At 67.4% G+C, this 57,671-nt stretch carries 51 protein-coding genes and 3 pseudogenes (1 of these 54 running past the window's edge); 24 read left to right on the plus strand and 30 right to left on the minus strand.

Translation table 11 applies throughout. From position 1 onward, the window contains the following. The 3 genes and pseudogenes from O6P37_RS25435 to O6P37_RS25445 form a co-directional block, all read right to left on the minus strand. Window positions 1-177: pseudogene (locus O6P37_RS25435) on the minus strand (hypothetical protein); the annotation flags it as partial. Between the two features lie 43 nt (window positions 178-220). Then, entirely contained in the window at window positions 221-568 is a 348-nt protein-coding gene (locus tag O6P37_RS25440) for a DUF202 domain-containing protein (protein ID WP_269896693.1), read from the minus strand. Beyond that, the gene (locus O6P37_RS25445; protein ID WP_269896694.1) at window positions 565-933 is read right to left on the minus strand and encodes a YidH family protein; all 369 of its coding nucleotides are present in this window, start codon (window positions 931-933) and stop codon (window positions 565-567) included. The genes O6P37_RS25440 and O6P37_RS25445 overlap by 4 nt, the downstream gene beginning before the upstream one ends. A gap of 222 nt (window positions 934-1,155) precedes the next feature. Between O6P37_RS25445 and O6P37_RS25450 the strand changes: the two genes are divergently transcribed. The 7 genes and pseudogenes from O6P37_RS25450 (at window position 1,156) to O6P37_RS25485 (ending at window position 7,731) form a co-directional block, all read left to right on the plus strand. After that, complete coding sequence (locus tag O6P37_RS25450) at window positions 1,156-2,607, plus strand: ABC transporter substrate-binding protein (protein ID WP_269896695.1); 1,452 nt, start codon at window positions 1,156-1,158, stop codon at window positions 2,605-2,607. Window positions 2,608-2,731: 124 nt separating this feature from the next. Then, window positions 2,732-3,523, plus strand: coding sequence for an ABC transporter permease (locus O6P37_RS25455; protein ID WP_408633252.1), 792 nt, complete (start codon window positions 2,732-2,734; stop codon window positions 3,521-3,523). Next, a pseudogene (locus O6P37_RS28585) lies at window positions 3,520-4,274 on the plus strand (ABC transporter ATP-binding protein). Before O6P37_RS25455 ends, O6P37_RS28585 begins: the two are co-directional and overlap by 4 nt. Window positions 4,275-4,296: 22 nt before the next feature. After that, on the plus strand, window positions 4,297-5,802 hold the full coding sequence (locus O6P37_RS25470) for a SulP family inorganic anion transporter (protein WP_269896698.1): 1,506 nt from the start codon (window positions 4,297-4,299) through the stop codon (window positions 5,800-5,802). Window positions 5,803-6,133: 331 nt separating this feature from the next. Then, window positions 6,134-6,637 (plus strand): DUF5994 family protein, encoded by a 504-nt coding sequence (locus tag O6P37_RS25475; RefSeq protein ID WP_269896699.1) that lies wholly within the window; start codon window positions 6,134-6,136, stop codon window positions 6,635-6,637. 130 nt (window positions 6,638-6,767) lie between these two features. Continuing rightward, window positions 6,768-7,142: a hypothetical protein gene (locus O6P37_RS25480; protein WP_269896700.1), complete on the plus strand. Its 375-nt coding sequence runs from the start codon at window positions 6,768-6,770 to the stop codon at window positions 7,140-7,142. Window positions 7,143-7,146: 4 nt separating this feature from the next. Further along, the gene (locus O6P37_RS25485; RefSeq protein ID WP_269896701.1) at window positions 7,147-7,731 is read left to right on the plus strand and encodes a hypothetical protein; all 585 of its coding nucleotides are present in this window, start codon (window positions 7,147-7,149) and stop codon (window positions 7,729-7,731) included. A 10-nt stretch (window positions 7,732-7,741) separates the two neighbouring features. Here the strand turns inward: O6P37_RS25485 and ppk2 are convergent, their stop codons facing one another. After that, a complete protein-coding gene (gene ppk2, locus O6P37_RS25490) occupies window positions 7,742-8,626 on the minus strand; it encodes a polyphosphate kinase 2 (RefSeq protein ID WP_269896702.1) in 885 nt (294 codons plus the stop codon). Window positions 8,627-8,739: 113 nt separating this feature from the next. Between ppk2 and O6P37_RS25495 the strand changes: the two genes are divergently transcribed. From O6P37_RS25495 to O6P37_RS25515, 5 genes are all read left to right on the plus strand, one after another. Then, window positions 8,740-8,898, plus strand: coding sequence for a DUF6307 family protein (locus O6P37_RS25495; protein WP_269896703.1), 159 nt, complete (start codon window positions 8,740-8,742; stop codon window positions 8,896-8,898). 31 nt (window positions 8,899-8,929) lie between these two features. Beyond that, window positions 8,930-9,127, plus strand: coding sequence for a hypothetical protein (locus tag O6P37_RS25500; protein WP_269896704.1), 198 nt, complete (start codon window positions 8,930-8,932; stop codon window positions 9,125-9,127). Window positions 9,128-9,421: 294 nt separating this feature from the next. Continuing rightward, complete coding sequence (locus O6P37_RS25505) at window positions 9,422-9,871, plus strand: DUF5994 family protein (protein ID WP_269896705.1); 450 nt, start codon at window positions 9,422-9,424, stop codon at window positions 9,869-9,871. A gap of 32 nt (window positions 9,872-9,903) precedes the next feature. Further along, window positions 9,904-11,334 (plus strand): wax ester/triacylglycerol synthase domain-containing protein, encoded by a 1,431-nt coding sequence (locus O6P37_RS25510; RefSeq protein WP_269896706.1) that lies wholly within the window; start codon window positions 9,904-9,906, stop codon window positions 11,332-11,334. 21 nt (window positions 11,335-11,355) lie between these two features. Beyond that, window positions 11,356-11,904, plus strand: coding sequence for a YceI family protein (locus tag O6P37_RS25515; protein WP_269896707.1), 549 nt, complete (start codon window positions 11,356-11,358; stop codon window positions 11,902-11,904). Here O6P37_RS25515 and O6P37_RS25520 read toward each other — a convergent pair. Then, window positions 11,879-12,838, minus strand: coding sequence for an alpha/beta fold hydrolase (locus O6P37_RS25520; RefSeq protein ID WP_269896708.1), 960 nt, complete (start codon window positions 12,836-12,838; stop codon window positions 11,879-11,881). The two genes, O6P37_RS25515 and O6P37_RS25520, sit on opposite strands and share 26 nt — an antisense overlap. 106 nt (window positions 12,839-12,944) lie before the next feature. Between O6P37_RS25520 and O6P37_RS25525 the strand changes: the two genes are divergently transcribed. Beyond that, entirely contained in the window at window positions 12,945-14,228 is a 1,284-nt protein-coding gene (locus O6P37_RS25525; RefSeq protein WP_269896709.1) for a threonine/serine exporter family protein, read from the plus strand. 9 nt (window positions 14,229-14,237) lie between these two features. Here O6P37_RS25525 and O6P37_RS25530 read toward each other — a convergent pair whose 3' ends face one another. Both O6P37_RS25530 and O6P37_RS25535 read right to left on the minus strand, forming a co-directional pair. Beyond that, window positions 14,238-15,632, minus strand: coding sequence for an NHL repeat-containing protein (locus O6P37_RS25530; RefSeq protein ID WP_269896710.1), 1,395 nt, complete (start codon window positions 15,630-15,632; stop codon window positions 14,238-14,240). A 12-nt stretch (window positions 15,633-15,644) separates the two neighbouring features. Beyond that, window positions 15,645-16,307 carry an RsiV family protein gene (locus O6P37_RS25535; RefSeq protein WP_269896711.1) on the minus strand — a complete coding sequence of 221 codons (663 nt, stop codon included), beginning with the start codon at window positions 16,305-16,307 and terminating at the stop codon, window positions 15,645-15,647. A gap of 42 nt (window positions 16,308-16,349) precedes the next feature. Here O6P37_RS25535 and O6P37_RS25540 point away from each other — a divergent pair, with 42 nt between their 5' ends. Then, a complete protein-coding gene (locus O6P37_RS25540) occupies window positions 16,350-16,595 on the plus strand; it encodes a hypothetical protein (protein ID WP_269896712.1) in 246 nt (81 codons plus the stop codon). A gap of 252 nt (window positions 16,596-16,847) precedes the next feature. On the opposite strand, the gene O6P37_RS25545 is transcribed toward O6P37_RS25540, so the two are convergent. The 4 genes from O6P37_RS25545 to O6P37_RS25560 all read right to left on the minus strand — a co-directional run bounded on the left by O6P37_RS25545 (window position 16,848) and on the right by O6P37_RS25560 (window position 21,276). Beyond that, window positions 16,848-17,120: a hypothetical protein gene (locus tag O6P37_RS25545; RefSeq protein ID WP_269896713.1), complete on the minus strand. Its 273-nt coding sequence runs from the start codon at window positions 17,118-17,120 to the stop codon at window positions 16,848-16,850. A gap of 52 nt (window positions 17,121-17,172) precedes the next feature. After that, window positions 17,173-19,119, minus strand: coding sequence for a hypothetical protein (locus tag O6P37_RS25550; protein WP_269896714.1), 1,947 nt, complete (start codon window positions 19,117-19,119; stop codon window positions 17,173-17,175). Beyond that, complete coding sequence (locus O6P37_RS25555) at window positions 19,116-19,265, minus strand: hypothetical protein (RefSeq protein WP_269896715.1); 150 nt, start codon at window positions 19,263-19,265, stop codon at window positions 19,116-19,118. Before O6P37_RS25555 ends, O6P37_RS25550 begins: the two co-directional genes overlap by 4 nt. 346 nt (window positions 19,266-19,611) lie before the next feature. Further along, window positions 19,612-21,276: a DUF7937 domain-containing protein gene (locus O6P37_RS25560; protein ID WP_269896716.1), complete on the minus strand. Its 1,665-nt coding sequence runs from the start codon at window positions 21,274-21,276 to the stop codon at window positions 19,612-19,614. Window positions 21,277-21,404: 128 nt separating this feature from the next. Between O6P37_RS25560 and O6P37_RS25565 the strand changes: the two genes are divergently transcribed. From O6P37_RS25565 to O6P37_RS25575, 3 genes are read left to right on the plus strand one after another with little or no spacing between them, the layout of a single operon-like run. After that, on the plus strand, window positions 21,405-23,114 hold the full coding sequence (locus tag O6P37_RS25565) for a hypothetical protein (protein ID WP_269896717.1): 1,710 nt from the start codon (window positions 21,405-21,407) through the stop codon (window positions 23,112-23,114). A gap of 45 nt (window positions 23,115-23,159) precedes the next feature. Continuing rightward, window positions 23,160-25,316, plus strand: coding sequence for an McrB family protein (locus tag O6P37_RS25570; protein ID WP_269896718.1), 2,157 nt, complete (start codon window positions 23,160-23,162; stop codon window positions 25,314-25,316). 1 nt (window position 25,317) lies between these two features. After that, entirely contained in the window at window positions 25,318-27,579 is a 2,262-nt protein-coding gene (locus O6P37_RS25575) for a DUF2357 domain-containing protein (protein ID WP_269896719.1), read from the plus strand. Here the strand turns inward: O6P37_RS25575 and O6P37_RS25580 are convergent. The 3 genes and pseudogenes from O6P37_RS25580 to O6P37_RS25590 all read right to left on the minus strand — a co-directional run. Next, window positions 27,574-27,771 (minus strand): annotated as a pseudogene (locus O6P37_RS25580) (hypothetical protein); the annotation flags it as partial. The gene O6P37_RS25575 and the pseudogene O6P37_RS25580 sit on opposite strands and share 6 nt — an antisense overlap. A 16-nt stretch (window positions 27,772-27,787) precedes the next feature. Beyond that, entirely contained in the window at window positions 27,788-29,656 is a 1,869-nt protein-coding gene (locus O6P37_RS25585; RefSeq protein WP_269896814.1) for a DUF2075 domain-containing protein, read from the minus strand. Between the two features lie 812 nt (window positions 29,657-30,468). Then, on the minus strand, window positions 30,469-30,798 hold the full coding sequence (locus O6P37_RS25590) for a hypothetical protein (RefSeq protein WP_269896720.1): 330 nt from the start codon (window positions 30,796-30,798) through the stop codon (window positions 30,469-30,471). 242 nt (window positions 30,799-31,040) lie between these two features. Between O6P37_RS25590 and O6P37_RS25595 the strand changes: the two genes are divergently transcribed. From O6P37_RS25595 to O6P37_RS25610, 4 genes are all read left to right on the plus strand, one after another. Next, complete coding sequence (locus O6P37_RS25595; RefSeq protein ID WP_269896721.1) at window positions 31,041-31,379, plus strand: hypothetical protein; 339 nt, start codon at window positions 31,041-31,043, stop codon at window positions 31,377-31,379. 625 nt (window positions 31,380-32,004) lie between these two features. Then, on the plus strand, window positions 32,005-33,342 hold the full coding sequence (locus O6P37_RS25600) for an MFS transporter (protein ID WP_269896722.1): 1,338 nt from the start codon (window positions 32,005-32,007) through the stop codon (window positions 33,340-33,342). A gap of 70 nt (window positions 33,343-33,412) precedes the next feature. Then, window positions 33,413-34,372 carry a nucleoside hydrolase gene (locus O6P37_RS25605; RefSeq protein WP_269896723.1) on the plus strand — a complete coding sequence of 320 codons (960 nt, stop codon included), beginning with the start codon at window positions 33,413-33,415 and terminating at the stop codon, window positions 34,370-34,372. Between the two features lie 126 nt (window positions 34,373-34,498). After that, window positions 34,499-34,987 carry a RidA family protein gene (locus O6P37_RS25610; protein ID WP_269896724.1) on the plus strand — a complete coding sequence of 163 codons (489 nt, stop codon included), beginning with the start codon at window positions 34,499-34,501 and terminating at the stop codon, window positions 34,985-34,987. Between the two features lie 5 nt (window positions 34,988-34,992). On the opposite strand, the gene npdG is transcribed toward O6P37_RS25610, so the two are convergent. Then, window positions 34,993-35,733, minus strand: a complete 741-nt coding sequence (gene npdG / locus O6P37_RS25615) for an NADPH-dependent F420 reductase (RefSeq protein WP_269896725.1) — start codon at window positions 35,731-35,733, stop codon at window positions 34,993-34,995. 142 nt (window positions 35,734-35,875) lie between these two features. On the opposite strand from npdG, the gene O6P37_RS25620 reads away from it, so the two are divergent. Then, window positions 35,876-37,534, plus strand: a complete 1,659-nt coding sequence (locus tag O6P37_RS25620; protein WP_269896726.1) for a PucR family transcriptional regulator — start codon at window positions 35,876-35,878, stop codon at window positions 37,532-37,534. Between the two features lie 23 nt (window positions 37,535-37,557). Here O6P37_RS25620 and O6P37_RS25625 read toward each other — a convergent pair whose 3' ends face one another. From O6P37_RS25625 to O6P37_RS25685, 13 genes are all read right to left on the minus strand, one after another. Continuing rightward, on the minus strand, window positions 37,558-40,941 hold the full coding sequence (locus O6P37_RS25625) for a pyruvate carboxylase (RefSeq protein WP_269896727.1): 3,384 nt from the start codon (window positions 40,939-40,941) through the stop codon (window positions 37,558-37,560). 38 nt (window positions 40,942-40,979) lie between these two features. Beyond that, complete coding sequence (locus O6P37_RS25630; RefSeq protein ID WP_269896728.1) at window positions 40,980-42,140, minus strand: XdhC family protein; 1,161 nt, start codon at window positions 42,138-42,140, stop codon at window positions 40,980-40,982. 99 nt (window positions 42,141-42,239) lie between these two features. Then, the gene (locus tag O6P37_RS25635; RefSeq protein WP_269896729.1) at window positions 42,240-42,914 is read right to left on the minus strand and encodes an SRPBCC family protein; all 675 of its coding nucleotides are present in this window, start codon (window positions 42,912-42,914) and stop codon (window positions 42,240-42,242) included. Then, window positions 42,911-45,307 carry a xanthine dehydrogenase family protein molybdopterin-binding subunit gene (locus O6P37_RS25640; RefSeq protein ID WP_269896730.1) on the minus strand — a complete coding sequence of 799 codons (2,397 nt, stop codon included), beginning with the start codon at window positions 45,305-45,307 and terminating at the stop codon, window positions 42,911-42,913. The genes O6P37_RS25635 and O6P37_RS25640 overlap by 4 nt, the downstream gene beginning before the upstream one ends. Continuing rightward, window positions 45,304-45,807 carry a (2Fe-2S)-binding protein gene (locus O6P37_RS25645; RefSeq protein WP_269896731.1) on the minus strand — a complete coding sequence of 168 codons (504 nt, stop codon included), beginning with the start codon at window positions 45,805-45,807 and terminating at the stop codon, window positions 45,304-45,306. The genes O6P37_RS25640 and O6P37_RS25645 overlap by 4 nt, the downstream gene beginning before the upstream one ends. Next, a complete protein-coding gene (locus tag O6P37_RS25650) occupies window positions 45,804-46,712 on the minus strand; it encodes an FAD binding domain-containing protein (RefSeq protein ID WP_269896732.1) in 909 nt (302 codons plus the stop codon). The genes O6P37_RS25645 and O6P37_RS25650 overlap by 4 nt, the downstream gene beginning before the upstream one ends. Continuing rightward, on the minus strand, window positions 46,709-47,539 hold the full coding sequence (locus O6P37_RS25655; RefSeq protein ID WP_269896733.1) for a CoA-transferase subunit beta: 831 nt from the start codon (window positions 47,537-47,539) through the stop codon (window positions 46,709-46,711). The genes O6P37_RS25650 and O6P37_RS25655 overlap by 4 nt, the downstream gene beginning before the upstream one ends. Next, on the minus strand, window positions 47,536-48,501 hold the full coding sequence (locus tag O6P37_RS25660; protein ID WP_269896734.1) for a CoA transferase subunit A: 966 nt from the start codon (window positions 48,499-48,501) through the stop codon (window positions 47,536-47,538). Before O6P37_RS25660 ends, O6P37_RS25655 begins: the two co-directional genes overlap by 4 nt. Further along, the gene (locus tag O6P37_RS25665) at window positions 48,498-49,451 is read right to left on the minus strand and encodes an LLM class flavin-dependent oxidoreductase (protein WP_269896735.1); all 954 of its coding nucleotides are present in this window, start codon (window positions 49,449-49,451) and stop codon (window positions 48,498-48,500) included. Before O6P37_RS25665 ends, O6P37_RS25660 begins: the two co-directional genes overlap by 4 nt. Before the next feature lie 105 nt (window positions 49,452-49,556). Then, window positions 49,557-50,438: a 5-oxoprolinase subunit C family protein gene (locus O6P37_RS25670; RefSeq protein WP_269896736.1), complete on the minus strand. Its 882-nt coding sequence runs from the start codon at window positions 50,436-50,438 to the stop codon at window positions 49,557-49,559. Further along, window positions 50,435-51,073: a 5-oxoprolinase subunit B family protein gene (locus O6P37_RS25675; RefSeq protein WP_269896737.1), complete on the minus strand. Its 639-nt coding sequence runs from the start codon at window positions 51,071-51,073 to the stop codon at window positions 50,435-50,437. Before O6P37_RS25675 ends, O6P37_RS25670 begins: the two co-directional genes overlap by 4 nt. Continuing rightward, complete coding sequence (locus O6P37_RS25680) at window positions 51,070-51,831, minus strand: LamB/YcsF family protein (protein WP_269896738.1); 762 nt, start codon at window positions 51,829-51,831, stop codon at window positions 51,070-51,072. Before O6P37_RS25680 ends, O6P37_RS25675 begins: the two co-directional genes overlap by 4 nt. 71 nt (window positions 51,832-51,902) lie before the next feature. Next, window positions 51,903-52,817: a LysR family transcriptional regulator gene (locus O6P37_RS25685; protein ID WP_269896739.1), complete on the minus strand. Its 915-nt coding sequence runs from the start codon at window positions 52,815-52,817 to the stop codon at window positions 51,903-51,905. Between the two features lie 108 nt (window positions 52,818-52,925). On the opposite strand from O6P37_RS25685, the gene O6P37_RS25690 reads away from it, so the two are divergent. Then, the gene (locus O6P37_RS25690; RefSeq protein WP_269896740.1) at window positions 52,926-53,978 is read left to right on the plus strand and encodes a pyridoxal-phosphate dependent enzyme; all 1,053 of its coding nucleotides are present in this window, start codon (window positions 52,926-52,928) and stop codon (window positions 53,976-53,978) included. 7 nt (window positions 53,979-53,985) lie between these two features. Here O6P37_RS25690 and O6P37_RS25695 read toward each other — a convergent pair whose 3' ends face one another. Next, entirely contained in the window at window positions 53,986-54,708 is a 723-nt protein-coding gene (locus tag O6P37_RS25695) for an HAD family hydrolase (protein WP_269896741.1), read from the minus strand. Window positions 54,709-54,721: 13 nt separating this feature from the next. Further along, a complete protein-coding gene (locus tag O6P37_RS25700) occupies window positions 54,722-57,052 on the minus strand; it encodes an AAA family ATPase (protein ID WP_269896742.1) in 2,331 nt (776 codons plus the stop codon). Between the two features lie 50 nt (window positions 57,053-57,102). On the opposite strand from O6P37_RS25700, the gene O6P37_RS25705 reads away from it, so the two are divergent. Next, window positions 57,103-57,671 carry the start of a hypothetical protein gene (locus O6P37_RS25705; RefSeq protein WP_269896743.1) on the plus strand. Its footprint extends 589 nt past the window's final position, so only the first 569 of its 1,158 coding nucleotides appear in the window; it begins with the start codon at window positions 57,103-57,105; its stop codon lies off the right edge, out of view.

A 57,671-nucleotide genomic window follows, 5' to 3' on the forward strand; every position in this document is an offset into this window, starting at 1 on the left:
CGACCGCGCGCCCGTCATGCCCCACAACCCGTCGCGGTCGATCTCGGCGACGATCTCCACCAGCCGCCCGTCGATCGCATTGCGCTGACCGCACAGCTCCGCGATCTCGTCGAACAACACCGCCAGCCGGTCCTTCGGCCTCACCGAAGGAGCGAAAGCTGTTGCGCTCGACGACATGACCCCATCATCGCAGAGGGGTCCGACACGTTTCCGGCTTGAATCAAGCGACGATCGGCAGCACCAGATACGTCACCACGAGCGCGGTCAACGCCAGCACCGCCGCCCCGGCGCCGAGCACCTCGCGCCGGGCGGCGCCGTGCGTGGCGGCCGGGCGGGCACTGAGCATCCGGCGGCGGCGGACACCGACCAGGAACACCGCGGCGGCGACGGCGACGACGACGGCAGCCACGGCAGTCCGCGCCGGATGGTCGAACAGGTGCGCCACGTCGCGGTCCTTGAGCAGCAGCAGGCCGCCGCTGACGACCACCGCCAGTGACGTCCTGGTCCAGGCCAGCGCCGTGCGTTCGGGCTGTAGACCGCGGTCCTGCGCCAGCGCCAGACGGGTCACGACGCCGCGACAGCCAGTGCGACCGTCACCAGGCCGATCACCATCAGCCCCACCGCCAGGTACACCGGCGTCGACGGGCGCGGCAGCGGCCGGTCGCGCCGCATCGCGTGGTCGACTTGATACCACCGGTGCAGCCCGGCTCCGGAGGTCAGCATCGCCAGCACACCGACGACGGCGCCGAGCGCATGCCGCAGGCCCGGGACGGCGAGTTCGGGCATGAACTGCACCACCGCCACCGCGGCGGCGAGCAGGCCGAGCGCCGTGCGCTGCCACGCGAGGAACGTCCGCTCGTTGGCGAGGGTGAACCGGTAGTCCGGCTCGATCGTCAGCGATTCTCGTTCAGCTGCAACGTGTTCAGCGCTCACCGTACCAGTGTTCGGCGCCGCTCCGTCCATCACCAGTGCGCTGCCGGTGGCGTAACCAAGACTTCACCTGGTGCCCGTCCGGCATCGCCGGCCCCGGCGGACCGGTTGAGAATTACGAGGTCACGGCGCTACCACCTCGCCATGTCGACCCGCGTCGCTGGCGTAACTGCTGCGCAACGTCCAGTGACGGCGAGGTAACAGAGAACGCCGACTCTGGGGATCGTGAACAAGACCGACACCCTGCGGCCGAGGCGCCGCCGCACCGCCGCCGTTCTCACGGCGCTCGCCGTGGCGGGCGCACAGGCGCTGACCGGCTGCGGGCTGCTCACCGACCCGACGGTCACCGTCAATGTGGGCTACCAGTCCAAGACCATCAACACGGTGAACGCCGGCACTCTGCTGCGCGACCGGGAAGAACTGGAGAACGCCCTCGAACGCGTCGGCGCCGCCAACGGTAAGCGGTACCGGGTTGTCTGGCAGGACTTCTCGTCGGGAGCCCCGCTCACCGCGCAGATGATGGCGACGCACGTCGACATCGGGTCGATGGGCGACTACCCGCTGCTCACGAACGGGTCGAAGACCCGCAAGTACGCCGACGCCGAGACCGAGCTGATCGCCACCACCGGCTACAACCTGCGGGGGTCGCTCAACCAGGTGGTGGTGCCCGCCTCGTCGTCGGCCCGCACGCTGGCCGACCTGAGCGGGCAGCGGGTCTCGACCAGCCTCGGCTCGGCGGGCGACGGTATGTTCTCGACCGCGTTGCAACGCAACGACATCGACAAGGCAGCGCTGCAGATCCTGAACCAGGACCCGGCAGTCGGGGCGGCCGCGATCGACGGGGGACAGGTCGACGCCTTTGCGCAGTTCGTGCCATGGCCGCAGCTGGTGATCTACCGCAACCAGGGCAGGCTGCTCTACGACGGCGGCGACAACGAGATCCCGACGTTCCACGGCGTCGTCGTCCGCAAACAGTTCGCCGACGGCCACCCCGAGGTGATGACCGCCTTCATGCAGGCGGTGAAGGCCACCACCGATGCCATCGTCGCCGACCCGCTGCAGGCCGCCCAGCGGGTCAGCGCGCTCACCGGCATCGAACCCGAGGTGGTCTACCTCTACAACGGTCCCAACGGGCTGGTGTCCTTCGACATGACGATCAAACGCGAGTTCGGGACGGCGTTCACGAAGGTGAAGGACTTCCTTGTCAAGCGCGGCTCGGTGACCGCCGACTTCGACGTCGCCGAGTTCGTGGACGACGGCTATCTGCGCGAGCTGTTCGGCCCGGACTACGACCGCCGCCGCGCCGACGTCAGGAATCCCACCGCGTTGACGGGCACCGACGACCTGTGCCGGCTGCCTGTCGGCGACCCGGCGCAGGCCTCGGAGGTGTGGATGTCCGGAGCCGACGACACCGAGGTCGCCGCCACACCGACCTGCCTGCTGCGGCGCGTCGCCACCGCCGCCGAGGTCCGCGCCGCCTACGTCCCCGACACTGCCACCGGCATCCGGCTGTTCGCCGACCACGCCGTCTGGCTCCGCGATCCCGGCGCGCCACCGACGCAGCGCTACAAGCCGTTCGCCACCGAGGCCGGCGCCGACGCCTACCGGGCCCGGCATCCGCAGGCGACCACCATCGGCTATCCGGCCGCGGTCTCGCAGTCGCGATCGTCCGGCTAGTCACCCCCGACCCAACCGATCCGAAGGAGAGAAAATGACGCTCACCCTGAACGACGTGGGGGCCGTGCCCACCCAGGCGTCGGCCGCACCACCACGAACCCCGTTGCGGGAGGCCATCGCCGAGATGCTGCCCGCGCGGCTGCGCACCCGCACCGCCGCGGTGGTGCTGCCGATGATTCCGATCGCCGCGTTCCTGACGCTGTGGCATCTGCTGACCACCTACGGCGTGGTCGCCTGGCTGCGGTTCAACCGGATGCCCACGCCGGCGAGCGTGTTCGACGCCTTGGTGGCGCGGGTCGGCTCCGGCTCGTACTACGACGACCTGCTGGCGAGCCTGCAGCGCATCCTGCTCGGGTTCGGACTGGCCGCCGTCGTCGGCGTCGCGCTGGGCATTCTTGTGGGCCGCTCGGAGATCGCGCGAATGACGTTGCGTCCCTTCATCGAGATCGTGCGGCCCATCCCGGCGATCGCGCTGGTGCCGCTGACCATCCTGCTGTTCCCGTCCAGCGAGCAGGGCATTGTGTTCATCACGTTCTTCGCCGCGTTCTTCCCCGTGGTGGTGAGCACCATCCACGCGATGGACTCGCTGCCGAAGGTGTGGGAGGAGGCCGCGATGACGATGGGCGCGGGCCGGGTGTCGCTGCTGTTCCAGGTGATCCTGCCGGGTGCGCTGCCCGGCATCTTCGCCGGACTGTCGGTGGCCATGGGCGTCGCCTGGATCTGCGTCGTCAGCGCCGAGATGATCTCCGGCCAGTTCGGCATCGGCTACTACACCTGGCAGTCCTACGGGCTGCTCGACTACGCGGGCGTCGTGGTCGGCATGATCTCGATCGGCGCGCTCGGCCTGATGACCGCGTGGCTCGTCGAGTACGTCGGCCGCCGGGTCAACCGCTGGCTGCCGAGGGCCGCCCGATGAGCGCCGGAGCCGTCGTCCTCGACAAGTTGAAGCTCGGGTTCAACGGGGTCGTCGCCGCCGACATCACCATGGCGGTCGAACCCGGCGAGGTCGTCGTCTTCCTCGGCCCGTCCGGCTGCGGGAAGTCCACGATCCTGCGCGCGCTGGCCGGGCTGCTCACCCCGATGTCCGGCACCGCGACCGTGGACGGCGCCCCGGTCACCGGTAATGCCGCCCAGTGCGCCATGGTCTTTCAGGAAGACGCGCTGTTCCCATGGCGCACCGCGCTGAAGAACGTGCAGTACCCGCTGCGGCTGCGCGGCGTGCGCGGCCGTGACTCCAGCGCGCGGCCACCGAGCGGCTCGAGCAGGTCGGCCTGGGCGCATACCTCGACCACCTGCCCAGCCAGCTGTCGGGCGGAATGCGCCAGCGCGTGCAGCTGGCCCGCACGCTGGCCTGCGAACCGCGGGTGATGCTGATGGACGAGCCGTTCGGGGCGCTCGACGCCCAGACCCGCCTCGACATGCAGCAGCTGCTGGTGTCGGTGTGGAAGGCCCAGCAGATGACGATCCTGTTCGTCACCCACGACGTCGACGAGGCGCTGCTGCTCGCCGACCGGGTGGTGCTGCTCAGCCACCGGCCCGCTACCGTCGCCGACATCATCACCATCGACCAGCCCCGCTCGGCCGAGGCGCAGTTCCACGAGGACTACCAGCGGCGCCGCCGCAGCATCCTCGACTTCCTCGGCCACAGTCCCGCGCAGAGCGCCTGACTGCCATCACCAGGAGAATCTCGTGAGCCTCACCCTGCCGACCTCCGGCAAGCCAGCCGTCGCCGCCGAAAATACTGTGCGGCAGGCACTCCGGTCGCCCGCGCGGCTCCGCACCGAGGTGCTGGCCGGCCTGGTGGTGGCGCTGGCACTGATCCCGGAGGCGATCGCGTTCTCCGTGATCGCCGGCGTCGACCCGCGGGTGGGGCTGTTTTCTTCGGTGACGATGGCGATCACCATCGCGCTCACCGGCGGGCGGCCGGCGATGATCTCGGCGGCCACCGCGGCCGTCGCCCTGGTGGTCGCTCCGGTGGCGCACGAGCACGGGGTGGGCTATCTGGTGGCGACGATCGTGCTGGCGGGCATCTTCCAGCTGGTGCTGGCGGTCGTCGGCGTCGCGAAGCTGATGCGGTTCATCCCGCGCAGCGTGATGATCGGCTTCGTCAACGCGCTGGCGATCCTGGTGTTCGTCTCACAGGTGCCGCATCTGCTCGGCGTGCCGTGGCTGGTGTATCCGTTGACCGCGGCCGGCATCGTCGTGATGGTGCTGTTGCCCAGGGTGACAACTGCGGTGCCGGCGCCGCTGGTGGTGGTGCTGCTACTGACCGCCGCGGTCGCGGTGTTCGGCTGGCAGGTGCCCGACGTGGGTGATCAAGGGGCGCTGCCCGATTCGCTGCCGATCCCTGGATTCCCGGACGTGCCGCTGACGTGGCAGATGCTGCAGATCATCGCCCCCTATGCGCTGGGCGCCGCGCTGGTGGGGCTGCTGGAATCGCTGATGACGGCCAAGCTCGTCGACGACATCACCGAGACGCCGTCGAACAAGACGCGCGAGGCATGGGGTCAGGGCACGGCCAACATTGTCACGGCCATGTTCGGCGGGATGGGCGGCTGCGCGGTGGTCGGCCAGACGATGATGAACGTCAAGGTGGCCGGCGCCAGGACGCGGCTGTCCACGTTCCTGACCGGGGTGTTCGTGCTGGTGCTGGTGCTGGCGCTGGGACCCGTCGTCGGGATGATCCCGATGGCCGCGCTGGTGGCGGTGATGGTGATGGTGTCGGTGGCGACGTTCGACTGGCACAGCGTCGCCCCGCGCACCCTGCGGGTGATGCCGCGCAGCGAGACCGCGGTGATGGTGGTGACCGTCGTCGGCACCGTCGCGACCGGCAACCTCGCCATCGGTGTGGGGCTGGGCGTGCTGGCGGCGATGGTCGGCTTCGCGCGGCGGGTGGCGCACCTGACGATCGTCGAAAGCGACTCGGCGACGTCGGGCAGCAGGACCTACCGGGTGCGCGGCGAGCTGTTCTTCGCGTCGAGCAACGACCTGGTGCACCAGTTCGACTACGCCAACGATCCGGACGACGTGACCATCGACCTCTCGGGCACCGATGTGTGGGACGCGTCGTCGGTGGCGACGCTGGACGCGATCCGGCAGAAGTACGCGGCGCGGGGCAAGACCGTCCGGCTCACCGGACTGGACGGGGCCAGCCTCGAGCGTCTGACCAGGCTTTCCGGGCGTCTCGGGGTGTAGAGGGGTGCGCGCCCGCGCGCCGTTCGCGGGTCGGCTGTAGGTTGGAGGGTAGGCCGTTCTCGTCCCTGCGCTGCCGTCATGGCAAGCGTGGCACTTCAGAGACGATCAGCCTGCGATTCGAATCTCGCTCGCTTTCGGCCCGACGTACGGACGCACGTCCGCTTTCGAAGGATTGATACATGGATTCCTCCAGCCTTTTCTCGCACCCTGACCGGCACGAGGTCACGCACACGCTCACGCCGGAACCGGTCAAGTCACCCGCATTCTCCGACGGCGACTCACCGACGCCCGATTCGCAATCCTCGTGAACGGTCTGAGCGGGTCGCGCCGATTGGCGCGCCCCGTCAGGCTCGCCCTGGCCAGCCGCTCTGGCGGCCACATCGACGGGGCATGGTGGCCGCACACCGGTTCGGTCGCCCACGAATTACCGGGGCTGATCGAGTGTCTGCACAAGCCGCTCGGTGAGATCCTCGACATCGCCATCAACTGGTCGGTCGCCGAGGGGCCACTCGACCTCGACACCATCGTCAACGGCACACGTTCGGTGGAGTCGGCGAAGTTCAGGCGGCCCCGCCTGATGGTCGTCGACGGCCGCGACGGCTGCCTGAAACTGCTGGTGATCCCGCACATGACATCGCCGGCGCTGGGTTCCATCGTGATGCGCTGCGCTGCGGCCAAGCCGGTGCGCGAGGAGGACCGGGGCGGCAAGCAGGCCGAGACCGCCGAGCTGGTGATGCAGACCGCAGAGGTCGAGAGCGCGAAGTGGACGGCGCTCATGCGCGACGAGAAGGCCGCGGCGAAAAAGTCTGTGCGCAAGACGAAAACCGCGGTCTAGTCCTCGGGTCGGCCAAGCGCGAAGAGACCAGGTGTTTACGGCACGCTGAACTGCGCCTCGGCCGCGTTCGCACGGGCGGGTCATGCGGTGCTGCGGTCCACATGTCAGAGGGCTGTGCGACGCTGCGGCAATGAGTTCGGAGACCACAGGAGCGTCGCGGTGCTGGCGATGGGCGTGGGGTTATGGCGAACCCCCGGGACCGATCATCAAACCGAGGCCGTGGAGGCCGCATCATCTGATCGGCGATTTCCGTGAGCGGGACCTGCGGCGGCAATCGGTCGGGTACCTCTTGATCGCCGTGCTTCTCGCGGCGCCGGTCCTTCTCGGCGTGGTGGGCGGGTTTCTTCAGCAGCTGATGCCTGAGCACAGAGACTTGATCGAGTTCCTTGTGATTGTCTCCTGTGTTCTCGCTGCATTTCTGGGCCTCATCGGCTACCTGCTCGTGTCCATCGCCTCGGAACCCCCCGAGCGGGTCAGTGTGCGCATGCTTCCCGAAGGGGATTGACGTCATGTTCATCGTCGACTTGATCATCATGACGGCGTTGCTTGTGGCCGCCGCCTTCCTCGTCACAAGGAGCGTTCGAGCCCGACGTGAATTGAAAGAACTCAAGTCAGTCAAAGCCGCACGCCGCCAACAACTTCGGTCGAGCGATACCCAGTCGGATATCCTCTGTCTGCTCGAACCGGACGAAGTGCAACTCCTGCTGACCCCTTCCGGACCGCTTCCGAAATGGTTGGGCACCAAGTCGCTTTCGCGGCTGACGAGGTTTGAAGCCGCATGGTATGCGGGCTATGCACGTTCACGTGTTCGCGTCGACCGGTACGGGTCTGCGGTGGCCGCCGCAATCGGCGGGCTGACACTCGCGCGCTACGTGTTCACGTCGTTCGACCGGGCGTTCGCCGTCGAGGTCACCGCGCATGCGCACCTACTTCCAGCGCTCGCAGACTCCATCTCTGACACAGTCGCCAAGGCCGTTCCCATTCTCATCGCCTTCGGCGGACTGGCGTTGGGCGTCGGTCTCAAGGAGAGATCCGACGAATACGACTTCTATGCAGGAGTACTCGAGGAGCAGGCGAAGGCAGCGAGCGAATAGGCCGTTTGGTCTAGTCCTCCAACGCCCGGCCGACGATCAGCGGGTCGGGCTCGCCGACCACGTCTGCATCTTTGTCGTCGTAGTCGAACTTCGACAGCAGGAATCGCATCGCGTTGAGGCGGCCGCGCTTCTTGTCGTTGCTCTTGACGACGATCCACGGCGCGTAATCGGTGTCGGTGGCGACGAACATCTGCTCCTTGGCGCGGGTGTAGTCGTCCCAGCGCTTCACCGACTCCAGGTCCATGTCGGAGAACTTCCAGTGCCGCAACGGGTCCACGAGCCGGATCGCGAACCGGGTGCGCTGCTCGAGCGGTGACACCGAGAACCAGAACTTGGTCAGGTGGATGCCCTCGTTGACGATCATCTGCTCGAACAGCGGTGCTTGACGCATGAATTCGCCCTGCTGGGCCTTGGTGGCGAAGCCCATCACCTTCTCGACGCCGGCGCGGTTGTACCAGGACCGGTCGAACAGCACCATCTCACCGGCGGTGGGGAAGTGCCGGACGTAGCGCTGGAAGTACCACTGCGTCTTCTCCTCCTCGGTGGGCTTCTCCAGTGCGACGGTGCGGGCGCCGCGCGGGTTGAGGTGCTCCATGAAGCGCTGGATGGTGCCGCCCTTGCCCGCGGCGTCGCGGCCCTCGAAGACGATGACGTGCCGGGCGCCCGTGCGCTTGCTCCACTTCTGCAGCTTCAGCAGCTCGATCTGCAGCTTGCGCTTGCACTGCTCGTACTCGCGGCGCGGCATGCGCTCGTCGTAGGGGTAGTGCTCGCGCCAGGTCTCGATGGGGTTGCCGTCGCGGTCGAGCAGGACGGGGTCGTCGTCGTCCTCGTCGTCGACGGTGTAGCCGTGGTCGGTGGTCGACAGGGCTTCAAGATCGATTTCCGTCTCACTCATGGCTTCCACATCTAGCAGATTGTCGCGCCCACCTCTTATGTTCAGGGCGTAACGTCGCGGATATCGGGCAGCTCGGTTGCGAGCGAACATGCCTGACTGAAAAGGACAATCTCATGGCGTCGCCGACAACATTCAAAAGTCCCTACGACGTACGTGTCGAGCTCGTGAAGGACACGATCACCGCTCACTCGAAGCTCAAAGACGATGTCGCCGGCGAACTCGCCGTGCACGTGTTGCACGCGCTGAGTTCGATTCCCGAGCGCGTTCGCTGACGCTCTGCGGTGTGAGCCGGAGGTTCAGATCATGACTGTCAGAGTGACATTGCCCGACGGTGCAACCGACAAGTACATGCGGTTCGGTGACGCCTACGAAGAACGCGCCGACGGCGCACTGGACGTGTCACGCGGCGGCGCAGAGCCGTTCAGATACGCCGCGGGTGAGTGGACCGGTGTCGAGGGTGATCAGCGGACACGCAGAGTGCGCCGCTTCTGGCCCTTCTAGGCCGGCTCCACCAAATCGACGGAGGTGTCGCGGTCATGGCCGCGGCGGGTCGCGCGTCATCGGTGCGAGGGGTGCGCGTGATGTGGACCGGCGGGGGTCGACCCGCCGGTCCATCTCCGGTAGATGCCCGAAATCAGTTCGGGTACACCGCTTTTAACCGTCAGACTGTCCGCAATCGGGGGCGGGCAGGCGTATGATGGGCCATACCGGCGGTACCTCGCGCGCGACCATCTGAGATTGTGTCGCCGCCGGTTCACACGACTGGCCATTGCGGCCCAGACGGGATCATTTCCCATGGCAGTACAAGAAGACATCCGCGCGGCGTCCGGTGCAGAAGCCGAGCGGCCCAGGCTGCGGTTGAAGGACTCGGCGCTCGCCACCGGATATGTGGACGGCGCCTGGTGGCCGCACAGCGGAGACCTGACGACCGAGATTCCTGAGTTGCTCGAGGGCCTTTCCGGGCACGTGAATCCGATCGCCCGGGTGACATACGGCCTCGCCGAGTGGGCGCCCGTCCCGGCCAAGCTCATCACCGCCGGCGGGGTGGTCCGCATGGACGGCTACGGCCGCCAGCCGTCGAACACCATCGGTGTCTCCGACGGCCGCGGCCACGAGGTCATCCTGTTGGTGGTGCCCGCCAAGACCGAACCCGACCGCGCACACGCCATCGTGATGGCCGCGTCAGGGGCGGGTGACGCGTCGAGCACCCAGCATCTGCTCGCCACGGACGGCAAGGCATTTTGAGCCCGGCGTCCCAACGCGACCATCGCCGGCCGGTGACCACCCGACTCGGCCCGGCCGACGCGATGGCGCTGCACACCCAGACTCCCACCACACCGGCGCACACGGTGTCGCTGGTGATCCTCGAACCGTCGAAGAAGCTCAGCCACGACGTGTTGGGTCAACGGATCGCCGCGGCGATCCCGCGGCTGGCGCGCTTCCGCAGCCGGCTGGTGTGCAAGCCGTTCGGAATGGGACAACCCATTTGGGCGGAGATCGCGCATTTCGACCCTGCGCGCCACATCCACCGCGCCGCTGTGCCGGTACCCGGGGGCGTACGTGAGCTCGCCGACCTGATCACGCTCGTGTGTGGCGGTTCGCACCCGCGCCGAGCGCTGTGGGAGGCGTGGACGATCGACCACCTGGTGGGCGGCCGGTGGGCGGTGGCAATACGGATGTCGCCGGTGCTGGCCGAGGACGGCCGCGGCGTGGCGGCGTTCTGGGACGCAGTGCTGACCAGCGGGCCGGACGCTGACGAGATCGTGGCGGACGCCGGAGTGGGCACGGCACCGTCGACGGGCGAGCTGGTTGCCGACATGCTCAGCGAGATGGTGGAGAACCAGATCACCGGTGCGTGGATGGCGGCGGATGCGGCGACAGACGCGCTGCACTCGGTACGTGATCGATTGCAGCAGGCGCGGGTGAAGGTGCTACTCGGGCCCGCCGTGTCGTCCATGCGTGGGCCGGTACCGATGACCGTGTTCAACGCGCCGCTGGAAAAGGGGCGGTCCCTCGCGTTCGCGACGACGCTGCGAAGCGACGTCGAACTGGTCAGCGACGCGTTCGGCGGCAGTGCGGCGAACGTCCTTCTGGCAGCGTGCACGTTGTCGATACGTGCCTGGCTGCAGCGTCACGACGTCGTGCCCGACGAACCGCTGGTGATCGCGGTCGCGCAAGGACGGATACGTGTACCGGTACAGCTCGACGACCCGGTGCAGGTGCTCACCAACATGCACACCGCAACCGAGAGAGCGAACATCGCGGACAGCGGTCCCGACGAAATCATGGGCGCGACAGACGATGTCACCAAAGTCGTCTCGATGCTGTGGCCGTGGGCTGTCCGCGCAGGCATGCACGTGTACACCGGACTCGGTCTGGCGCGGCGGGGCGGCCCGAGTTGCCACGGAAGCATCTCGTTCCTCGGGGACAGCGCTGAGACGCTCGTGTGTGCCGGTGCCGAGGTGGTGGGGATGTACACCGCCGAACCGCTGGTGGAAGGGTGCGGACTGAACATCACCGTGACCTCGCACTCCGACACGATGGATGTGTGCGTCAGCGCCTGCCCCGACAACGTCCCGGACGTCGAGGACATCGCACGCGGAATCGCGGAGGCGGTCGACGTCCTGGTGGCGGCGGCCCGACAGTCGCCGCGCGGCCGGGGCCGGTCCGTGGTCACGCAGCTGGCGTCACACAGCAGGCGGGCCTGACACGGCCGGTAGATTCGTACGGTGACGGCGACGGAGTGGGTGTTGGACGCCTCGCACGGCGAGCTCGTGGTGACGACCGGGGTGACCGGCCCGGCGGCGAAGATGGGCCACCGGCTGACAATCGCGATGACGTCGTGGCAGGCGATCGTGCGGACGTCTTCGGATGAGCCCGTCTCGGTAGAGGTGACCGTCGACGTCGACTCGCTCGAGGTGCTGCGCGGCGAGGGCGGCGTGAAGGGACTGTCGGGTCCGGAGAAGATGCTGGCGCGGTCCAATGCGCTGGGCGTATTCGACGCCAAGAAGTTCCCGACCATCACGTTCCGGGCGGACGACGTCGCGCCGGCGGACGGCGGCTACCAGTTCACCGGCACCCTCGAGATGCACGGCGTCGCGCGCGAGCGGACGGTCGACGTGCAGGTGTCCGATGCCGACGACTCATGGCGCATCGCGTGTGACGCCGAGGTCCGGCACTCCGACTTCCAGATGAAGCCCTACTCGATGGTGATGGGCGCGATGAAGGTCGAGGATGCGGTGGCGGTGTCGTTCAGGGCGGAGGTTGCGAAGGACTGACCTGCGCGCGGATGAAGTGCAGCACCTCGTCGGCGGTGGCGAAGCCGCCGAGGTGGCTCTCCTCGGGCCGCAGCACCAGGGTGGCGTCGGGCATCATGTCGATGGCCTTCTGCGCGTCGGCCAGCGGGACGATGTGGTCGGAGTCGCCGTGCCACCAGCGCACGGGCGCCTGCACGTCGGCCAGCTTGAAGCCCCAGTCGCGGCCGAAGAGCCGGGCATCGTCGACGATCGCCTGGAAGCCGCCCTTGGACAGCAGCACCAGGTCGTCGATGAACATGCCCTCCATCTCGGGATCGTGCAGAACCCTCTGGTCGCCCTCGGGGGTGGTCCGGGCGTAGGCCTGGCACGCGAAGTGCGCGATCGGCAGGACGGGCGTCAGCAGCGCGGACATCGTCGCGGCCAGCGGCCGCCGCAGGCTGTGCAGAACCGGGGCGAACTTGCGTGCGAGCTCGACGGCACCGGTGGCCAGCGCGTCGGGTCCGACCGAGGGGACGACGCCGCCGAGGACGGCGACCGCCTGGACGCGGCTCGCCAGGGGTGGGACGGCGGCGCAGGCCAGGGCGTAGGGACCGCCACCGGACAGGCCGACGACGGAGATCTGCTCGGCGCCGAGGATGTCGACGACGTGGTTGACGTCCGCGACCCAGTCGGCGATGGCCTCGTAGGCGTACGGGTCGGACAGGCCGGAGCCGGGCCTGCCGAGCACGATGACGCGCAGGCCGAGCTCGACGGCGGCGCGGCGGCCGCAGAGCGGGAACTGGCGGCGGCCGCCCGGGGTGCCGTGGAACCACAGCACGGTGGCGCCGTTGGGATCGCCGAACTCGGCGAAGCCGATGCGGCGGCCGTCGGGCAGGGTGAACCGGCCTTCGGAGCGCGGGTCGTCGACGCGCGGGACGCGGTAGGGGTGACGGACCAAGTCGTTGAAAGATGTCATCTCGGAGACTGAATGTAACGGTGCCGTTGCCTCTACGGCGAACTTTGGTGCGACGTGGGGACCCGGCGGTCGTGTGGCGTACAGGTGGCACGCGCACAATCGCGGGATGGCTGACTCCCGTCCTCGCCGATCCAGGCGGCTCCTGGACTCCATTCGCAAGGAGATCCCGGAGGCATTGGCCGAGGGACAGGACCACGACGACGCGCAGGTCGCGGCCATGCTGCGGGAGCTCGGCATCGCACTGATCGAGTGTGAGCAACCCGCGCAGATGGTCCAGACGCGGTTGTTGGCGATCGCCGCGCAGTACACCGACGAGACGGTCCGGATCGTCGCCTTGCCGACGGCGCTGGTTGTTCAGGTCGGCAACGTTGCCTACGAGGTCGAGACGGTGGTCAGGCCGACGACCCAGCTCGACCTCGCCGGCCGGGTCGACGCGATCGCCGAGCTCGCCGAGGTCGGTGCGATCACCCCGGCCGACGCGGCACGCGAGACTGCTCTCGCCCGGTCGATGCCGCCGCGGTTCGGACCCGTCACGACCGTCGTCGGTTACACGATCACCACCCTGGGCTTCGGCATGGTCATCAATCCGACGTGGGCGTCGCTGTGGGGCTACGTGTTCCTGGGCTTCGTGGTCGGGGTGATCCTGATGCTGGGCCGGCCGTTCCCGACGCTGAGCGCGGTGCTGCCGACGCTGGCGGCCGCCGTGGTGACGATGCTGGCGACCTGGTTCGTCGCCGACGCCGCCAACGACGGGTTGCTGCGGGTGATCAGCCCGCCGTTGGTGGCGCTGCTACCCGGTCTGGCGTTGACAATCGCGGCGATGGAACTGGCCAGTGCGCAGGTGATCTCGGGCGCCACCCGGCTCATCTACGGCGTCACGCAGTTGGCGCTGCTGGTCTTCGGGGTCGGGCTGGGAATACACGTCGCGGGTCAGCTGCCGCCCCAGCCGCCGTCCCCGCAGATGGGTCCCTGGTCGCTCTACGTCGCGATCGTGGTGATCGCCGTCGGGATCTACTTCTACTTGTCGGCGCCGAAAGGCTCCCTGCTGTGGCTGGTGGCGGCGGTCGGCGTGGCGCTGGTCGGCCAGCAGGTGGGTGGGCTGTTCCTGTCGCCGACGCATGCGGGCGCGGTCGGCGCGTTCGTCGTGGTGCCGTTCGCGATGCTGGGTGCGCGGGTGAAGACGTCGCCGCCGGCGATCGTGATGATGCTGGCCGCGTTCTGGTCGTTGGTGCCGGGCGCGCTGAGCTTCGAGTCGCTCGGCGCCGCGGTGGCCGGCGAGGGCGACGACCTGTCGACGCTGGGGACGACGGTCGCGGCGATCTTCTCGATCGCGCTGGGAACGCTGATCGGGTGGAGCGTGTTCATGACGATCCGGGGGAGGGGGCGGTGAGGGCTTGTATCAGCCCGCCGTCAGCTTCACCAGTTGCCCGAACCCGTTGCCATCCAGGATGAATACGTTGCCGGCGGGGTCGACGGCTACATCCCGCGGACCGCTCAGGCCGCTGACCGGCAGCACCGACTGCTCGCCGGAGCCGGCTGCCAGCGTCACGACCTGGCGGCCGTTCGTGTCGACGACGTAGACCTCGCCGCCCGCGCCGATGGCCAGGCCGTCCGGTTCGACGTTCTCGGACAGCGGCATCGCCGTCTGATCCTTGCTGTTGAACTCCAGCTTCACCACGCGGTGGTGCGCGCCGTCGTTGGCGTAGACGCTGCCGTCCTTATCGACGGCGACCGCGCGGATCCACGCCAGGTCGGTGAACGGCAGCACCGCCTGAAGCTCGAGGGCGGTGGCATAGCCGACCACCCGCTGCCCGTCGGCGACGTACACGTTGCCCATGTCGTCGACGGCGAGGTGCTGCGGGTTCTCCAGGCCGGTGAAGGGCAGTACGGTCTGCTCGCCGGTGGCGGCGGTCCACTTCAGCACCTTCTTGTCGTTGGTGACGTAGACGTTGCCCTCGGGGTCGACGGCGATCCCGCCGAGCTGGGTGAGCCCGGTGAACGGCACCTCGGACTGGTCGTTCGAGCCGGCTTCGACCTTCAGCACCTTGTTCTGGTCGGCGATGAAGACGTCACCTTTCGGGCCGGTGGCGACCCCGAACGGGGACGTGACGCCCTGCAGCGGCACTGTCGACTGGCGCGGATCGGGCGCGGGCGTGGACGACGGAGTCTTCGTCGCGGTGAACGGCAGGTTGGCCTTGCCGATCTCGTTGAGCGGATCGGTGGTCACCGCAACGGCCTCCAGGCCGCCCTTGCCGTCGGTCATCGACCCGTCAAGGGCGACGCGGTACTTCACGGTCACCTTCCTGCCCTTCGGCAGCTCCTGCTCGTTGGTGTAGCCGCCGAGATAGTCCATGCCGGTGCCCATTGCCGGGTGGTCGAGTGCGATCCAGGTCTGGGTGGCGGAATCGAAGCGCTCGATGGTGCCCTCGGGAATGGTCAGCGGATTCGGCGCGCAACTGCAGTGCTCGAGGGTCAGCACGATACCGATCTTCGGGTAGGCGACCGGCGAGTTGTTGCACACCGTCACGTCCACCTCGACCGGCGCCGCGCCGGGCTGCAACGTCTCGGAGGGGATGCCGTTGACCGACAACGACACTCGGGCATCGGCCGGCACCGCCTCGTACGGCTCGGCGGTGGGAACGGGCGCGCTCGCCGGATTGGCCGCGCAGTCGGAAGTGTTGGCCGCGGGGGTCGTCGCCGTGGTCGCCGTGCCGGTCTCGGTGCTCGACGAGCAGGCGGCGAGGGCGAGGCTTAGCGCCGCGAGCGCGGCGAGACGCCGGAGGTGCTGTGTCATGAGTGTGTCCAATCAGGCGAGGTGGGAGGAGATTTGGGATCGGGGTATGTCGACGGTGAGTGGTCCGTCGACGTGCGGGAGTAGCACGCCCTGTGGGAAGAAGAACGTCACGGTGTCGTCGGTGAGGGCGAAGGTGCGGTAGTCGTGCAGCGGGAGCGCCCGGTCCGGGAGTCCGGAGCCGCGGGCGATCAACTCGCGCTGCACGATCGGGTTGAGCACGGACAACGGTTGCGCGCCGGGCTTGAAGAGTGTGTCGATGGTGATCGGTGTGTGCCGGTCGGTGTCATAGGTGAACGACCTGAACGTGGTGACCGGGCGGACGCCGGTGTTCGTGCCGATGGTGAGCACGACGCTCTCGGTGCGGCCGGACCGGTGGACGTGCGGGACGATGTCGAGTTCCTTCTGGATCGGCCCCTCGACGTCTTCCGCCCACTCGACGAACTCGTCACGCTCCTGTTCGATGGCGGCGGCGAGCGCGGCCTCGTCGGGGTAAGTGGTCGGGTACGTGATGTCGAGGCGATAACCGGGGGCACTGCCGTGGATGCGGCAGGTGCCGGCAGGGTCGACGGCGCCGCCCAGGTCGGCACAGTGGGTCTGGGCGCCGGCGGTCGGCGACATCAGGATCACCACGGCAGACAGCACGGCGGCCGTGCTGCTCGCGGTGTATGCCGTCATCGCCGTCCCCTGCCTCAGCCCGCAGTCGGTCGACGACGGGTCGTGGAGCAATTCGACGACGTGGCGGCCGCTACCGAACCCAAGTTCGGTGTCGAGGTGCGCCGGTCAGCTGGGCGGTCGCTCGTGCACCGTCGTCGGTGGGGCGTCGTCGTCGGGCGGCGGCGTGAGTGCCTGAGTCTGCGGTTCGCGGCGGTGAAGGCGGTCAGTGCCGCGCGCCGCGATGACGCTCGCTATGGTGTCGCTGCGGCCGAGCTGGTGGTGCAGCCAGCGGGCGATGATGCCGGGTGATCAGGTTGAACACCGTCATCGCGACGGTGTCGTACAGGAGGTCACTCGTCCCAGGATGGCGACCTCATGCGCACCGTGAAGCGACGCATAGCACCCTCGGCGGTTCGGAGAATCCCGGTTTCCAACCCCACGCTCGAACGTGAATGCGGCTGCAGCCCATGCGCCCACGGCGATACAGCGTTGCCGCGTATACGAGGGCTAGTAGTCACAACAGGCCACGGCAGGTTCGGCTTGACTAGAGAACCACCACGATTAATCGCTCGTTGTCGCCTGATTCTGGCGGTGCTGGGCAGTGGCAAGTTCGAGCAACTCGGTGAAGCCGGGTCGGAGGGAGGCTTGCAGATCAGAATCCAGGCGGTCCAGGTACGTTGGCAGGCCGTCGACAATCGTCTTGACAACTGAATCTTGTTCAGGGGTGCGCAAATCCAACATCAGAACGTTGTTATCCCGCAACTCCGCAATATCGGATCTGAGCCGGCCTTCGGGGAGTCGGTCGACCAGGAAATCAAACAACAGTCGTGTCATGGATGAACTCCATGACCAGTCGTCCTCCGCGAACCGGACAAATCCGCTGATCTCACTGCCCTCCTATGACGATGATATTGGGATTGTTCAGGCCTTGCACGAACTCTTTTACAGTTTCTTGCTGCGCAGCTGTAAACCTCGACACGTCTACGGGAACTATTTCGGCCTTGAGATCGGCGTGACGAACGATTTGATCTTGCAGGTTGGCCCATTGCGCATCGAAGAACTTCGAGGGAAAGTTCCCCACCGCGTCGTATGTCTTTCCGCTGGCATCAACCCAATCGTGTGATGCCCCCGACTCCGCACGCGAAAGGTTGACGCCTAGTTCATGTTCGATTCTGAGGCCGGTCTCAGCTTCGCTTGCCACGAAAGCGCCACCCCTGGCCGGGTCGGCTCCCAGAGCCAAGGCGTGGTCCGTGGTGAGGTCGAAGACGGGAGTGTCGACGCCGCTGTGCGGTATGGGGACGTCGGTCTGCGGCGCCGGAGGCGTGTCGACGTGAAGTGCCGGAACATCACCGACGTCGACGTGCGGCGTTGCGACATCATCGACATGACGAGTTGCCCCGCCGAGGGCGTCGATTCCGTGCTCGATTCCTTCGCCGAGAATCTTGGCCCCGGGCAGAGGCACCATTCCAGCCGCATCGAGGCCAGCCTGAATTCGGTCAGCGGTGGATGCCTCGTCCCAGTTGGTTGCCACCTCGTGCATGTTGGCCACGTCGGGCATCGTCGCGTCCCACACGGTCTCGGCAGCGTCCTTGCTGCCTTCGGCGAAGGCTTCGGCGGCTGCTTCGATGACCGGCGGTTCAGGCGGAAGCCCCTGCACGTGGGCGTTCTCCGGAAGCGGTGCGACAGGTGCCGTCGGACCACCATGAGCGGACGAAGCGTAGTTGAGCTCGTTGAGGATCCGGGTTTGCTCGGTCAGCTCGGCGCGGGCGTCGAAAACCTCTTGGGTCAACGGGTCGCTCACATCGCGGCCAGGACCGGCGCCGGCGCCCTGGGTGTAATCCTGCGCGGCTGTGTCGTTCGCACGGGCTTGCGCGGCGGCCAAGTCCTGCCGGGCGGACTCCACCTTGGCGGCTTGTCGGTCTATTGCCGTCTTGTCAGGTGGCGGCGGGATCTGACTGAGCACGGGTGGTAAGCCAGAGGGTCTGTCTTCGGGCTTGCCCGGCGGTCCGCCTTCCGGCTTGTCCTCCGAAGCGTTGTTTGTGCCCAATAGGTCTCCGAGGTCGCCGCCGACGTCGCCGGTGGGCTTGTCCTCGGACGTCGCCTCGGATTTCTTCGCCGCGTCCTCGACGACCTTGGGCACCGGGAATGGACCGATCTGGCCCGGTGCCTCACCCGGTTTTTCGCGCGGCTCTCCGTTGCCGTCCTCGGAAGGCTCCCCGGGTGGATTGAGTTTGACTTCGTTGTTGACGAGCTGCACGGTGTCGGAGGAACTGTCACCTCCCTCGCCTTCGAAGCGGATCCCCCCTAATTCGGTGGCTTTTGTCTGTAACCGCTTGCCGACCAACGCATCGGCCTGTGCAAGACGCTCGGCGTACCAGCGGATGTCCTCGGCATGTTCGGTGGCCGCGGTCTGACGCGCGGCCATGCTGGTGGCGTCGACCGTCTGCGTATCGGTGAGAGAGAGGTCTTCGGCGACACTGAACCCGTCGTTCTCGGCTGCGATGATCGCGTCGAGTGCTTCGCGTTGGGCTGCCTTGATATCAATGACGCCGTTCCCGGCGATGCCGGCGGCCGCCTGTAGGGCCTCGCTATGGCCTCGCACCACCGCGATGTCGGCGGTCACCCTGTCGAGGGCTGCGTCCTTGGCGTCGCCTTCCCAGGTGGTGCCGCCGGGGGCGGCGATGTTCTGACGGTGCTGCTCGAAGGCGTCCTCGCTCGCTGTCGCCGCCTGTCTCCACGCCGTCGCGGCGGTGCTCAGGTCCGAGGTGTCCCACTCCTCGATCTCCGAGCGCGAGGGTAGGGCGCCGCCCGAGTCGGAGGGAGCAGCGCTCACACGGATACCACGGTGATGGCGGTGGATCCGTCCTCGTCCGTGGTGTCATAGCGGGCAGCGCTGACCGACATATCGTCGGCTTGGCCGGTCATCCGCCTCGACTGCCGCCCTCGCACCTCGGTGAGCGCGGCGTTGACCGCGGCCACGCCGGCGCTGCTGGGCTTGGATGCGGAGGGACCACCAAGTACTGCTCCCTCTAGACCTACGGCCGTGACGCTGCTGCTCGCGGACGCTATCCGCAAGCCATCTGTGTTGACGTCCAACTCGTTTGCCATGCCGATCCCCCACTGGCGAACACACTGGTCGCGACGTTACCCCACTGTTTGCAGCCACATTGACGCCAATTTGCCTATCAATGGCGCTCAAGTTCGGCACCGTCCGCGGCCGCAAGGTGAAGCCGATTCCGTGCGCCGCCGCGGGAGCTTCGAATTTGTGCGCTGAAGCGTCGGTGAGCAGGTTCGACGCCGGCGAGGTCGTGTCTCAGCGCGCCGGTCAGCTGGGCGGTCGCTCGTGCACCGTCGTCGGTGGGGCGTCGTCATCGGGCGGCGGCGTGAATGCCTGAGTCTGCGGCTCGGGGCGCTTGATGCGCAGCGCGGTGGTCGGTGCGGCGAGCTGTTCGGTCGCTGGCGCCGGGATGACCGTCGTCGAATCCTGCGGTCGCCGGACGATTCTCGGCAGCGGCGGCGGGACGACGGCGGTCGCAGGCTCCGGCTCGGGCAGGGGTGCGGGCGGTGGCGTCGCGGCGGCGGACTCGCGTCGGCGGGCAAGGAGTCCGGCGAGCGGGCCGGTGAACAGCATGGCGATCAACACGGTGAGGCTCAGCAGGCAGACGACGACATCGAAGGTGCTGGTGATCTGCTGGGCGAGGTTGTTGCCGTAGACCGCGTCGGGTGAGGGTTCGGCGTAGCGCGGGGCCAGTGCGAGGCCGATCGCCAGGTTCGCGACGGTGAAGGCGGTCAGTACGGCGCTGAACGCCGCGATGACGCTCGCGGTGGTGTCGCCGCGGCCGAGCTGGCGGTGGAGCCACCGCGCGATGATGCCGGTGATCAGGTTGAACACCGTCATCGCGACGGTGTCGTAGAGCGCGCGCGTCAGGTCGAGTGACTGGGCGATGAGGTAGTCGACGACGCGGCAGGCGGCCGCCGCGAACGCCCAGAACGCGATCAGCGTGCGGCACTTCTGCGCGGCCGAGCGGTATGCGCCCAGGGTCGGCGGCTGGATCTGGAAGACGGCGTAGAGGGTGGTCGGGGCGACGATCGCCGCGGCCGCCGCCCACAACAGATAGCCCTCGTAGCCAATGGCCGCGGTCGACGTGTTCTGCGCGATGCCGTGGAAGGCGTCGATGTCGCGGCCGATGGGCAGGACCCACACCAGCGTGGCGGCCAGCGCCGCCGAACCGCCGAGCGCGGTGGTGGCCAGCCGGGCGGCGGCGGACCTCTCGAGCAGCCAGCGCGACGCGATGATGACCGCGATCAGCGCGACGGCGCCGTAGAGCAGGGTGGTGACGATGACGGCGACGTCCTGGCCGCCGAAGTCGACGTTGGTGACGAACAGGTACCGCAGCCGCCAGTACAGGTTCCAGGCCACCGCCAGCGTCGCCAGTGCGATCGACACCGCGCCCAGCACCCGGGCCACCGAATACCAGCGGCGGAAGCGGTTCTCCTCGATGGTGACGCTGGTGATCGGCGGCTGTGCGGCCAGCAGCGCGCCGCCGAGTCCGACGATCAGGCCGGGGCCGATACCGGGCGGCACCAGCCCGGTGCCGCCGTCGCGCAGGGTCTCCAGCAGGTGGTAGCCGACGAAGCCGATTGCGACCAGGACGTAGGGCAGGCAGACGAGCAGCCGTACCCGGCTGAGCAGGCGGACGTCGAGGTCGGGATTGGTGAGCCGCAGCGGCCCGACGTGTGCGTCGAGCGCGGCGCTGATGGCGAGGAGCGTCACGACGATCACGAGCACCCACAACGACGCCCTGCCGCCGAAGGCGCCGAGGCCGAAGTCAAGGTTCCACGGCAGCAGAAGGCCGAGGACAAGCAGCGCGACGGCCTTGACGTCGCGGACCAGGTTGGGGCGGGCGGGCACGTAGCCGGCGCGGGATGACCGGCCGGCGCCGGGCGGGGCCGCGGCGGTGGGAGGCGCGTCGTAACGCTGGTCGCTCACCTGACGATCCTCTCAGTGATGACACCTTGCGGTGTTGGCACCTCAGCGTGCTCATTTTCGCCCCTGTCTACAAGGGGGGACTCGGGTAGCTTCGAGGCGGTTCGACGAGTGAGTGAAGGAGTTGGCCGGTGGACGTAGTCCTGGGGGTGGCGGTCACCGGGCGGGTCGCTCGCTTGGCGATGGTCGGCTCGCAGGCCTCGGGTGGCCAGGTGTTCGACCAGTACGCCCTTGACCTGCCCGACGGCGGGATGACCGACCTGGCCGAGACCATCGTCGGCACGTACCGCGAGGTGGCCGAGTCGGGTAACCGGGTGGCCGCAATCCGGCTGGTGGTGCCGGACCCGTCACAGGCGGAGACACTGCGGCAGTCGGTGGTGGGCGCGGGAGTGCCGAACGTCGACGTGGTGGCCGAGACGGAGGCGGCCGCGGCGCTGGCGCGCAGTGTCGGCGCCGACGCGGCGTTGTTGCTGTCCGACGACGACACGGTGTCGCTGACGAGGGTCGGCGAGGACGAGGATTCGACGTCGGTGCTGGCGTCGCTGCCGATCGGTCTGTCCGGTGCGGCCGTCGCGAGCGCGGCGGTGCTGCAGTCGGTGCCCAGCGGGGAGACCGTGCGGATCGTGCTGGTGGGTCAGCGGCTGGATCTCGAGTCGATCGCCGCTGAGCTGAATACGACGGTGCCGGTAGAAGTGCCGCCGGACGCCGGTTATGCGATCGCGCGGGGCGCGGCGCAGACGGCGTCTGACTCGGGACTGCCGGCGGGTGCGGCGACGATGATGGCGCCGGCGGCGGTCGAGGCCACGCAGATGGCGCCCGTAGCGGGTGACGCGACGCAGATGGCGCCCGTGGCGGGTGACGCGACGCAGATGGCGCCGGTCGCTGGTGCGGCGACGCAGATGGCGCCGGTCACGGATTCGGCGGCGGTGGGGCCGCAGCTGGCGTACTCGGAGGAGGGGCCGGCGGAGTACGAGGTGCCGTTCGAGCAGCTCGAGGAGTTCGTTCCGGAGCTGGAGGACGAGCAGGCGTACACGGCGATGATCGCGCCGCCCCCGCCGAAGACGGTGTTGATGGGCAGTGCGTTCGCGTTCGTGGTGGTGGCCTTCGCGACGCTGGCGGCGTCGGTGGCGATCACGATCCGGCCGGTGGCCGATGTGCAGGCGCAGCCGGCGCCGCCAGTGCAGCCGCAGACGGTGCCGGGGCGTTTCCTGCCGGAGGTGCCGCACCAGCCGGACCCGGTGGCGCTGCCGATCGCGGTGGTGTCGCCCGCGCCGTCGGCTCCGGCGGTCAGAGTGCCGGTGAATCGCGGACCGAATCCGGTGGTGCCTGCACCGGTGCAGATCCCGGCTCCCGTGCCGGTGCCGGGAGCACCGATCGTGCCGGCGGTGCCGGTCCCGGGTGTGCCGATCGTGCCGTTCAACCCCCTCAACCCGTACCCGACGATTCCGACGTGGACGACGACGGTGACGACGTCGGTGACGCCGACCACAACGACTTCTCCAACTACCACTAGCCCCACGACGACGAGCCCGACGACGACTACGGAGACGACCGAGACGACGACGTCGGAGGAGCCGAGCACGCCGACGACGGTGCCGACGGTGCCGCCGGAGCCAGAACCACCGACGTCGGAGGCGCCCGAGCCGGAGGTTGAGTACTCGCCACCGTCGGTTGCACCCGAGCCGGAGTACTCGCCGCCGGCGATTGCACCGGAGCCTGTTGCGCCCGTGGCGCCGGAGCCCGTGGCGCCGGTTGCGCCGGAACCGGTGGAGCCGGAGTTGCCGTCGAGTGGCGGGGGCTCCTATGACGAGCCGACGCTGACGTTTCCTGAATCGCCGTAGCTAAAGGCCACGCACGCCGCCGGCTCGCCCAATTAGCCTGAGACTGTGCTTAACATCCCGACCCTCAAGTTCAGCTACGGCAATTTGCTCCTCGCCCGCCTTCGCGAGGTCGGGTCAGCTACGACCACTGAATTGCTCGGCGACATGCCCGGGCAGCTCTTCAAATCCGAGGGGCCGCACGAGAACCCAGAGAGACGCGCGCGTGATTGTCTTCGGTTCGCGCGAATGCTCGATTTGGTGGTCGAAGACGAGCGCGGGTGGACGCTCACCGAACCGGGAGATGACTACGCCGCCAAGGTTGATCTAAGCAACCCGTGGATCGTTGATGAAGTACAGGCTGGCGTCCTTCGCCATCAGCTGTCTCGTGGTGGCGCTCCGCTGGGTGGGGACGCCAAGATTGCTCTGCAGATCGTTCGCGACTTGCCCGCAGACTTCTCCAACGACGATCTAGGGCGCGCGCTAGCAGAGCATGCGGATACGGGCCAGTGGCAGGCCGACCGGACCTTCGAATCGCAGGGTGCCCGCTACCGTGAACTCCTCGTCGAGACAGGGCTCATCAATGGACGCGGTGAGTTGACCGATCATGGGGTCGTCTTTCTCGGACCACAGCCATCGGTCTGGTGGGTGAATCAAGGCGCCACTTACGCGAAGGAACGCGATGGCGGGTTCCTTTGGGCGCCAATGCTGAACAAGGCCGGCCGCCCGCAGTATCACTGGGACACCATGGACGAGGTTCGCGAAGGCGACGTCGTTCTGCACTACAGCAATGGCTCATTGCGAGCCGCAAGCCATGTAACCGCAGCCGCGCGTCCTGCGCCGAACCCGCTCGACGACCAGGCTTGGGAGGCTGCGGGCCGGCTGGTTGAGTCGCAGTACCAGGAGCTGAATGAGCCGGTCGCGCTTGCCGCTATCGACGAGGGTGCGCGGATTAAGCAGGGCTCGCCATTCACCGTCGCCGGATCCGTTCAGCAGGTGTATCTCGTTCGCCTACAGGCGGAATTTGTGAGCGAATTGACTCAGCGATTCCCAGAGCTTGCGACGCACCTACCTCCGATGCCGGCCGGCGCACGTTCAACGTCGACATCTGTCGAGGCGCCGATGCTGCCGCCCGAGCTATTTCATGACTTTGCCCTCGCGGTAAAAGCCTCCGGGCTCCGGTTTCCAGCAGGCTCGAACCTCGTTCGATCGTTCTTGAGCAGCCTGCTTGCCAAACCCTTCGCGATCCTGACCGGACTCGCCGGTTCGGGCAAAACTCAGCTCGCGATGAGACTCGGTGAATGGTTCGGCACAGATGAACACGGACGTCATCGCCACGTCGTCGTACCCGTGCGGCCTGACTGGACGGGCCCGGAATCCATGTTCGGTTACGAGGACGCACTACGTACGTCGGCTTCTGGGGCGCCGGTGTGGTTCGTTCCGGAAGCATTCGAGTTTGTTCTGCGCGCGGCAAGCGACCCCCAATACCCCTACCTGCTGATTCTGGACGAGATGAATTTGGCCCACGTTGAGCGGTATTTTTCGGACTTTCTTTCCGGGGTCGAATCGCGACGCCCTGTCTTGCCGGATCTGGTCTTCGACCAACAATCGAATCAGTGGATCGTGCGCGACGTAGAAGCGCAGCGGCTGCCATTGCCCCGAAATCTGTTCGTAGTTGGCACAGTCAACGTAGACGAGACCACCTACATGTTTTCGCCGAAGGTTCTCGACAGGGCGTTCACCTTTGAATTTCGGGTGACCTCTGACGAGCTTGATGCCGAGCTAGAGCGACCGATTGCGGCGCCGGCAGCTGAGGACCAGCGAGTGCGCGCTTTCGCGTCGCTGGCGGAAAGCGACGACTGGCAGCGCGAGCATCCTCACCCGGCCCGCGATCAAATTGTGTCGACGCTTCGAGAGGCGCACGCAATCTTGGCTCGTGCCAACCAGGAATTCGGGCACCGCACGCTGTACGAGATCCTGCGGTTCTGTGCGTTCTTCGCAGGGACAGGGGACGCCGATGTTGATACTGCGCTCGACCTCGCGATAATGCAGAAAGTCTTGCCAAAGGTGCATGGCTCGCGGCGACGAGTTGAGCCGGTTCTCACTGAGTTGAGTGCCTTGGCCCAGGGGGCGGGCTCGGCCCCACGGCTACCTATCACACACGCGAAGATCGCTCGCATGATCGACTCCGTTCGCGCGAATCAGTTCGTCAGCTTCGCTGAGTAACATGTCCGCGGATTCGATGCAATTGGCGGTTCGAGATGACGATGGTCATATCGTCGGTCGACTTCGGGTCGCCAATCTTCCGGGTCGGCAGGATATGACGATCACGGCGCACGGTGACGTTGCTTTGCGGGAAGCTGCGATATACCGGTACGAGGTAGTGACGGATACAACACATGTCCAACTTGAGCCGCGCGAGTTGTTCGATCCTGACGATGCGAGTTGGATGCACGGGCGGCTGCGACCCGGGCAAGCCGTGGGACGGTTACGGATCCAAGTCGTTGATTGCGCGACGAAGCTTGCGGGGTCAGCCGATGTCGACGTTCTGGCGGTCAAGCTGGACCACGAGACCGAGTACCGCCAGATGCTGACTGACGTCTCCTCGCTCGCTGCCGAAGCAGTGCTGCAGGGATTCGCGCCTAGTTTGGTGGATCTTGCGCCAAGCGAGCTGCCTGCCGAACTGCTCTATCTCCGCTTCGCGATGATCGCAGCGTACCTACAGGATTCGTTGTTCGGCGCGGCAATCGCGCGTGTCACCTCGCAACCACACCGCACATGGGTGTCTGAAGAGGAGGTCCGTCCGATTGGGTCACCGTTTCCGGCAGGAGCCGCCTTTCATCGCGCGGTTCGCGCGCCTGGTCGGCGAGTCCCGTGGGCGGGTGGTTCGAGCACGCTCGCGTCTCTGCCTGCTGCACTAACCCGTAATCGCACCGAAGCGAGTGTCGACAACTCGGCTAATCAGTTCGTCAAGTTCGCGCTTGAGCGTTGGCGAACCGTCGCGCTGGAATTGTTGGACGGCCTGTCGCTAGCCTCGCGGAAAATCGAGTCGGGGCCGCTGCGCCGCGGTCAGCAGATCGCCACAGATGTTGGTGCCCAGCTCGACGAGTACCTGGCGCATCCGCTGTTCCGGGATGTCAGTCCCTTGAGAAGAATGCCAACGTCGGACCAGGTGTTGCTTAAGCGCGCGGGCTACCGCGAGATTTTCCGAACGTTCGCCGTGACTGAGTCGGGCCCCACTGTGCGCATTGACCGCGGCGACATGACCGATGTTTTCGCGGCCTCGCAACGCAACATCGCAACGCTCTACGAATTCTGGTGTTTTCTCGCACTGGTGGATTCGCTGGGTCGAGTCTGCGGGGAAGACCGGACGGCGCGTGCCTTCGTTGTCGCTCGGGACGGCACCTCGATGACTATGCGGTCAGGCCGGGCGTCGAAGTTGTCGTGGTCCGTCATACGAGGCGGCCGCCCGCTTCGTGTCGAGGTCTTCTTCAACCGAACCTTCGCCGGAAGAGACGATCGACAGGGCTCCTGGAGCCAAGCGATGCGTCCCGACTGTTCGGTGCGCATTCGACCAGAGGGCAGCACGCCTTCAAGCGTTTCCATCCAAGAGCTCGAGATTTGGCTGCACTTCGACGCGAAGTACCGTGTCGACAATCTCCTTTCTCAACTGACATCAGCCTCAGATTCAGACGAGTTGCTCGGGGACTCAGCGGCTGGTGGCGCCAAGCGCGACGACCTGCTCAAGATGCACGCGTATCGAGACGCGATCTCGCGAACAGCGGGAGCGTACGTGCTTTATCCCGGAGCGGAAGTGAAAGACATTCGTCGACATCCGGGCTTCGAAGAAATTCTGCCTGGCCTCGGTGCCTTCCCCCTTAGGCCCAGCAGCTATGGCTTGGCCTCGTCATCGCAGGCCCTTGATCGGTTCTTGGACAACGTGCTCACACACGTCGCCAGTCAAGTCACACGTGACGAACGGCATCGCTTCTGGACCGCGACCGTGCATCGAAATAGTGAACCCGTTTTCACGTCAGGATTGACGACGGACTTCCTGGACGAACCTCCGGCCGATACGGATGTGCTTCTCGGCTTTGTCCGAAATATCGAACAGCGCTCCTGGGTGGAACGTTCAAGTCAGTACAACATTCGTGCGGGGGACCGGGCCGGCGCCGTCGAGATTGGTGGCCGCGAGCTCGGGGCCAAGCTACTTCTTCTTTACGAGAACCGGAACGGCACCCTGCACGTCGTTGGCGTCGCAAAGGTATTGCGCTGGCGGCCAACGACGGCAGCCGACTTAATGGCGACCGGGTACCCCAACCCTGGCGGTGATCTCTACTTCTTGGCCGACCTTGAACTCGTCGAAGAGTTGCCTTCGTGGGCCGACTCGATCGACCTAGAGACCCTGACAGCGAACGTCCGTCACGGCGCTCCCGTTGTTGTGACTTGGTGGGACGTCATTCGAGCGGCGTCTGTCATCGAGTCATGAGGACTCTTCACACCCCGCCGGCACCCGCTCCTTCGCCCGCATCTCCTGCCGTAGCGACGTGAACTCCGAGATCGTCCGTGTCGCCACCGTCGCGACCGGACCGGCATCGCGGCCCGTCGCCTCCGTCTTTGACACCATCACCACACTGTCGATGTAGGGCTGAATGGTGGTGGCGTTTTGCACCGTCGCCATGCCGGCAGGAATTCTGTTACGGCTTGATGAGGGATTCCAGCGCTTCCCTAGTTTCTTCGTCGGTCGAGTAGATAATAGTTCCGATCATCCCACGGGTCAGCAGGACTTTATATACGTTCCGTACAAGCAGATCAAAGCGGCGATCGGTCACAGAGTTTCTGTTTCGGAAGTCGGGATCCTTATTTGCTTCCCGAACGGACACGAACCTTCCGTCGCGCCAGAGCAGATCGGGACCGATGATCACGCCATTCCAGTCGTATTCAAAGCCTTGCGCGGTATATACACAACCGACCTGCCCGAAGCCGCCATCTTCCGTCGCCCACAGCGCACTCGGGGGCGCGTCTCCAATTCGACGATCACTCTTACTGTTCCACGGACGTTGCCACTCTCCGATCTTGACGTCAAGCTCGAGGGTGCCGTCCTTTCGAGCGTCACTCCACCGCCAGCAGAAGCCTGCAGTCATCCGCGCTGAGTATCCGAGCGTCATCTTGGACCGAAGCGCATCTTCTAGGTCTTCCGGGCTATCGACTAGCTGCACTTCGAATTGAGGGTCCTGCTGCCATACGACTGGCGGTTCTTCTGCGAGGCCCAGCAACTTGTTGACCCAGTGGACGTACTCTTCGCTACCACCGCAACGGAACTGGGCGTCGAGCTCTATGTGCTGGAAGTCGTGCCCAAGGGAGGACGCGTGTCGTTGAATCTGGCCCAAGGTTCCCATCTCGCCAGGCCGAACGACCTGGTTCTCGTCGAGTAGGAAGACTGGTACTCGAGCTGCACCGATGAGTTCATCGAGTTGCGTCCTATCACTTCGAAGTTCAGTTCTCGTATATCGGTTGGCCGACGTTTCGCGGATGCGGTGAGCCTCATCCAAGATGAGGACGTCGAGTCCGTTTGGGTCTGCGTCCATGAACTGGTTGAAGTACTTGAACATCGCCTGTACCGGTCGCGCACGGTGACCTGCTACCTTCCGCAGCGTCTGTGTGAATGAGCGCGATCCCGTCGCGTGCAGGACCGAACGGCCCCGTCGCGCCAGGTCCCCGAGGACCGACAACGCAACTGCGCTCTTGCCGGAACCGGGACCGCCAGTTACTGCGATAACGCGCTTCTTGTTGCCTGCACGCGCGTGTTCCACGGCGTGAAGAATCAAATCGGCTGCAAGCTGTTGGTTGCCGATCAATTGAAATTGTGGTCGGTCGCGAATCTCCGATGCGGCAACCTTGAGAAGTTGTTTCGATGGTGCGATCGCGGAGTGCAGTAGCATGTCGCCGGAAGTGTGACCTCGCGCCGCAACTAGCCGTGACTTAAGGAATTTCGACATCGCGGCCTTATCGGCCGCAGTGAACAGGCGCCCAGTTGTGGAGATAGGAACAGCAAGGAGATCTCTGGTCTCCGCGGGAGAAACAGCGTTGTGTAAATACGCCATTCCGGCCAGCGCATCGGGCTGTTCAGCCACTACGCGCGCGAAGGTGGCAATGTACTCGCAATAGCCCCTTACCTGTAGCACGGGATGCAGCTTGGGAGGTCCCGGCATCCCAGGTACCTGAACGAGTTCGGCTTCGCCCTCAAAGGCCGACGCTGCCGACCACTGTTTGAGCTCCACGACCACGAAGGAAGGCTCACCTGTCGCTGGATGTATGCCGGCAAGTACGACATCAGCGCGTTGGGATGTCAGCGGTAGGTGGTACTCGACGAGCATCTCTACGTCACCCAAGCCAGCGTCGACTAGATCCACGGCGAACGCCGGAAGGCTCTTCCGCCAGGACGATTGTTCCGATGGCCCGGCGCGGCGTCCCGTCTGATACAACATCTGCTCTAAGAGCTGCTCAACCAAGGACTGTGGAGGCAGAGCGCATATGCGGTTTGCGGTCGTTCGGACGAGAGTCAATCTGAAAGTCCCTTTAAGCAGCACGAACGGATCGTGCGGATGGGGACATATCCGATAGTGCCCGCGTAGGCACGGAAGTCCGTCGGACCGCGTAAGTGATGCTAGTGCAGCGATACGACGCGCTCGGCGGGCTCGCGGAGATTGATCGCTGAACGTCAATAGCGCGAACGAGGTTGGAAGTTCGATGGTCGAGAAACGAGGGGCCATCGGCGCCATCATGAAGATCAAACACAACGCGGTCCGACTGCAGCCGACAACGGTCCCAGGAAAGGCGCCTGCACGATCAGCCGTCGCACGCTCGCCGCATGAAGCGCACCGATTGGTCGCTTCGCGAGTTCTCGGCGGTCGAATCCGAGGTCACGGACCGTCGCGCGGGCCCGGAACGCCGGCGGGAGATCACCCCTATGTCCAAGCCGCACGCGCCGAAGAACCACTCGTGCCTGAAAGATGGATGCCGTCGGTTGAACCGGTCGGCCAGTCATCGCGCCGATGCCGCCGTCCGTTCGCGATCGTCCTCATGGAGTTCCAAGTCCTCGACTCGCCGGCGGAAGGCGGTCGCGACGATGAAGTGCGTCTTCCAGACCGCAGCCCCCTCCTATCCCTTTCGCGTGTACGGCCGACGCGTGGTGTCAGCAGCCACCGACAAGAACGTCGGGCGCTCAGCGAGTCGCGAGCCAGGCGAACGGTGCATATCCCGCTCCTCGCCCGTGCGCGGCGTGTGTCAGTTTCGTGTGTGGTTCCGGGCGCCGTCGCAACATTTCTCAAGCTCCTGGAGGCATCGTCGCGTCGGTTGAGGAGCGTGCGTGCCGCGACTATCGCGGCGGCTGCTGGTCCTCCGGCGGGTCGGGCTGCCGGTCGTCACGCGAGGCCGCGAAGATGATGCCTCCGATCTTGATGTGTGGAGACCGAAAGATGGCGGTGATCACCGACATTACGACGCAGAACCCCGCGATGGTCAGGCCGCGGTGTGCATCGTCGTGGCCGGCGGCGAGCGCCATGAGCACGCCACCCGCCAGCCAGCAGATCCAGTACGCCCGTCGGCGCTCGCGCCTCGTGGACAGGAAAGCCCCGCCGACCATGCCAATGGCGACGACACCGAATCCCGCCCAGAAGGCGATGTCGGCCGACGACCACACATCCACCCATCGAGCCTAAGCCGACCGCAGCTACGAGAGACGCGGCATTTTGGGTGCGGCGGCTTCACAGGAAACCGCGAAAACGCACAGCCGCTCGGCAGCATGTTGCCATGAGAAAACTCTGGTATTGCCAGGGTTGTGACAGGCATTCTTCGCTCATCGCGGACCCTACGGCGCTGTAGCACTGCGACACGCCGACCCGACTGCCCACGGTCCGCGCCACTGCTCGAGCACTGACAGGAGTCCCCATGAAGATGCACGCTCTCCGCGCCGCAGGCGCTCTCGCGCTGCTCGCCCCCGCCGCGATCGGACTCGCCGGGCCGGCGGCAGCCGATGGGCCGACGTTCGTCATGCCGTCGGTCGAGAAGATGAGCCTCCAAAAAGCCACCAAGACCATCGACAAGCTCGACCCGAACACGAAATTCGTCATCAAGTCTCACAACATCGACGGCCCGACACAGCAGAAGCAGATCGACTTGATGTACTGGGAGGTCTGTACCCAGTCACCCGCCGCCGGTACGGAATTCACCCCGAGCGAAGACATCGAGATGTCTGTGTCTCGGTTCTTCGACGGCTGCGACGGCTAGACACCGGCGCGGGGGGCCGCAGCGCCGCGAGTGAGCAGTCGCGGTCGTGATCGGCCCCGCCGATGACGGCCATGGCTGCGCTTTCGCGTGCAATCTCCGCGATCAGCCGTTCGTGCGCGCGAGTGCCGCCACGGCACATTGGCCGGCTCGCAGCACTGCTGGCCCCGGTCGCACTGGTGTCGCGAACCGGAGATGGCCACGCCGGTAGCCTTTGACGATCGACAACCACCGCAGGGCTGATCTGGTCGTCGGGGATGTCAACCGTCTCACACGCATCTGCAGCCACCGCGAGTCCTCGCGTCACCGGATGTGTTCTCCGCCCGTGCCGGCCCGGAGGACGGCACCTGCGGCAGTTCTGTACGCCCGCCCATTCGCCTCGGCCCGCGGCCTGCGGTTTGAACCGCGAGTAAACCCATCGACGGTCCATACCTGCGTGAGCGCCGAACACAGCAATCGGGTGCTGCCTCAGCCTCAAAGCCTCCGTTGGCATTGTCTGCCAAAGTCTCCCCGTCGAACTTGTCTCCTCGTCATGTGTGCTTACTCACCCGCCGAACCTAGCGTGATGAACCTCACAACTTGTCCGCTCACGTATCTCCCCAGGTTTTGAGGGGACAGAAAGGCTGCGATGCTCACGCCAGCAAAGAAAGCCACGCTCGGCAGTTTCGTCGGCACGACGATCGAGTGGTACGACTTCTTCATCTACGGCACGGCCAGCGCGCTGATCTTCCGCCACGTGTTCTTCCCTGCCCAAGACCCGGTGGTCGGCACCCTGCTCTCGTTCGCGACCTTCGGCGTCGCCTTCCTCGCCCGGCCGCTCGGTGGGCTCATCGTCGGCCACTTCGGCGACAAAGTCGGCCGCCGGCCCATGCTCGTGCTGACCCTCGTCGTGATGGGCACCGCGACCGGCCTGATCGGCCTGCTCCCCACCTACGCGTCGATCGGCATCGCCGCGCCTCTGCTCCTCGTGGGTCTGCGCTTCATACAGGGACTTTCGGTCGGCGGCGAATACGGCGGCGCCGTCCTCATGACCGTGGAACATGCCCCCAAACACCGGCGCGGTCTGTACGGAAGCTGGGTCCAGGCGGGATCGCCGGCCGGCCAGATCATCGCCAACGGCGTCTTCCTGATCACCACCACCATGATGTCGCGGGAGGATCTCCTCGCGTGGGGTTGGCGCATCCCGTTCCTGGCGAGTTTCATCCTCGTGGCTGTAGGGCTGGTCATTCGCCTGCGCGTCGAGGAGAGCCCGGAGTTCAAGCGGCTGGAGAAGACCAACGAGAAGGTGACCAGCCCGCTGGTCAGCGTCCTGCGCAAGTACCGCAAGCAGGTGGTCCTGATGGCCGGCGCGTACCTCGTGCACGGCGTCGTCATCTACGGTGCCGCGGTCTACAGCCTCAGCTACGGAACCACTCGCCTCGACTTCAGCTACAGCGACATGCTCCTGCTGATCCTGCTGTGCCAGATCGTGGTGCTGATTCTGATCCCGACGTTCGCCAACATCGGCGACAAGGTGGGCATCAAGAAGGTCTTCCTGATCGGCAACGTCGGCATGGGTCTCATGGGCATTCCGTGGGTGATGCTGCTCGACACCGGCAGCTTCGGCCTCGCACTGCTGGGCTACCTGCTGATCTTCATCCCGTACGCCGCGACCTACGGAACCATGGCCGCCTTCTTCGCCAGCATCTACGACAGCCGGGTCGGCTACTCCGGAATCTCGATGGGCTATCAGCTCGGCTCGATCATCGGCAGCGGCCTGACCCCGCTGGCGGCAGCCGCGCTGATCGCTTCCACGGGAACGGTGGTCACGTTCGGCGTCTACATCGGTGTGGCGGCGGTGCTGTCGGTCGCTGCCACCATCTATCTCACCGCACACAAGGAGGAGCCGGACGACGTCGTGGCGCCGACCCATCCCGAAAACCACGTGGCGGTGGTGAAGACCCCGGTGGACCGCACACCGGCCTAGGTCATACGCTGACGCCGCCGGACTGGTCGATCCAGTCCGGCGGCTGATGCGTTTCCCGTCAGGAGCTCATGTGGCGCGACCTGTCATCCTCGACGTCGACACCGGCATCGACGACGCCCTCGCGCTGATATTCGCTCTCAGGCGAAGCGATCTCGACGTACGAGCGATCACCTGCGTCGCCGGCAACACCGGCGTCGACCAAGTCGTCGCGAACACCTGCGCGGTGCTGGACCTGCTCGCAGCACCCGAGATTCCGGTCGCGGCGGGCGCCACCCGTCCGCTCGTCGAGCCGCCACGCGACGCCTCCTGGGTGCACGGCGCCGGAGGATTGGCCGACCTCGCTCTCCCGCCCAGCGCACGGCAGCCCGCCGCACTGCACGCCGTTGAAATCCTGCGTCGCGAGATCCTCGCCGCCGCCGTACCGCTGACCATCGTCGCGCTCGGGCCGCTGACCAACCTGGCCCTGTTGATTCGCACCTATCCGGACGTCGTGAACCGGATCGAGCGCATCGTGTTCATGGGCGGCTCCGCGTCCACCGGCAATGCCAGCCCGGTCGCCGAGTACAACGTCTGGCACGATCCGGAAGCGGCGGCGATCGTGTTGAACAGCAATGTGCCACTGATGATGTACGGCCTCGATGTCTACCGTCGCGTGGTCGCCGACACCGCGCTGCTCGGTGAACTCACGGCGTCGACGAATCCACTACAGCGCGCCGTCGGTGCTCTGCTCGGCTTCGAAGTCGCGGCGCCGACGGGCGAGACCTACGCCAACCCACTGATCGGCGACGCCGGCGCGGTATGCGCGCTGGTCACACCCGAGCTCTTCGAGTTCGAGACCTGGCCGGTGCAGGTCGAACTCGCGCGCGGACTGAGCAGAGGGCAGACGCTGGTCGACCGGCGGCGAACACTCGGGGAAGACGCCGTGCACGACAGCAGTCGTGAGCCTTGGCCACTCATCGACATCGCGATGAGCTGTGACGCCGAACGGGTCATGGCCTTGTTCAAGGATGCCCTGCGCTCGAAGCTCTGAGCACTGCGTGACAGCAGGATTGGTCACTGACACTGCCCAGCACACCGCAGAAGTGACTACTGGACCGTCCAGCGGTTTCGCGAGGACCATAGGCGAGGTACCGCCACTCGCCACCAAAGGATCACGATGACACAAGCGTCCCCGACCACACACCGGCACACGAGAACACTGCAGAGGCTCGACGAACTCGGGCTCACGCTGCCGGCGATCGCGGCGCCGGTCGCCAGCTACGTCCCGGCGGTGAGGACGGCGAACCTGATCTACACCTCGGGCCAGCTTCCCCTCGTGTCGGGCACGCTGACGCATCTGGGCAAGGTCGGCGCCGACGTGTCGCCGGAGGACGCGAACGACGCCGCGCGCACGTGCACGCTGAACGCTTTGGCCGCCATCGGCGCCCTCGTCGACCTCGATTCGATCGCGCGAGTGGTGAAGGCTGTCGGATTCGTCTCCTCGGCAACGGGATTCACCGGTCAGCCCATCGTGATCAACGGCGCCAGCGATCTGCTGGTGTCGGTGTTCGGCGACGCGGGCCAGCACGCACGATCAGCGGTCGGTGTCGCGGAACTGCCGCTGAACGCACCCGTCGAGGTGGAGCTGATCGTGGAAGTCGCGTGATGGCGCTAGGCCGTGACCGCCTCGGGCATCGGGCGCGCATGCAGATGCGTCACCTGGATGCCGGCGTGGGTCTTGTTGCGGATGTTGATGCCGATCAGGAGGGGCGTGAGGCCCTCCAGCAGGCGGCTCATCTCCAGCGGGCCGGCGTCGACGACGCGGAGTCCCTCGATGCCGTCCAGGGCCTCGGTGACCACTGTCTTGGCGTGCCGGTCGCCGCAGATCAGCGTGTCCTGATCGAGCGGACGATCCATGTCGCGCAGCACCGCAGCGCTGATCGTGTGGAGCCCGGCGGCCAGCGCGACCTGGTCGGGGATCGCCGCCCGTGCCTGCTGGGCCGCCGACCCGTGCCACGGCTCGACCAGGTGAGTGGGACGACCGCCCACGGCGGTGGCGAGCGGAACAGTGGTGTCCAGCAACACCTGTCCGGGACGCCAGTGGTCGGCGACGCTGCGCAGAGTGGTCACGTGGCTCAGGAACGGCACCGCGGCGATCACCAGGCGGTCCGCCGATGCGACGGCGTCCTCGTTCAGGCATCCCGTCACCACGTCGGTGCCCACGAGCGCGCACGCCTCCTCGGCCGCACTCAGAGCGCGGTCGGCGTCACGGGATCCGATGCAGACCGTGTACCCGGCCCGCCCCAGTCGCAGTGCGAGGCCGAAGCCCAGTTTCCCGGTACCGCCCAGGATCGAAACCGTCTCGTGCGCATCGCCGTCGACTGCTGCGGGAAACTTCAGGCTGTGCGTCACGGCACGCTCCTCATCGGGATCAGCCCTTACTGATTAAGTGGCCGGGTACAGCAACCGTAGGGTCCGCCGACCACTTCGCCCCATGGCGACTTCTGCCAAGTAATGCCGCGATTGTTGGCAATCAACGCTAGATTGAGGGTTCATGGATACGCCCGATGCGACGACCCCGAATGCGAGTGAGACCCTCACTCTCGGCGAGTTGCTCAACGACGGGGTGCTGGCCGGCGCCGAGTTGGTGGCGGGCGGATCAAGGCTGGACCGGGCGATCAGCGCGGTGAACGTAATGACGGTCCCGGACATCGGCCGGTGGGTCCGCAAGGACGAGTTCCTGCTCGCCACTGGATATCCCCTGCCTCGCGACGGCGAGGACCAGGGCAGGCTGCTGACCGATCTGCACGGGCTCGGCATCGCCGGTATCGGCATCAAACTCGACCGATACATGCCCGAGCTGAGTCAGGCGATGATCGACGCGGCCGAACACATCGGGCTCCCGCTGGTCGTCATCCCGGAGTCCATTCGCTTCGACGACATCTTGAGCAGGGCCTTCGGCATCATCGTCAACCGCCAGGCCTCGGCGCTGGAGCGAGCCCAGGAGATCCACCACTCATTCCTGGCGATCACGCTGTCGGGCGGTGGCCTCAACGAGCTGGCCGGCAGTCTGTCCAGTCTGCTCGGCGACGCCGGTGTCGCGATCACAGACCGGCACGGCGCCGTGCTGGCCCACGCCGGCGATCAGACGCTGCTGGCCGACGTCGAGCTGGTGGACGCAGAATCCGCCGACGTGTTGCGGTTGGGGCCAACCGGCTCGCACACTCACGGCACCACCGGAAAGCATTGGGCTTCGAGTGAGATTCGGGCGGGCCGTCTGCATCACGGCTTCGTGGTGGCCGTCGAATCCGACCGGCCCTTCGGCGAGTTCAGCATGGTGGCGGTCGGTCAGGCAGCCATCGTCGCGGCGCTGGAGGTGACCCGCGACCTCGCGGTGACGGCGGTGGAGCGCCGGTTCTCCTCCAATGCGCTGTTCGAGCTGATCTCGGGCGCGGACACCCAGTCGGACGACTACGCCTCGCTGGGTTCGGGTTTCGGATGGAATCTGGAGCGCGACATCGTCGTGCTGGTGGGACGGCGCGAGGGCGCCGCCGACGAAGCCCGGCCGACCAAACGCCGGTCCCGTCTGGCCGACGACCGGGCCGTCGAGTTCTGGGCGTCGGCGGTCCGCAGCAGAGACCGCATGGCCGCCGCAGCGGGCCTTGGCTCCGAACTGGTCGCCGTCATCGGCGCCGATCAGGACGTGCTCACCGTCGCACATGCCGTCCAGGACGAGGTGGCGCGGTTCACGCACAGCCAGTACGCAATCGGTGTCAGCCGACCGTATCCCGGGCCGGCCGAGGTCTCGACCGCCTATCAGGAGGCACGCACCGCCCTGCGCCTGGGACCTCGGGTGTCGGGGACCGGCGCGGTGACCGCGTACGGCGAGCTCGGCCTCTTCCGGCTGCTCGCCCAGGTCGGTGACGACGAGTTGCAGACCTTCGCGGAGGAGACACTCGGACCCGTCCTGAGGATGAGCGAGCCGGAACGGTCAGAGATGTTCCAGACGCTGGAGACCTTGATCAAGCACAACATGAACATGGCCGAGGCGGCGCGGAACCTGCACTTCCACTACAACACGCTGCGCTACCGGCTGGCCAAGCTCGAACGACTCCTCGGTCCATTCAGCACCAGCACACCGCTGGCGATCCAGATCGGGATCGCCCTGCAGATCACCGAGATGCAGCGGATCCTCGCCCAACGCCCCCGGTGAGACCTGCTCGCGCGCCGGCCCTTTCAGGTGACGAGCATCAGCAGATCTCCGCCCTCGACATGCGAGGTCGGAGCAATGGCGATCCGCTCGACGGTGCCCGCGTGGGGCGCGGTGATGGCGGCCTCCATCTTCATCGCCTCGATCGTGGCGACGGTCTGACCGGCGCACACCTCGGCGCCGACCGCGACACCGACGGTGACGACTCCGGCGAACGGCGCGGCCACGTGGTCGGGGTTGGTGCGGTCGGCCTTCTCCATGGTGGGTGCCACGGCCTCGATGCTCCGGTCGCGCACGAGGACGGGTCGCAGCTGTCCGTTGAGGATGCACATCACCGTGCGCATCCCGTGTTCGTCGGGGTCGGAGATCGCTTCGAGCCCGATCAGCAACTGCACTCCGCGCTCGAGTTCGACCCGGTGTTCCTCACCGTGCCGCAGACCGTAGAAGAACTGGTTGGCACTGAGCTGTGAGGTGTCCCCGTATTCCTCGCGGTGCGCCTCGAATTCCGCTGTAGGCCCGGGGAACAAGAGCCGGTTCAGCGTGTCGCGTCGGGTCTTCCCCGGATGTCGCAGTGCCTCGTCCTGCTCGGTGGACAGCGGCTCCTCGGCCCTGGCCTCACCGCGTCCGGCCAGCGCCTTGGTGCGCAGTGGTTCAGGCCATCCGCCGGGTGGGTCGCCGAGCTCGCCGCGCAGGAAACCGATGACACTGTCGGGGATGTCGTGGCGTGCCGGATCAGCGGCGAACTCGTCTGCGGTCACTCCGGCGCCCACCAGAGCCAGGGCCAGATCACCCACCACCTTGCTCGACGGTGTCACCTTCACCAGCCTGCCGAGGATGCGATCGGCGGCGGCATAGGTGGCTTCGATCTCTTCGAACCTGTCGCCTAGGCCGAGTGCGCCTGCCTGCTGCCGCAGATTCGACAGCTGACCGCCGGGGATCTCGTGGGTGTACACCCTGCCGGTCGGAGCGGGCGGACCAGACTCGAACGGGGCGTACATCTTCCGTAACGACTCCCAGTACGGTTCCAGTTCGCACACCGCGTCCAGGCTCAGTCCGGTGTCGAATCGCGTGTGGGCCGCCGCGGCCACGATGGAGGACAGCGCCGGTTGGCTGGTGGTGCCGGCCAGCGGTGCCGCGGCGCCGTCCAGCGCGTCCGCCCCGGCCTGCCACGCCGCCAGGTAGGTCGCCAGTTGCCCACCGGGGGTGTCGTGGGTGTGGATGTGCAGCGGCAGGTCGAAACGAGACTTCAGGGCGTCGACGAGGGTCGCCGCCGCCGCAGGGCGCAACAGTCCGGCCATGTCCTTGACGGCCAGCACATGGGCGCCGGCATCGACGATCTGCTCGGCCAGCTTGAGGTAGTAGTCGAGGGTGTAGAGGTTCTCGTCGGGATCGGACAGGTCGCCGGTGTAGGAGAGCGCGACCTCGGCGACCGCTGCGCCCGAGTCGAGGACCGCGTCGATGGCCGGGCGCATGTTCTCGACGTTGTTCAACGCGTCGAAGATCCGGAAGATGTCGATGCCCGTCGCGACAGCCTCGGCCACGAACGCCCGGGTGACACGCGGCGGGAAAGCGGTGTAGCCGACGGTGTTGCGCCCACGCAGCAGCATCTGGAGGCAGATGTTGGGCATCGCGGCCCTCAGCGCGGCGAGGCGCTCCCACGGGTCCTCCTTGAGGAAGCGCAGTGCCACGTCGTAAGTCGCTCCGCCCCAGCATTCCACCGAGAGCAGCTGTGGTGTCAGGCGTGCGACGTGGGGAGCGACGGCCAGCAGGCCCGAGGTGCGCACCCGGGTGGCCAGCAGTGACTGGTGGGCGTCGCGGAAGGTCGTGTCGGTCACCGCGAGTGCGGGCGAATCGCGCAGCCACTGCGCGAAGCCGTGGGGGCCCAACTCGGTCAGGCGTTGCCTGCTGCCCTGCGGCGGCGGCGCATGGAGGTCAATCGGGGGGAGTTTGTCATGCGCGTACACGGTCGACGGGCGGGCGCCGTGCGGTTGATTGACGGTCACATCGGCGAGGTAGTTGAGGATCCTGGTGCCGCGGTCGGCGTGGGAGCGTGCGGTGAGGAGTTCGGGCCGGTCGTCGATGAAGGACGTGGTCACGTTTCCGGCGGCGAAGTCGGCGTCGTCGAGCACGGCCTGCAGGAAGGGAATGTTCGTCGAGACACCGCGGATGCGGAACTCGGCCAGGGCGCGGCGCGAGCGCGAGATCGCGGCGGCGAAATCGCTGCCCCGGCAGGTCAGCTTGACCAGCATCGAGTCGAAGTGCCCGAGGATCTCCGCGCCGATGTGGGTGCCGCCGTCCAGACGTATCCCCGCTCCTCCCGGCGACCGGTACCCGGTCACACGGCCGGTGTCGGGCCGAAATCCGTCGGCGGGGTTCTCGGTGGTGATGCGGCACTGCACGGCGGCGCCGCGGATGGCGAGCGTCGCCTGATCGATGCCGATGTCGGACAGGGTGTGCCCGGATGCGATGCGGATCTGGGCGGCGACCAGGTCGACGTCGGTGATCTCCTCGGTCACCGTGTGCTCGACCTGGATCCGCGGGTTGCATTCGATGAACACGTAATCGCCGGACCGGTCGAGGAGGAACTCCACCGTTCCCGCGCCGGTGTAGCCGATGTGACGCGCGAAAGCCACGGCATCCGAACAGATGCGTCGTCGCAGGTCGTCGTCGAGGTTCGGCGCCGGCGCCATCTCGATGACCTTCTGGTGGCGGCGCTGCACGCTGCAGTCGCGTTCGAACAGGTGCACCACTTCGCCGGTGGAGTCGGCCAGGATCTGCACCTCGATGTGGCGCGGATCCTGCACCGCTTCTTCGAGGTAGACGCGGGGGTCGCCGAAGGCGGACTCCGCCTCGCGCGAGGCGGCTTCGACCGCTTCGCGGAGTGTGTCGCGGTTGGTGACGCGTCTCATGCCCCGGCCGCCACCGCCGGAGACCGCCTTGACGAACAGGGGCAGCCGCATCGACTGCCCGGCCGTGATGACATCGTCAGCCGACGCCGACGGCGCCGACGAGGCCAACACGGGCAGCCCGGCCTCGCGGGCGGCCGCGATCGCCTGCGTCTTGTTGCCCGTCAGATCGAGCACCGACGGGTTCGGTCCGATGAACGTGATGCCGGCATCAGCACATGCCGACGCCAACTTCGCACTCTCGGAGAGGAATCCGTAGCCCGGATACACCGCGTCGGCACCGGCGTCCCGCGCGACACGGATGATCTCGTCCACCGACAGGTACGCCCGGACCGGATGGCCGACCTCGCCGATCTGATAGGACTCGTCGGCCTTGAGCCGGTGCAACGAGTTGCGGTCCTCGAACGCGTACACCGCGACCGTGTCGATCCCGTACTCGTACGCTGCGCGGAACGCTCTGATCGCGATCTCGCCGCGGTTGGCGACCAGCACCTTCGACAGCATCGTGCACTCTCCGTTCTCGCAGAAAACTCGTGGGCCCGTTATCCCCGCAGCGCCGACATCTGTTCCGACCCTGCGTGGATCGCTCCGGCGATGTCCCTGAGATGCCGGCCGCTGCCGCCCCACCGTCTGGCGATGATCTCCGCGACGATGGAGACGGCGGTCTCCTCGGGCGTGCGCGCACCCAGATCCAGCCCGATCGGACTGTGCAGTCGGTCCAGTTCGTCGTCGGTCAATCCGTTGTCCCGCAACCGGTCCAGACGCTGATGATGTGTCCGCCGCGAACCCATCGCGCCGATGTAGGCGATCTCGGGGATCCGCAAGGCCACCTGCAGCAGCGGCACGTCGAACTTGGGGTCATGGGTCAGCACCGTCACGACGGTGCGCGCATCGAGTTTTCCGGACTGTTTCTCGTCGCGGAGGTAACGGTGCGGCCAGTCGACCACCACCTCGTCGGCATCCGGGAATCGTGCTCGCGTGGCGAATATCGGCCGCGCGTCGCACACCGTGACGTGGTAGCCGAGAAACGAACCGGCCCGTGCGACGGCGGCGGCGAAGTCGATGGCGCCGAAGACCAGCAGGCGTGGCTTCGGGGCGAACGCCCACACGAAGACGCGCATCCCCTCGCCACGACGTTGGCCGTCGGTCCCGTAGGTCAGCGTGGCGCTGGTGCCCGTGGCCAGCAGGCCGAGCGCGTCGTCGCGTATCGCGTCATCGGCACGGCCGGATCCCAGACCGCCCGTCACGGAGGGCGATCCGGCCGCGCCTGGACGAATGGTCAGGCGGCGACCGAACCATGCCGGGTCGGGATGCTCGATCACCGTGGCGACCGCGACCGGCCGGCCGGCGTCGATGTCAGCGGCGACCTCCGCCAGATCGGGGAAGGTCGACCGATCGATCTTCTCGACGTAGACGTCGAGGACGCCGCCACAGGTGAGCCCGACGTCGAAGGCGTCGTCGTCGGAGACCCCATAACGCTGCAACACCGGTCGCCCCGACGCGACCACGGACTGCGCGAGTTCGTAGACCGCACCCTCGACACAGCCTCCGGACACCGACCCGACAGCGCACCCACCCGGCCCGACCAGCATCGAGGCGCCCGGCGGCCGCGGCGCGGACCGGAACGTCGCGACGACCGTTGCGAGACCGATACTCTCACCCGCCCGCCACCAGGGGAGCAGCTCGGCCAGGACCTCACGCATAGCTGATCACCCGATTCTCGTTCGGTGGCTCGGAGAGTGCAGGCAGCGTCGTACCGCACCCGACGCGGGGCGCGTGGAATGTGCGTGTCGACGTGCCGGTCAGTTGGGACGCACGCGGGCGGCCGCGCGGTCCAGGAAGCCGGCCAGGCGTTCGCGGGTGACCATCCAGATCAGCGGCAGCACCTTGATCTCACCGCCACCGCCGGTGGGGCGGGGAGGGCGCTGCCGAGGGGCGGCGGGTGGTGTGTGTTCGGCGGTGGTGGTCGCCGCCGCGGCCGTCCGCTGGCCGTTCCCGGCGGCGATGCCGGCCACCGCGGGAGCCGGCTGACCGGGTTGCTCGATCCGGTCGGCGAGCTCGTCGGCGAATGCCGTGAACATCTGGTTGGACACGTCCCGGATCCCACGGCCAAGAGACGCGATGCGGCCGGTGAGGTCGATGTCGGAGACGACGTCGATGCGGGTGCCGGTGTCGACGGGTTCGATCTGCATCGCGACATGTGCGACCACCGAGCCGGACCCGCGTTTGTCGCGACCGGTGGCGTCCAGCACGATCCGTCGCGACGACTCGTCGCGTTCGACCACCGACGCCCGGCCGGCGTAGTTCATCTTCAGCGGCCCGATCGCCACGCGCAGCACGCCTTCGTAGCGGTCGTCGCCGAGGTCGTCGACGAGTTCGGCGCCCGGCATGCACTCCACGACGGCAGCCGTGTCCTGCAGGAACTTCCACACGTGCTCGGGTGAGGCGCCGACCTCGGTCTGATGCTGGAGTTTCATGCGCTTCGTCCCTTCGTCTGGTCCTGCAGGCCTTGCTGGTCGATGAGCGCCAACACCCGTTCGGCGGTGATGGGTAGCTGCTGTGGGCGGGATCCGATGGCCGCTTCGACGGCGCTGGCGATGGTGGCTGCCGGCGGGCCGATCGGCGGCTCCCCGATGCCGCGGGCGTTCAGAGGCCCGCGGCCGGAACCGCTCTCGATGATGGCCACGCCGATGTCGGGCAGGTCCATCGCCGTGGGGATCAGGTAATCGGCGAACAGCGACGACGACGGATGGCCGGCCTCGGTGACACAGTCCTCGGTCAACGCGTAGCCGATGCCCTGGGCCGCGCCCCCGATGATCTGGCCGCGCACCCGCGTCGGGTTGATCGCGCGCCCGACGTCGTGACAGGCGACGTACTTGAGCAGCCGCACCTCGCCGGTCTCCACGTCGACCTCGACCTCGGCGGCGTGGGTGCCGAATGTGTAGTCCGGATAGGTGTGCCCCTGGCCCTTCTGCGGGTCGAACCCCCCGGAGCGGGCGCGCCAGGTGTGCAGCACAGCGGTGTCCACCCGCGCTTCGTTCGCGGCGCGCACCAGTTCGGGCAGGCTCAACCCGCGTGCGCCGTCTTCAGTGCGGACCATCCCGTCGACCCAGATCAGCGCGTCCTCGGGGACGCCGAGTTCCTCTGCCGCCACCGGGGTGAGTTGGTCGCGGAGGGTGCGTGCGGCCCGCAGGATGGCGTTGCCGGACATGTAGAGCTGCCGGGTGGCGTAGGTGCCACCGGCCGGCGGCGTCAGCGCGGTGTCGCCGATGTACACACTGATGTCGGACAGTGCGACACCGAGGATCTCCGAGGCGATCTGGCAGAGGCTTGCCGCCTGGCCTGCGCCGAGATCGGTGACGCCGCTGCGGATCAGCAACGTGCCGTCGGCCTGCAGGGTGACCCAGGCCGCGGCGTGGTCGCGGAACCAGATCGATCGGCCGTAGGGCTGCATGCCGCACGCGAATCCCTGGCCGACCACCTTGTCGGGGTCGCTGGGCGGGCTCGGCTCGCCGAGCATCGCGAGTGCCGCATCGCGCGTCTCCCGGACGGCGACCGCCGTGGTGATCGGTTCGCCACCGGCGAGCAGGTCACCGGTCTCGATGTAGTTGCGGTCGCGCACCTCTTGGCGGCTGAGTCCCAGTTCGGCTGCCAGCGTGTCCATTTGGGATTCGTAACCGAGGGTGACCTGCATGGCGCCGAACCCGCGGAACGCACTGGTAGGGGTGTTGTTGGTGAACACCGCGCGTGACCGGATCCGGACGGTGGGCACCCTGTACGGCCCCGGGGACAGGGCTGCGGCGGCGAACAGCACGCGGGCACTCAGGCAGGGGTAGGCGCCGGCGTCGCCCATGACGTCGACGTCGACGGCGAGGATCTCGCCCTGCTTCGTCGCGGCGGTGCGGTAGTGCATGGTGAACGGGTGGCGTTTGGAGCTGGCCAGGATCGACTCCTGCCGTGACCAGATCATCCGCACCGGGCGGCGGGTGCGCCAGACCAGCAGCGCCAGGTACGGCTCGACCGTCATGTCCTCCTTGCCGCCGAAACCCCCGCCCATGTAGGACGCGATGTGGCGGACCTGGCTCTGCGGCAATCCGAGGATGGAGGCGATCTCCACCGCGTGCTCGATGACCTGTGTCGAGATGCGCAGCGTGACAACGTCGTTCTCGATCCACCCGACACCGGCTTCGGTCTCCAGGTAGGCGTGCTCCACGGGCTGGCTGCGATAGGTGCGGTCCACCACGATGTCGGCCTGTTCGAATGCGGCGTCGAGGTCGCCGCGTTCGATGTGCCAGTTGACCAGGACGTTGCCCTCGTCGTGGACCAGGGGCGCACCGTCGGCCAGCGCTTCTTCGGGACTGAAGACGCCGGGCAGGGGCTCGTATTCGATCTCGACGAGATCGGCTGCCTCCGCGGCGGTCTCGGGATCGACGGCGGCCACCACCGCGATCGGCTCGCCGACGTAGCGGACCCGGTCGGCCGCGAGTACGGGCTGTTCGACCGTCAACTCACCGAGGCCGCCGCTGGCGTGCTCGACGACCGCGTTGTGCGGCACGTCGGCCGCGGTGAGCACCGCTTCGACACCTTCGAGTCGCTCGGCGGCCGACGTGTCGATCCGGACGATCTTGGCCGAGGCCATGTCGGACCGGACGATCTTCCCGTGCAGCATGCCCGGCAGGCTCCAGTCCGCGGCGTACAGCAGGGTGCCGCGGACCTTGTTGATGAAGTCGTGGTGCGCGGGTGACTGCCCGACGACGCGGAAGTTGCGCTCCCGGTCCTGGGGGCCGGAGTCGACGTCGGGATCGAACTCGGCAGGCGCGCTGGGCGGTTCGGTGGTGTCGGGAGTGGTCCCTGGTTCGACGGTCGTCACTGGGCATCCTCCTTCTCAGGCGATGGGGGTGTCGACAGGTGCAGGTAATCCTCCACCGCGTCGACGATGGCCTGGTAGCCGGTGCAGCGGCACAGGTTGCCGACGAGTTCGTGCCGGATCTCCTCGCGGGAGGCGTCCGGATTGCGTTCGGCGAGCGTGGCCGCGGTCAGAAGCATTCCCGGCGTGCAGAATCCGCACTGGGAGGCGCCGCGCTCGAGGAAGCACTTCTGTAGCGGGTGGGCCTCTTCTTGAGGATCCGACCACCCGCGCAGAGTGACGATCTCGTGGCCCTCCGCCTGGACGGCGTATACGGCGCACGCGCTGACCGGGTCGTCGTCCATCAGCACGGTGCAGGTGCCGCACACGCCTTCGGCGCAGCCGTACCGCACGTCGGGCATGCCGAGGTCGTCGTGCAGGACGTCGAGCAGTGTGCGGTCATTGCGCACCCACACCTCGTGGTCGCGGCCGTTCACCCGAAGAACCACCTGTGTCCGGATCATTCGGCATCTCCCTGTTCGCTCAACACCTGCTGCAGCAGGCGGCGGGTGTGGACGGCGACGAGGCGGCGCCGGTAGTCGGCGCTGCCGTGCAGATCGCTGTCGGGGTCCAGTGCGGCGGCGATCGCGTCGGCGCTCTGCCGGGCGCCGTCGGGGCTGCCGGGGTCGGCGCGCGCGGGTGCGAGCATCTCCTGGTCGACGAGCAGGGGGCGGTCGGCGACGCCGCCGAGCACGACGCGCAGTCCCGGTTCTCCGTCCGAGGCCGGGCGCGCCATGACGGAGACGCTGACCGTCGCGAAATCCGAGTAGCGGCGCACTACTTCGTGGAACCCCCAGCGTCCCGCGCCGCCGACGGGGATGCGCGCGCCGACGACCACCTCGTTCGGTTCGGTCGCGGTGGTCAGGTAGGTGATGAAGAAGGAGTCGGCGCTGACGGTTCGCCGGCCCGCCGGTCCCTGCAGGAGGATCTCCCCGCCCAGGGCCATGACGGCCGCGGCGATCTCGGCGGTCGGGTCGGCGTGTGACAGTGTGCCGCCGAAGGTGCCGCGATTGCGTACCCGGACGTTGCCGATGAACGGAATGATGTGGGCGAGCAGTGGCGCGTGGGTGCGCACCGCGTCTGACGTCATCAGCGTCTTGTGGCGGGTGTTGGCGTCGATCACGAGGTGGCCGTCTTCGACGCGCGGGTCGGCGGCCGCGATGGGGTTGACGTCGATGAGTGCGCCGGGAAAGGCCAACCGCAAGTTGAGCATCGGGATCAGGCTCTGCCCGCCGGCGAGGATCTTGGCCTCGCCGTCCCACAGTTCCAGCAGCTCGACGGCATCGGACCAGGTCTGGGCGCGCTGGTACTCGAAGCAGGTGGCCGCGGTGCGCTCCGCGGGTGTCGGCAGCGTCTCCTGCACGGTCATCTCGTTACCTCCAGCTCTGGTGTCCCGCCGTTGACGAGGTATCGCAACAGCGCGAGTTCGTCGTCGGCGACCGGTGGGAGTTCGTGGACGTCGTCGTGGACCAGCAACTCGAACCCGGTCGCCGCCCGCACCTGGTCGAGCGTGACCCCGGCCTGCAGGGCCCGGATCCTCATCCGGTGTGAGTCGGGGGCGAAGTCGAGCATCGCCAGATCGGTGACCACCCAGGCGGGCCCGCCGTAGACGAGCCCGCTGTCGCGGCGACTGGTGCCACCGGTCAAGAAGCCCGGACTGGTGATGAAGTCGACCTTCTCGACGAACCGGCGTGGCTCGTGCTGGGTGACGACGACGACCTGGTTGCACATCGAGGCGATGTCGTTGGCGCCGCCGGGACCGGGCAGCCGCACCGACGGCTGCTCGTGATCGCCGACGATGCTGGTGTTGACGTTGCCGTACTGATCGACCTGGGCGACACCGATGAAGCCGTAGTCGAAGAAGCCGCGCTGGGCCATCAGGAAGATGTCGGCGGCACCGGTCAGCATCTGCGCTCCGACGGCCGCACGGACCTCATTCGTCGATGCCGGCAGGTGCCCGGGCAGCAGTTCGATGCCGATCATGCCGCCTTCGAGCAGCACCGTCAGGGTGGGCGCCTGGCGGCGCTTGGCGATCGCCGCGGCCACCAGCGGCTGTCCGATGCCGGCGAACAGCACCTTGCCGTCCTCGAGCAGACGGCTCGCGGCGATCGTCATGATCTCGTCGGGTCGTGCGTCGGGATGCTGTGCGCCGCTGAGCGATTCCAGGTCGACGGTGGGGGTGAGGGAGTCGGTCATCGCGGAAGCATCTCCTCGGCGGTACGTCGCAGCGCCGACAGCCGGGTCGGGTCGATCGCGGCGCAGAAGGCGTCATGGTCGGGATGGGCGGTCAGGCTCTCCACGTACGCCCGGGCACCCTGGATGCCGCCGGACTTGACCGCCTGCATGTAGGCGGTGAACTCGTCGAGGTCGGCTTCGTAGTGCCCGTAGCACTCGTGGGGGTAGGCGCCCATCGGCTGATGCACCACCGCGTCGACCGCGAAGCCGGGAATGACCGTGCGTGCGGGATCGAGCCGGAACTGGTCGGTGTCCACGATCTCCTCGGCGGAGAGGATGACGCGCCGCGCGGCCAGTGCCAGGTCGGCGTCCATCAGCTGGTATCCGTCGATCTGGGCGTTGCCCAACCGGTCGGCGCGCTGCACGTGAATGAGTGCCACGTCGGGGTTGAGACTGGGGACGGCGTTGAGCGTCTGCCCGGTGTACGGGCAGGCGACCTTGGCCAGGTCGAGCTTCCGGTCGATGTCGGAGCCCAGCATGCTGACCGTGGGCAGGTAGGGCACCCCCATGGCTCCGGCCTTGTAGCGCAGGCCGATTCCGAGATGGCTCCACTCCTCGAACACGGGGCGGCCCTCTTCGACCAGGCGACGTACGACCGGGGCAAGGCCCCAGCCGTGGCCGACGCCGATCCAGCTGGTCATGATCCGCTCGGCGGTACCGGTGGCCAGCATGAGTTCGGCCTCGATGCACGACAGCGGCCGGGCCATCGTCAATCCGGAACGGCCCTGGCGCAGGATCTCGATGAGCAACGCCATCGGGGTGCGAGCGTGGTTGGTGCCGCCGACACCGACGACCGCGTCGTCGGGAACGAGCCGGCGCACCGCCTCGGCGGCGGTGGTCAGCTTGTCGGCATCGGTGCGGCTGAGCCCTTCCAGTTCGGCGCGGGCGTCCAGCACCCCGAGCGTCGTCAGGCGTCCACTCATGCGGCCCCCACCATACTGCCGAGCAGCGGACGGACTTCGGCGGCGAACCACTCCACCTGCTCGGGATCGTAGGCGTGCGGCACCAGGCAGATCTCCTGGACGCCGGCGTCGAGGTGAGCCGCGATCTGTTCTGCGCAGTCCTCCGGAGTGCCGCAGATCGCGCTCTCCGGGGTCGCACTGCTCCAGTCCGGAGTGTCGAAGTACGACGCCAGCCACGGCCCGGTGAGGGCTTGCGCCTTCTCCTTGGAGGGGCCGATGCAGATCGGCAGCTGGTTCAGCGAGTGCAGGTCGGCCGGGTCGCGGCCGGCCTCCTCGGCGAATCGGCAGATCTTGGCCCACGACTCGCTGAAGGCCTCGGCCGTGTAGAAGTAGGTCAGCCAGCCGTCCCCGAGGGTGGCGGCGCGTTTGAGCACGCGGTCGACGTAGCCGCCGATCAGGACCTGGGGACGCGGCTGCGGGAGTGGCAACATCTTGACGCGGCGGAACGACCGGTCGTCCCAGGTGCCGGTCACCTCCGGTTGGGTCCACAGATTCATGCAGATCTCCAGATTGCGCTCGAAGATCTTGCCGCGGCCCTTGAAAGGCGTTCCCGTCGCCTCGAATTCGCGTTCGTACCAACCGGCAGCGACACCGAGGCGCAACCGGCCGTTGGAGACGGCCTGGATGGTGGCGGCGGTCTTGGCCAGCAGGGCCGGATCCCGGATCGGCAGGACGAGGACTCCGGTCCCCAGGGTGATCGTCGTCGTGTGGCTCGCCAGCACCGCCAGCGTGGTCAGCACCTCCAGCTGGGGGAAGGGCTGGCGGCTGCCGAGGAAGAGGTGGTCCCACGCCCACAGCGAGGTGAATCCGAGTTGTTCGGCGCGGCGAGCCGTGACGAGCAATTCTTCGATCTGGGGGGTCTTCTGAGCCGAGGTGAAATTCTCCACGGCCAGCCCGAAGGTCGCGGGCATGGATGACCGTCCTCTCTGTTTTATTCGCTGTGAGGTACGCCACGTTAGGTGACGAAGCTGCCGCCCATCCATGTCACTACTAGCCAAGTGGAGAGTCGCTCTTTGTCAGTCGTTGCCAGTGAATAATCGGCCGGCGACAGCGAAGCGGACACAGGTGCCGGGTACTGCCTGGGCGGCCCGGTGGACCGCCGCTTCCGGCACCACACCGATGACCGGGTATCCGCCGGTCACCGGCCGGTCGGCCAGGAAAAGTGTCGGTCGACCCCGGGTGGGGACCTGTAGTGCGCCGAGGACCACGCCCTCGCTGCCGAGCTCACCGCTTCGCCGCCGCGGAAGCTCCGGACCGGCGAGCCGGATCCCGACACGATCGGCGTCGGACGTGACGGTGAATTCGGCGCTGCCCAGCCGGTCCAGGGCTTCGTCGCAGAACCAGTCGTCGCGGGGCCCGAGGTGCAGCGGCAATACCAGCGGTTCGGCGCCCCACGTCGCGACGGGAGCGAAGTCGAGTGCGGGCCAGTCCGCCGCGGCGCTGCCGAGTGGGAGGACGTCACCGGCTAGCAGAGGTGGCGTCCCCAGCCGGGCCATGGTGTCCCACGACATCGATCCGAGCACGTCCTGGCCGCGGAGGCCGCCGCGGACCGCGACATAGGTGCGCAGCCCCGCGGTCGGGGCGCCGAGGGTGATGCGATGTCCGGCCGGCGCCGTGAACGCGGCGTTCATGCCGTGTGCGCGGCCGCCGCACGTGATGCTGACCGGCGCGCCGGTCACCGCGATCAACGTCGGAGCATCGACGCTGAAAGCCATGCGCCCCAAGGTGACTTCGAGGCACGGTGTGCCCGCGACGTTGCCGACGAGTCTGTTCGCCAGGTCATACGATGCGCCGTCGGCGGCGCCGGACTGCCCCACGCCGAGGTGGGCCAGCCCGTGTCTGCCGCGGTCCTCCAGCAGTGCCAACACGCCGACCGACTCGACGGTGAGCCGACTCATGGGCGGACACGACGGAATTGCACCACCGCCCCGGGGCGGAGGACGGCAGGCGGGTCGGCAGCGGAGTCCCACAGCACCGCGTCGGTGTGGCCGAGCAGTTGCCAGCCGCCGGGGGAGACCCGGGGGTAGACCGCCGAGAACGCGCCCGCGATGGCGACCGCACCGGCAGGCACCCGCACGCGGGACTCGTCGCGCCGGGGCACGTACAACCGTGGATCACCGCCCACCAGGTAGGAGAAACCCGGAGCGAAGCCGCAGAAGGCGACGGTCCAGACGCTTTCGGTATGGGCGGCAATCACTTCGGCGACGGTGAGGCCGGTCAGCTTCGACACGTCGTCGAGGTCCTCACCGTCGTACCGCACGTCGATGACGTGATGATCGTGACCTTCTGACTGGTCGGGACGGGGCTGCAGGGTGCCGAGCGCGGCGCGCAGCGCGGATGCGTTCGTCAGGCCGGCGTCGAAGGTGACGAGGACGGTGGTCAGTCCCGGTACCACCTCGCGCACACCTGGCAGTTCCGCCTCGCGGATCGCCGCGGCCCAACGGTGGACCATCGCGTTGTCGTCGAGGTCGAGGAGCCATGCGTGCTCGCCGCAGGGCCGCAATGCCGGCACGTCGGCGACTCGAGAAGTCACCGAATGGGTACGAGCTCGACCCCGGCAGCCTCGAGCGCGGCGCGGGTCTTCCTCGCGATGTCGACGGCGCCGGGGGTGTCGCAGTGCACGAGCAGCGCCTCCGCGGTGACGTCGACCTCGCTGCCGTCGTTGGCCGTGAGGTGACCCTCCTTGACCATCTGCACGGCTCGTGCCGAGGCGGCGTCGGCGTCGGTCAGCAACGCGTTCGGCTCGAGGCGGGACTGCAGCAGCCCCTCCGGGGTGTAGGCGCGGTCGACGAAAGCCTCGGCGACCATTCTCAGGCCGGCCTGCTCGCCGAGTCGCCACACCTCGGTGCCGGGCGACGCGAGAAGCGGCAGGTCTCCGCCGTACTCCACGGTGGCGTCCACCAGTGCCTGGGCGTGCTCGGTGTTCTTGGTGACGACGGTCCACAGGGCGCCGTGCGCGCGCACGAAACCGACCTTGCCGCCCGCCAGTCGGGCGAACACCTCGAGCGCCCCGATCTGGTAGAGCAGGTCGTCGCGCAGCTCGTCGCCGGGCATGGCGATGTAGCGGCGACCGAAGCCGTGCAGGTCGCGGTAGCTCACCTGCGCGCCGATCGCCACGCCGTTCTTGACCGAGATGGCACACGTTCGTCGCATGATGCCCGGGTCGCCGCCGTGGAAGCCGCAGGCGATGTTCGCGCTGGTGACGATCTCGAGCAGGGCATCGTCGTCCCCGAGGCTCCAACGGCCAAGTCCCTCACCGATATCCGTCGTCAACGCCACTTGCGGCACCATGGGCCTCCTGCCCTCGTAGGGGTCGTCGTGCTCCGAGTATCCCCGGCCTGCACACCCAGGAACAGCGTGAGTCACTGCAGTCGATTCGTCACTGGAACTACCGATTCGCGGAACTGCCCCTGCAGCGAACGCCGGACGGCTGCGACGGACGGGTCACCGGCCCGCGCGCGGCGGGTGAGTGCCACGAGTCGTCGTGACCAGCCGGTCTCCAACCTGACCAGCGAGGCGGTCTCCCGCTGAGGCGGCAGCACCAATCGCGGCAGGATGCTGGCCGCGGCGCTCTGATGTACCACCAGAAGGAGCAGGTTCAGGTCGTAGGACTCGTACTGCACGGTGGGTGTGAAGCCCAGGCCCAGGCAGTGTTGCACTGCCCAGGAGCGCGACGCGGCGCCGACGGGTTCCAGCGCCCAGGGCAGGTTCTTCGCCGTTCTCGCGAAGTCGCGCGTTCCCAGCAACGACGACGCAACGACGATCTCCAGGGGGTCCTCCGCCAGGATCTCGCGGTGCACGTGGCGGGGCAACGCCGGTGTGCCGCCGGGATACTCCTCACTGACGACCAGATCGAAATCGCCGGTCAGCAGCGCCGGCACCGCGACCTCGGGTTCGGATTCGACGAGTTCGACCCGAAGGCCCGGATGACGTTGTTGGCAGTCGAGCAGCGCAGGAACCAGCGCCCGGGCAGCACTGGCGAAGGCCGCCACTCGACACGTCCCTGTCGGTGGCTCCTCGGGTGACCGTAGTTCGGACTGCGCCGACTCGAGGGCGGCCAGGATGTCGGCGCCCCGATCGGCGAGCCGCTGTCCCGCCTCCGTGAGCCGCACCCCGCGACCGATCCGCTCGAGCAGTGCAGCACCGGCTTCCCGTTCGAGGAGCGCCAGTTGCTGGGAGATACCCGAAGGGCTCATGTGCAGAGCGGCGGCCACCGCCGCGATGGTGCCGCGCTGGCTCAGCTCGACGAGGAATCGCAACCGGCGCACATCCAACATCACTCGAGTCTAGGGAAACACTTCAGCGATGCTGCCGGATCAACGGCAGGAATCGAAGATTTTGCGCCGCCCGGACTGCGCCTAGTCTTCGTCGGCAGGAGGTGTGTCGTGCTGACGACCGAACCGTTTCTGCTCAACCCCGGCTGGACCCCCGGCCGTACCGCCGAACCGCGGGGGACCGAGGACATCCGGCGTTTCCACGAAACCCTGCCGGGCTACGCCGTGACCCCGCTGCTGACGCTTCCGGCGATCGCCGAGACGCTCGGACTGGGCGCGGTGCTGGTCAAGGACGAGTCGCTGCGACTGGGGTTGCCGGCTTTCAAGATGCTCGGCGCGTCGTGGGCCGTCCATTGTGCGCTGCAACGCAGCACGGTCGACCGGCCCCGGCTCGTCACCGCCACCGACGGCAATCACGGACGCGCGGTGGCGCGGATGGCGGCGCTGATGAAGCTGCCGGCGACCATCGTCATCCCGCGCGGGGTCTCCGAGCGGGCCATCGACCTGATCCGTGCCGAAGGCGCCGAGGTGCGCGTCCTCGACGTGTCGTACGACGACGCGGTCCGGCAGGCTGCCGAGCTCGCCGATGCCGATCCGGAAGCGCTTCTGGTGCAGGACACCTCGTGGCCGGGATACGAGGACGTTCCGCAGTGGATCGTCGACGGCTATGCCACTCTCTTCGACGAGGCGGCCGAACAGGCCGCAGAGCTCAGCGCGGGCATCGATCTCGTCGTCGTGCCCGCCGGAGTCGGCTCGCTCGCCCACGCCGCGGTGACCTTCGCCCGTTCCCGGACCGACTGCCGCGTCATCGCCGTCGAGCCCGAGGTCGCCGACTGCCTGCGGGCCAGCCTGGCCGCGGGCGCCCTGACGACCGTGCCCACCGGGCAGACCAACATGGCGGGGCTGAACTGCGGCACCCCCGCCTATCTCGCCTGGCCCGATCTGCAGCGCGGGCTCGTGGGCGCTGTGGTGGTCGACGACGAGGCGGCCACGCGGGCCGTGGCTGATCTCGCCGCAGAGGGGCTCGATGCCGGTCCCTGCGGCGCCGCGGGACTCGCCGCGCTGAGGATCCTGGCCGCCGAACCGGCGCGCTCGCGATTCGGACTCGGCCCTGACACGCGGGTCCTGCTGCTCAACACCGAAGGTTCGAGCGCAAGCGGGTGACCACTGCTCAAGCCAGTGACCGGACGAGCTCCGGAAGCTCCTTCAACGTGACGGTTGGGCGCTCCTCGGCGGGCGGACCGACATAGATCGCCGACATCCCCGCCTGTCGCGGTCCCTCGACGTCGGCCGTCCAGTTGTCGCCCACGAAGACCGCGTTGCCCGCAGATGCCTGGCAGTCACGAAGGGCGGCTTCGTAGATCTTCGGATGAGGCTTGCGCCAGCCGACGTCGACGGACGTCACGATACGGTCGAAGTGATCGTGCAACCCGAACTGGCGTGCGAGCCGCGGAACCAACCGTGAATCGTGGGTGTTGCTGACGATCGCCAGGGTGTGGTCGGACGCCAGATCGGCGACGCATTCCAAGGCTCCGGCGGCGACGAACACGTCAGCCGTCCACGCCTCGAAATACTCGGCGATCAACGCGTCGGTGGAATCCGAGCCGACCGCGGGCGATCCGATGGAACGCCAAAAGTGATGCGCCACATCGTGCATCGAGAACTCTCGGCCTGTTCGATGGGCGTCGGCGTCGAGATCGTCCCAGACCTTCTGCCACTTCTTATCCGACTCGTCTTCTGAGATCGGCACATCCGCGCGCCGCGCGAACTCCCACGGCGCATTGCGATTCGCCGGATGCACCGACGGGTCGTAATCGACCAGTGTGCCGAAGAAATCGAAGAAAACGTGGGTGATCACAGCGTGCCCTCTCCTCGCCGCGCCTACAGTACCCAAGCGGGACAACCGGTTAGCGGGTATCAAGCCAGGCGAAGAAGTCGTCTGCGCAGAACACCGGCTTGCCGTACTCCTGCGCCTTGCGCGCCTTGCCCGACTGCGTGCCCACCTCGGCGGTCACCAGCACATCGCAGCGGGTCTTCGACACCGTCTTGACCGGCGTCAGCCCCGCCTCGGCGGCCAGCCGCTCCATCTCGGGCCGCTCGACGATCCGGCCCGAGCTGTCCTGCGCCGTGCCGGTGAAGCAGATGCGCATCCCCGGCGCGAGCGTCGCCGCGATGTCGTCGACGCCGGCACACAGCGCGTCCGTGTCGATGTCCACGCCGAGCAGCCGTGACGCCTCCTCGAGCCGGGCCGCCACCTCCTTCGGCAGCTGCACCCGCGCCGCCGCCACCCGCAGCTGGTCGGCCACCGACTGCCGTGCCGCCGCATCCGCCGGCGCGTCGAGGTCCCGTGGCACCGAAGCGCCCAGCAGCACCGCGCTGACATCGCGGCTGACCCGCAGCAGCGCCGACAGCCCCGGCAGGTGGTCGGCGACCGGTGTGGGTGCGTCGGGGTCGCGGCTCACGAGAAGGCCCGACGACTCGACGGCGTCGGGGTCCTCGAACGGTGACGAGCCGTCCTCGGCGGGCATGCCGCCGTGGGCGCTCAACGCCGAGCGGGCCCGCTCCAGCGCGGTGCGCCCGGAGATCCGCGTACCGCGCAGCTCGACGCCCAGCGGCATCGCCGTCACGAAGCCCAGGCGCTTGAGTTCGAAGTCGATCAGGCCGAGCTGGTCATCGACGTCGACCCCGACGGGGGTGCAGCCGGCCAGCATCGGTGTGATCACCGCCCACGCCTCGCGCAGTGTCGGCGCCAGCAGCACATCGGACACGGTGATGCCGTAGGCCGTTCGCGCATCGGCGAGGTCGCGCTGCGGGTTGATCAGCGTCGAGAGCGCGGTGCCGTCGTCGAACGCCACCGCGAGCTCGACCGGCCGGGGCCGCGACATCCGGCCCTCGTCGCCGACGGTTAGCATGCCGATCGCGCAGTACCGTCGCGTGCCCGTGCCGCCGTTTACGGTGCGCAAAAAGCGGGCGATGCGACGGTCGGTCTTCAGATCCTTTGGCAGCACAGGGCGTTTCAGTACCAGTCCGGCCAGCGACGTGCAGCGGCTCAGCGCGACGTAGAGCTGGCCGGTGGAGAACATGCCACCGGTGAGGTCGACGATCACCCGGTCGAGCGTCTGGCCCTGGCTCTTGTGGATCGTGATCGCCCACGCCAGCTTAAACGGCAGCTGGGTGTAGGAGCCGATGACCTCGCGCCCCAGCGAGGACCCGGACACCACCGGCCGGGTGGCCTCCCACGTGTAGGGAGCGACGTCGGCGACCGAGCCGTCGGGGAACTCCACTTCGACGACGGCGCCGTAGCGGTCGTAGCCGACACCGACGACGCGGCCGATACTGCCGTTGACCCAGCGGTCGCTCTGGTCGTTGTTGAGCATCATCACCTGCGCGCCGACCTTGAATCGCAGCGTCTCCTCGACCGGCGGGTCGAACAGCGACAAGTCACCGGATGCGCGCGCCTGGTGGACCAGTTCGTCGCCGGGCAGCCGTTCGAGGTGCTGGCGGTTGCGTGCGGTGACGAGCCGGTTGGTCGGGGCGAGGGTCAGCCAGAACTCGCCGTCGGGCGGCACGAAGTCGGCGTCGGCGCGGGCGTTGAGCTGCTGCTGCGCGTGGCCGAGGAGTACGCCCTCGCGAATCTCGTTGAGGATCGCTGTCATCCGGTCATCGCCGAGCTGCCGGAACACCGTCGTCAACGAGATGGTGGGGAAGTCGTCGCGGTCGAAACTGCGGGCGGAGAAGAAGTAGGGCGTTTCGTACGTGGACGTGAAGAAGCCCGCTTCGTGTTCGCTGACCACCGGCGGCAGTTGGTAGAGGTCGCCGACCAGGACGATCTGCACGCCGCCGAAGGGTGCGCCGGGAGCGGGTCCGAACCGCAGGAGCGCCGCGGCCACCATGTCGAAGACGTCGGCGCGGACCATCGAGGCCTCGTCGATGATCAGCGTCTGCAGCGATGCCAGGGTCTTGGTGAACCGTCCCGGGCGGTAGGCGCCGTTGCGGATGTCGTCGAGCGTCGTGGTGGTGCGGAAGCCGAACAGCCGGTGGATGGTGTAGCCGTCGACGTTGAGCGCGGCGATCCCGGTGGGCGCGACCACCACGACGTTGCGGTCGGTGTCGGCCGTGAAGAGCCGGATGAGCGTGGACTTGCCGGTGCCGGCCTTTCCGGTCAGGAAGAGGTGGCGGCCGCCGGCCAACAGGTCCAGCGCATGACGGAACTCGTCGGTGAGGACGATGCCGGCCATGGCCGCACTGTAGTCCGGCGATGTCACCCGTCGGGAGTAGCTTCCGCGCCATGGACGACGGACGCAGGCGGAGAAGAGCCAAGCAGGGGCGGCGCGACGCACGCCGCAGGAGAAGTAGGAACGAGGACGCAGGTGAGTTGCCGTTGATCAAAGAGGTGCGCCGCGCCTTGACGCGCGGACATCCGATCAAGCTGCTCGCGCTCGCCAGCGGGATGATCCATCTGTCGAAACCGGACCGGTGGGGCTACTTGAAAGCGGAGAAGCGAGAGCCGTTTCCGCTCGACGTCGTGATCGCCGCCTACATCGGCATGAAGGTCCGGGAGTCCACGGCGATGTTGGCCGTGTTGGCCGAACTCCTGCCCGACGACGCGGAGTGGAAAGCTCGCTGCCGACTGGAGGTGGAGACACGGACGCACCTGTTGCCGACGTGGCTGGCTCACCTGCCCGACATTCGCGTTCACCGGGTAGTGCGCAAGACGCACATTCTTGGTGACCGTGATGAATTGTGGCTCGGCGCACGACTGGCCGGCGGGCAGGAGCTGACCTGCGCGGTGGCCATAAACCACAACATGTTCTCGGAGGTCGCCGACGTGTCGGTGTGGGCGACGCCTATCGACGA

The sequence above is a fragment of the Mycobacterium hippophais genome (assembly GCF_027529605.1).
GTDB lineage: Bacteria > Actinomycetota > Actinomycetes > Mycobacteriales > Mycobacteriaceae > Mycobacterium > Mycobacterium arseniciresistens.

Coding starts and splice junctions, on each gene's coding strand:
- O6P37_RS25455 (WP_408633252.1), top strand. CDS start 2,732: ATGCTGCCCGCGCGGCTGCGCACCCGCACCGCCGCGGTGGTGCTGCCG.
- O6P37_RS25480 (WP_269896700.1), top strand. CDS start 6,768: ATGAGTTCGGAGACCACAGGAGCGTCGCGGTGCTGGCGATGGGCGTGG.
- O6P37_RS25485 (WP_269896701.1), top strand. CDS start 7,147: ATGTTCATCGTCGACTTGATCATCATGACGGCGTTGCTTGTGGCCGCC.
- ppk2 (WP_269896702.1), bottom strand. CDS start 8,626: ATGAGTGAGACGGAAATCGATCTTGAAGCCCTGTCGACCACCGACCAC.
- O6P37_RS25495 (WP_269896703.1), top strand. CDS start 8,740: ATGGCGTCGCCGACAACATTCAAAAGTCCCTACGACGTACGTGTCGAG.
- O6P37_RS25500 (WP_269896704.1), top strand. CDS start 8,930: ATGACTGTCAGAGTGACATTGCCCGACGGTGCAACCGACAAGTACATG.
- O6P37_RS25505 (WP_269896705.1), top strand. CDS start 9,422: ATGGCAGTACAAGAAGACATCCGCGCGGCGTCCGGTGCAGAAGCCGAG.
- O6P37_RS25520 (WP_269896708.1), bottom strand. CDS start 12,838: ATGACATCTTTCAACGACTTGGTCCGTCACCCCTACCGCGTCCCGCGC.
- O6P37_RS25525 (WP_269896709.1), top strand. CDS start 12,945: ATGGCTGACTCCCGTCCTCGCCGATCCAGGCGGCTCCTGGACTCCATT.
- O6P37_RS25530 (WP_269896710.1), bottom strand. CDS start 15,632: ATGACACAGCACCTCCGGCGTCTCGCCGCGCTCGCGGCGCTAAGCCTC.
- O6P37_RS25535 (WP_269896711.1), bottom strand. CDS start 16,307: ATGACGGCATACACCGCGAGCAGCACGGCCGCCGTGCTGTCTGCCGTG.
- O6P37_RS25545 (WP_269896713.1), bottom strand. CDS start 17,120: ATGACACGACTGTTGTTTGATTTCCTGGTCGACCGACTCCCCGAAGGC.
- O6P37_RS25575 (WP_269896719.1), top strand. CDS start 25,318: ATGTCCGCGGATTCGATGCAATTGGCGGTTCGAGATGACGATGGTCAT.
- O6P37_RS25595 (WP_269896721.1), top strand. CDS start 31,041: ATGAAGATGCACGCTCTCCGCGCCGCAGGCGCTCTCGCGCTGCTCGCC.
- O6P37_RS25600 (WP_269896722.1), top strand. CDS start 32,005: ATGCTCACGCCAGCAAAGAAAGCCACGCTCGGCAGTTTCGTCGGCACG.
- O6P37_RS25610 (WP_269896724.1), top strand. CDS start 34,499: ATGACACAAGCGTCCCCGACCACACACCGGCACACGAGAACACTGCAG.
- O6P37_RS25620 (WP_269896726.1), top strand. CDS start 35,876: ATGGATACGCCCGATGCGACGACCCCGAATGCGAGTGAGACCCTCACT.
- O6P37_RS25625 (WP_269896727.1), bottom strand. CDS start 40,941: ATGCTGTCGAAGGTGCTGGTCGCCAACCGCGGCGAGATCGCGATCAGA.
- O6P37_RS25630 (WP_269896728.1), bottom strand. CDS start 42,140: ATGCGTGAGGTCCTGGCCGAGCTGCTCCCCTGGTGGCGGGCGGGTGAG.
- O6P37_RS25635 (WP_269896729.1), bottom strand. CDS start 42,914: ATGAAACTCCAGCATCAGACCGAGGTCGGCGCCTCACCCGAGCACGTG.
- O6P37_RS25645 (WP_269896731.1), bottom strand. CDS start 45,807: ATGATCCGGACACAGGTGGTTCTTCGGGTGAACGGCCGCGACCACGAG.
- O6P37_RS25650 (WP_269896732.1), bottom strand. CDS start 46,712: ATGACCGTGCAGGAGACGCTGCCGACACCCGCGGAGCGCACCGCGGCC.
- O6P37_RS25655 (WP_269896733.1), bottom strand. CDS start 47,539: ATGACCGACTCCCTCACCCCCACCGTCGACCTGGAATCGCTCAGCGGC.
- O6P37_RS25660 (WP_269896734.1), bottom strand. CDS start 48,501: ATGAGTGGACGCCTGACGACGCTCGGGGTGCTGGACGCCCGCGCCGAA.
- O6P37_RS25665 (WP_269896735.1), bottom strand. CDS start 49,451: ATGCCCGCGACCTTCGGGCTGGCCGTGGAGAATTTCACCTCGGCTCAG.
- O6P37_RS25670 (WP_269896736.1), bottom strand. CDS start 50,438: ATGAGTCGGCTCACCGTCGAGTCGGTCGGCGTGTTGGCACTGCTGGAG.
- O6P37_RS25680 (WP_269896738.1), bottom strand. CDS start 51,831: ATGGTGCCGCAAGTGGCGTTGACGACGGATATCGGTGAGGGACTTGGC.
- O6P37_RS25685 (WP_269896739.1), bottom strand. CDS start 52,817: ATGTTGGATGTGCGCCGGTTGCGATTCCTCGTCGAGCTGAGCCAGCGC.
- O6P37_RS25700 (WP_269896742.1), bottom strand. CDS start 57,052: ATGGCCGGCATCGTCCTCACCGACGAGTTCCGTCATGCGCTGGACCTG.